Below are 45,754 nucleotides of genomic sequence, written 5' to 3' on the forward strand. Positions count from 1 at the left end.
GTGGTCGACCGGATCGGCGTCATCCAGATCGACAGCGTGAACGTGCTGTGCCGCAGCCACTACCTGCCGGTGTACGCGCGTCTCGGCCCCTACGATCGGGCGCTCCTCGACCGGGCGGCGACCACGCCCGGCCACTTCCTTGTGGAGTACTGGGCGCACGAGGCCAGTCTCATCCCCCTGCACACGCACCGGCTGCTGCGGTGGCGAATGGCGGACATCACCGGGGCATGGCGTATCGTGCAGCGCGCCGGGGAAGAACACCCGGAACTGGTCCGGGCGGTCCTCGACGAGGTCGCCCGGACCGGTCCGGTCACCGCCCGCCAAGTCGCGGACGCGCTCCGGCACGACCTCCCGCACAGCGCAAAGCGGTGGGGGTGGAACTGGTCGGTCGTGAAATCCGCGCTGGAATACCTGTTCTGGCGGGGCGAGATCACCGCGAACGGGCGCAACCAGCACTTCGAACGCCGCTACGACCTGACCAGCCGGGTGCTCCCCGCAGAAGTGCACACCGCGCCCGACCCCGACCCGGACGATGCCCGGCGCCAACTCGTGGCGATCGCCGCCCGCGCCCACGGGGTAGCCACCGAGCGGTGCCTGCGCGACTACTTCCGGCTCAGCGCCGCCCACGGCCGGGCAGCCGTCCGTGACCTGGTGGACTCCGGGGAGCTCATCCCGGTCCGGGTCGAAGGGTGGCGGCAACCCGCCTACCTGCACCGCGACGCGCGTTTCCCGAATTCGGTGGCGGCGCGGGCGCTTCTCAGCCCGTTCGACTCCCTCGTCTGGGAGCGGGCACGCATCAAAGCGCTCTTCGACTTCCACTACCGCTTGGAGATCTACGTGCCCGCCGCCAAACGGGTGCACGGCTACTATGTCCTGCCGTTCCTGCTGGGAGACCGCCTCGTCGCCCGGGTGGACCTGAAAGCCGACCGGGCCTCCGGCAGGCTGCTGGTGCGGCGTACCACGCTGGAAGACCACGCGCCCGCGGACACCATGGCGGAGCTCTCCGCGGAACTGGATCAGATGGCGGAATGGCTCGGTTTGCCGGAGGGCGTCGTCCACAGCGCGGACTGACCAGCCGGGCAGCCCACACGAGGGCCGCCCGGCTGGCAGGTCACACCCGTTCGATGATGGTGACGTTGGCCTGTCCCCCGCCCTCGCACATGGTCTGCAGCCCGTAGCGGCCGCCCGTGCGGCGCAGTTCGTGGACGAGCTTGGTCATGAGCACGGCGCCGGTGGCCCCCAGCGGGTGGCCCAGGGCGATCGCACCGCCGTTGGGGTTGACCTTCGCCGGGTCGGCGCCGATTTCGTCGATCCACGCCATGGGGACCGGGGCGAACGCCTCGTTGATCTCGACCACGTCGATGTCGTCGATGTCCAGCCCGGCCTTGCGCAGCGCGATCCGAGTGGCGGGGATCGGCGCGGTGAGCATGTACACCGGGTCGTCCCCGGCCAAAGCCAGTTGCACGATCCGCGCCAAGGGGGTGAGCCCGTGCTCGGCCACGGCCCGCTCCGACGCGATGAGCAGGGCGCTCGCCCCCACCGAAATCTGGCTGGAGACGGCCGCGGTCAACGCCCAGCCTTCGCGGAGCGGTGCGAGCTCGGCCATCTTCTCCAGCGACGTGTCGGGGCGCACCCCCTCGTCGTGGGTGACCCCGGCCAGCGGGGCAGTCTCCGCGTCGAAGTAGCCCGCTTCGATCGCCGCGGCAGCCCGACGGTGGCTTTCCAGCGCGTACTTCTCCAAGTCCTCGCGGGTGTACCCCCACTTTTCACACATCAGTTGGGCCCCGCGGAACTGGGAGATCTCCTGGGTGCCGTACCGTTCGACCCAGCCCTGCCCGTAGACGGACAACCCGTTGTCCACGGCGAACTGCACGTTGGCGCCCATGGGGACCATGCCCATGTTCTCCACACCCGCCGCGATCACCAGGTCTTGGGTGCCGGACATGACCCCTTGCGCCGCAAAGTGCACGGCCTGCTGGGAGGAACCGCACTGGCGGTCGATGGTGACCCCCGGCGTACTCTCCGGGAGTCCGGCAGAAAGCCATGCGGTGCGGGCCAGGTCGAGTGCCTGCGGCCCCACCTGGGTGACGCAGCCCATGATCACGTCCTCGACCGCGGCCGGGTCGATCCCGGTCCGGTTCACCAGTTCTTTGAGCACGTGGGCGCCCAGGTCGGCCGGGTGCACCGCAGCGAGCGCCCCCTTCCTGGTCCCGATCGGGGTGCGCACCGCTCCGACGATGTATGCCTCGGCCACGGTTCCTCCTTCGGTCGCGTGAGCAAACCTCCATACCGAACGATATTCGGTTGAGGGGCGGGGGCAACCCGTTGCACCCGCTCCTTTTCACGCCGTTGCCCGCCTTCGCCGCGTGGGTAGGAATCCGTGATGGACTTATCCCTGTCGCCGACACCCGGCAGTGCTCCGGTCGTGTCCTCCCCGCCTCCCGGGAGTCCCACGGCCGCGAGCCTGCCCGGCGTCCCTCCTCCCACCGACGGAAACTCAGCGGAAAGGTCTGCTCATGAGCGGCGCATACGACGGCGCGATCCTCCTCGGCCTGCTGGTCCTCTTCGTCGTCCTCGGAGTCCGCTGGCTCCGCAAACGGGTCCACGTGCCGTGGAGCACCAAAGGGATCGCGGTGGTCTTCATCTTTGCTGTGCTGCTGCTGTGGGCGTATCAGACCACGACGTGACCGCGCTCCTCCCTACGCCACGATTCATCGCCGTCTCGTGGGGCAGTCGTGTCTCAAAGCCGACGACGACAAGGGGAGTGGGATGAGCAAGCGCTCGGCCTCATCGAGTCGATCCCCGGCTGCTGGTACCGGTGCCGCGGTTCCTGAGTCTCCCGCCGAACTTCCCGCAACCTCATGGTGGGCATCGCTGAAACGCACCGTCGTGGAGTTCAAGGAAGACAACCTGACCGACCTGGCCGCCGGGCTCACCTACTACGCGGTGCTGTCGATCTTTCCGGCACTCCTCGTCCTGGTGTCCCTGCTCGGCCTGGCCGGCCAGTCGGCCACCGACACGATCAGCGACCAACTGAGCGCGGTGGCCCCCGACGAGACCGTGGAGATCGTCACCGGAGTCCTGACCAACCTCCAAGCCAACCAGGCCACCGCCAGCCTGGTGGGGCTGCTCAGCCTCGCCTTGGCGGTGTGGTCGGCCTCCGCCTACGTCGCCGCGTTCATGCGGGCCGCCAACATCGTGTACGACATCCGGGAAGGCCGCCCGTTCTGGAAGACCCTGCCGGTCCGGGTCGGCATCACCCTGCTCCTGCTCACACTGGTAGCGATCAGCGCGCTCGCAGTCATCCTCAGCGGCGGGGTCGCCCAGTGGGTGGGGAACTTCATAGGGGCCGGTCCTACCGCCGTCACCCTGTGGAACATCGTCAAATGGCCGGTCCTCGTCCTGCTGATGATGTTCATGGTGTCGGTGCTGTACTGGGCGGCCCCCAACGTCAAACGACCTTTCCGCTGGGTGAGCCCCGGCGGCATCGTGGCGGTCCTCATCTGGCTCGGCGCCTCCGCGGCCTTCGCCTTCTACGTGGCGAACTTCGCCAACTACAACCGCACCTACGGTAGTCTCGCCGCGGTCGTCATCTTCCTGGTCTGGCTGTGGATCTCCAACATCGCGATCCTGCTGGGCATCGAATACAACGCGGAGATCGAACGGAGCCGGGCCCTCCAGGCGGGGCAGCGCCTCACCGTGGAACCCTATGTGGAACCCCGGGACGTGCCGAAACCCCGGCCGTTCCACCACCGGCCGAAACCGGAGTGAGGAAGGGTCGCCAACAACCGCCCTGGGAGAAGGGCTGTCTTACCGACCGTGGTGCGCCGTCACTCGCTGTCCGGCTGGTGCATGGGGATCTGGAACCACACGGCCTTGCCGTCGGGGGTGGGCCTGGACCCCCACCGCTCGGCCAGCTGGTCCACGAGGTAGAGGCCACGGCCGCCTTCGTCTTCCGCACCGGCAGTACGGATCCGCGGCAGCCGCAGGTCGTGGTCGAAGACCTCCACCCACACCGAGGAGGCGCCGCGGCGGAGCCGCAGCAGGAACTCGCGGCTGGTGGGCACCGGCTCCTCATCCTGCTCGGCCGCTTCCTCCAGCAGATCCGACCAGTCCTCGTCGAACTCGTCGAAACCGTCCAGCGGCAGCTGCTCGTCGGAGTCCTTGACCCCGTCGTCGGTGAACTCGCGGGTCACCGGGTGGGGAGTGGCGTGGATGACCACGTTGGTGACGATCTCCGAGACCAGCAGGCAGGCCAGCTCTGCCTGATCCCGGTCCATCCCCCACTCCTTGAACGTGTCCACGGCCAAGTGCCGGGCCTCCGCCACCGTAGGCGCCTCGGCGGGGAACCACTCCTGCTTGAGCGCCAGCTCCTCCGGGTGGGAGCGAACCACGAGCAGCGCGGTGTCGTCGTCAGCCACTCCGGGGACCGCGCGCTTAGCCACCTCCAGGATCTGGTGGACGTCCTTGTCGGCGACCTCCCGGACCCGTGACCGAAGCTGCTCCAGTCCGGCCTCCATGTCGACGGTGCCGTCGTACGACCGGCGTGCGACCAGGCCGTCCGTGTACAGCAGCAGCGTCGCCCCCGGCGGCAGCGTGAGCTCCCCCTGCCGGTACACCGAGTCGCCGGGCACCCCCTTGGGTTTGACGCCCAGCAGTTTGTCGCGGATCGCCATGTCCAGGTCGTCGACCTTGCCGCCGCAGATCAGCAGTGGAGGCTGGTGGCCCGCGTTGGCGTACGTCAGCTCCCGAGACCAGGCGTCGTACGCCATGTACAAGCAACTGACGCTCGGTACCCAGGTGTTGCCTTCCCCGTCCGGGCGGCCCAACTGGCGGACCCACTCGTCGAGTTCGCGCAGGATCTCGGCGGGTTCCCGGTCAGCTTGGGCGAACGCCCGCAGCGCGGCCCGCAGTTGGCCCATGACCGCTGCTGCGTGGGGGCCTTTGCCTTCGACGTCGCCGATGACGATGCCGACCCGCCCCGCCGACAGCGGAATCACGTCATAGAAGTCCCCGCCGACCTGGGTCTGGATTCCTTGGCCGTGCGCCTCCAGCGGTTTGGCGGGAATGTAGTCGTGGGCGATGGACAGTCCGTCGAATTCGGGGAATTCCCGGGGCAGCAGGCTGTTCTGGAAGGCGAGTGCGGTGTCGCGTTCCTCTTCGAAAAGGCGGGCGTTGTCGATTGCTACGGCGACCCGGGACGCGATCGTGCCGACCAGGTCGCGGTCGAAACTGTCGTAGTCGGTCTTGTCGCGGGACGTGAGCCCGGACCGGGCCAGGGTGAGCACGCCTAAGGTGACACCGCGGGCGCGCAGCGGCGCCGCGATCACCGACGTCACTCCGACCTGTTCGGAGACGCGCACGGAACGCCGGTTGGGGAACACTCCGGCCGTGGAGCCCGGGTTGGAGTAGTCGCTGACCACGACCGTCTCCATCCGGCGCAGTGCCTTGGAGACGAAGTGCTTCTCGGGGTAGTGCACCTCCTCGCCGACGTCAGGCCAGCTGCCCGGCGGCGGAGTCCACCCCTCGGCGTGCACGGAGACACGGCGGATCAGCCTGCCGTGGTCGTTGAGGTCGATGAAGCAGTGGTCGGCGAACTGGGGGACCAGGATCTCCGCGACAGCCTTCACGGTGGCTTCGAACTCGAGCGAACTGGCCAGTCGCCGTCCGATCCGGTCCAGCAGCCCGTACTGTTCCTCAATCCGGCCGCTTCGCAGCGCCTCGGTGATGAAGAGGACCACGCCCTCCACGGCACCGGAGGACGGCCGGAGGGGAACCGCGCTGGCCCGCAGGTGCATCCAGGTGGAGTCCTTGCGCAGCACCGCAAAAGTGCCTTCCCAGGTGTCCCCACGCAGGACCCTGCGGGCGAGCTGGGCGAGCTGCTCGTGGTCGGCTTCGTGGATACCGATGTCTACGAGGGGGGTGCCGAGGTAGTCGCGCCCGTCATCGAGCCCGAAAAGCTGGGTGGCGTAAGAGTTCCAGTAGCGGAGGTTGCTGAAGCGGTCCGTCACCACCACGGCGATCTGCACCTGTTCCAGGACTTCGGCTCCTGACAGTGCATCGTCGTAGAAGGCTTCCCCCCACCGCTTCATCACACAGCCACCTCGCCGTCACGGACCGTACTGATGACCGACGAGCACCGCATCGGCCGCCCCAAGGCAGGCGCGCGCGGTTCCATTCGTTCCGGTCCACGCCATGTGGCGAGACTAGCAACTGTGAGGATGTGTGCGCAGAGCAACGGCTGATCTCGTGGGCTGGATGCGAGACCGACGCTCCGGTCAGACCCGGGTAACGAAGATAAGACTGGCGACCTGCCGGGGCAGTTCGATCGACTCGCCATCCTCGCCGTTACCACCAATCACTCGCACACCGTCATCGCTCGCCTCGAGCGTCACTTCTTTGCCGGGTTGTACCCCGGTGCGTTTAAGAGCGAGCATGGTCTTGGTGTCGCTTTGGATTTGTTCGCTGATACGGCGAATCGTCACCCTGGTCGGCGTGTCAGAAAGCGCCTCGGGGATCGGCACGATGGAGCTACTCGCGAACGGCTCCGGCTCGTAGCCTTCGACACCCAGCTCGTCCAGGCCGGGGATCGGGTTCCCGTGAGCACACGTCCACGGCTCTTTGAGCAGTCCGATCAGCCGTTCTTCCACTGCCTCGGAGATCACATGCTCCCACCGGCAGGCTTCGACGTGGACGTCCTCCCACGGCAGCCCGATGATGTCCACCAGCAGCCGTTCCGCCAGACGGTGCTTCCGCATGACCTGGGTGGCCAGACGACGTCCCTCTTCCGTCATCACCAGGTGGCGGTCGTTCTCCACCCGCACCAGGCCATCGCGTTCCATGCGCGCAACCGTCTGACTCACGGTGGGGCCGCTCTGGCGCAGACGCTCGGCGATACGGGCGCGGAGCGGGACGATCCCCTCTTCCTCAAGCTCGAAGATCGTACGGAGATACATCTCCGTAGTGTCAATAAGTCCCTGTGCGGTCAAGGCTCCCTCTCCCCTTCTGAGCCCGGTTGAGAGCGGCCAACGACAGTTGTCTCAACACAGATCAGTGCGCGCCTGTTCCGGGGTTGCACGCGTGGGTGAGGGTATTCGCCAGCCGTGAGTCTAAAACGCGCATCTGACCGTGGAAACATCACCGTCCCCTCCGATCATAGCGTGACGGCGCGCAACTCTTTTTCCGAAAACGTGACCTATACCACTTAACAAATTGGTGAATCTCTTAATACTGTCCGTTCTTTCATGGTGAAAGCCGGTCGATTTGCCACGCCCCTTCACTCGGCGTGCCGGAGACCAGCCGATAGCGGAACCGGTCGTGCATCCGGTCACTACGGCCCTGCCAAAACTCCACTTCCTGCGGGACCAGGAGAAACCCGCCCCAATACTCCGGGCGAGGCACCGGCGTGCCCGGCGGCCACTGCTCCGCGCAACGCGCATACGCCCGGTCCAGCTCTGCACGGTCCGCTACCGGCGCGGACTGGTACTCACTCGCCCACGCCCCCAATTGGGACCCGTGCGGCCGCTGCGCAAAATACGCGTCGTTCTCTTCGTCACTAAGCCGCTCAGCAAAGCCGTACACGATGACCTGGCGGCGGATCGCATGCCAGGGGAACACGACGCAAGCGCGCGGCTCGCGGGCGAGCGCCACCCCTTTGCGCGACCGGTAGTTCGTGAAAAACCGCAGGCCACGCCGGTCATACCCTTTCAGGAGCACGGTCCGGGCGCTCGGCGCACCATCGGGGTCCACCGTAGACAGCACCATCGCGTTGGGCTCCGACAGCTCCGCCTCGCAGGCCTCGGTAAACCAGGCGTGGAACTGGTCCATCGGCTGCGGTGCCAGGCCACGGGGGTCTAACGGCGCTCCGTCATATGATTCACGCAGCTCAGCAGGGTCAGAATAGTCCACAGTGGTGCATCCTCACACGATCCGTGGGGTAGCCGCCAGCAGTGGGCGGGCCGTTAACGGCACCTCGCATGTCAGCAAAAGATCCTCGAACGGTTCAATGGATTACTAATCCGAGGACCGAGGAGACGGAGGAAGCCGGTATGTCGGACTTCAAACCCGGGCTCGAAGGAGTCGTGGCGTTCGAGACCGAGATCGCCGAACCGGACAAAGAGGGCGGCGCCCTCCGGTACCGGGGTGTCGACATCGAGCAGCTCGTCGGCCACGTCACCTTCGGGCGCGTGTGGGGGCTGTTGGTAGACAACAGCTTCAACCCCGGACTTCCCTTCGCGGACCCGATCGACCTGCCGGTCTCGACCGGTGACGTGCGTGTCGACGTCCAAAGCGCGCTGGCGACCCTGGCACCACGGTGGGGCTTCAAGCCGCTGCTGGACATCGACGAGGCGGAAGCGCGCGACAACGTCGCCCGCGCTGCCTCCGCTGCCCTGTCGATCATCGCCCAGTCCGCCCGCGGGGACCAGCCCAAGGTTCCGCAGAGCCGGGTCGACGAAGGTAAGACCATCGTCGAACGGTTCATGATCCAACTGCGTGGCGAACCGGACCCCCTCCACGTCAAGGCCGTTGACGCCTACTGGACGTCCGCTGCCGAACACGGCATGAACGCCTCCACGTTCACTGCCCGGGTCATCGCCTCCACTGGTGCCGACGTGGCCGCCGCCCTCTCCGGAGCCGTGGGTGCCATGTCCGGTCCGCTGCACGGCGGCGCACCCGCCCGCGTGCTGCACATGCTCGACGAGACGGAACGCCTCGGTGACGCGCGCAAGTACGTCACCCAGGCCCTGGACCGGGGCGAGCGCCTGATGGGCTTCGGTCACCGTGTCTACCGCGCAGAAGACCCCCGGGCCCGGGTCCTGCGCCGTACCGCCAAGGAACTGAACGCCCCCCGCTTCGAAGTCGCCAGCGCCCTGGAGAAGGCCGCCCTGGAAGAACTGCAGGCCCGCAAGCCCGACCGGGTGCTCGCCACCAACGTGGAGTACTGGGCCGCGGTGGTGCTGGACTTCGCGCAGATCCCGGCGTCGATGTTCACGTCCATGTTCACCTGCGCCCGCACCGCGGGATGGTCCGCGCACATCCTGGAGCAGAAGCGCACCGGCCGCCTGGTCCGGCCCAGCGCCCGCTACGTCGGCCCCGCTGTGCGCGACATCAAGAGCGTCGAAGGCGCCGACGAAGCCCTCGCCCAGGGCATCTAAAGCTGTCTGGTTTCGCACACTCGTGAACCCCGGTCACCGGCCGGGGTTCACTTCGTGTGTCGCGCGCCTAGCCGTCCCCCCGCTCCGGTGCGGGGAATCACGCCGCAGGACGGCCCCTCTCCCGCGATCCAGCGGTCCACCGGAGTAGGCTGGCCGAGTGACCGAGATCCACATTCCAGAGAACCTTCTGCCCGGCGACGGCCGTTTCGGCTGTGGCCCGTCCAAAGTCCGTCCTGAACAGGTGACCGCCCTGGCCTCCTCTGGTGCCACCTATCTCGGCACCTCGCACCGCCAGAAGCCGGTGAAGTCGCTCGTCGGCAGGGTGCGTTCCGGACTGGCCGAACTGTTCTCTCTCCCGGACGGCTACGAAGTGGTGCTGGGTAACGGCGGCACCACCGCCTTCTGGGACATCGCCGCGCACACCCTGGTGCGCCGCAAATCCCAGCACGTGTCGTTCGGCGAGTTCTCGTCCAAATTCGCCAAGGTCACTCAAGGTGCGCCGTGGCTCGACGAGCCCACCGTCATCACCGCGGAGCCGGGCTCCTACGCCCCGCCGCGTGCGGAAGCCGGCGTGGACGTCTACGCGCTCACCCACAACGAGACCTCCACCGGTGTGGCCACGCCGATCGAGCGGATCGCAGGCGCTGACGAGGACGCGCTCGTGCTGGTGGACGCCACCAGCGGCGCGGGCGGGCTGCCCGTGGACATCACCCAGACGGACGTCTACTACTTCGCTCCGCAGAAATGCTTTGCGGCGGACGGCGGACTGTGGATCGCGATCATGTCGCCGCGCGCCTTGGAGCGGATGGCCGAGATCGCGGCCACCGACCGCTACATTCCGGCGTTCTTCTCCCTGACGACCGCGGTCGACAACTCCCGTAAGGACCAGACCTACAACACTCCGGCCGTGTCCACGCTGCTGCTGTTCGCGGAGCAGATCGAATGGCTCAACAAGCAGGGCGGCCTGGAGTGGGCGGCCCGCCGCACCGCGGAATCGTCGTCGATCCTGTACAGCTGGGCGGAGAAGTCCGAGTACGCCACGCCGTTCGTCGCTGATCCCGCGCTCCGTTCCCAGGTGGTGGGTACGATCGACTTCAGTGACGAGGTGGACGCCGCCAAGGTCGCCGCGGTGCTCCGCGCCAACGGCGTCGTCGACACCGAACCGTACCGCAAGCTCGGCCGCAACCAGCTGCGTATCGGCATGTTCCCGGCTGTCGAACCGGAGGACGTGCGCGCGCTGACCGAGTGCATCGACTACGTGGTCGGCAAGCTCGGCTGAGCTGACACCACACACCCCTATCGCAAGTCCTTGTCGGCCGGTCCGGGGCTCTCCGGGCCGGCCGACGCGTCCGCAGCACGGATCACGAACGGTCTCGGCCATGCCCAAGAAGAAGCCGCAACCTCCGCACCTCAAGATCATTTCTCACCGGGGCGCGTCTGGACACCGCCCCGAGCACACTCTGGCCTCCTACGAACTGGGAGCGCGCTACGGCGGCGACTTCATCGAGGTGGACTTGGTGGCCACCGCCGACGGGCATCTCATCGCCCGCCACGAACCGGAGATCGGGCAGACCACGGACGTGGCGTCCCGTCCCGAGTTCGCCGACCGCCGCCGCACAGTGACCATCGACGGGCGCGAGGTCACCGGGTTCTTCGCGCACGACTTCACCCTGGCGGAGATCAAGACGCTGCGCGCGGTCGAACGGCTCCCGGACGTGCGCCCGTACAACGCGGAGCTCAACGGCAGGTACGAGATTCCCACCCTGGAAGAGATCGTCGACCTGGCGGATGAGCTGACCAGGGAGCTGGGACGGCCGATCGGGGTCTACCCAGAGACCAAGCACCCCTCCTACCACGCTTCCCTGGGCCTGGATCTGGAGCCGCCGCTGATCGCCCTGCTACGGGAGCGCGGGCTGCACGGCCCCGAGCCGCGGCTCCCCGTGTTCCTCCAGTCGTTTGAGGCAGACAGTCTGCGCAAACTGCAGGAACTGGAGGTGCCGCTGGTGTTCCTCATGGGCACCGGCGAGCAGTGGCAGCGCTACACCACCCCGGAAGGGCTGGCAGAAGTGGCGTCCTTCGCGCAAGCGATCGGTCCGGAGAAGTCCCTCGTCATCCCGGTCACTGAGGAGGGCGGACTCGGCGAACCCACCTCGCTTGTCGCCGACGCCCACGAGGCCGGCCTGCTCGTGCACCCCTACACGTTCCGCAGCGAGAACCACTTCCTGCCGCCGAAGCTGCGCTCCGGGGACGACCCGACCGCCTACGGGTCGTTTGCCGCCGAATACGAGGCGTTCTTCGCAGCGGGGGTCGACGGGGTGTTCACCGACCACTCCCGGCACGCGTTCCTGGCCCGGGAGATGTTCCTGGCCCAGGCTTGACCTGCCCTGACTCTGTCTCGTCCCGGCTCAGGCCGCGCTGCGGCAACCGGCGCGTCCTGAGCCGTCGTTACCGGGGCCCCGGCGCCGCCGCCTGCGGGGCGCTCGCTAGCTGTTACGCGCAAGCCAGACGATGGCGAGAATCGCCACGGCCGCGATCCCGGCCCCGACGAGGATGAGGCCGCCCGCGCCGCCCCCGCCGGAAAGGTCGGCTTCCTCGGTCGCTTCCGGCGACGGCTCTTCGTCCGCTGCCTCGGGAGGAGCGTCCAGAAACTCGTCCACAGGCACCCGCCACACCGGGCTGTGCGTGCCTTCGCTACCGACGAGCAGGGCGCTCCCGTCGCGGGTGAAGGCGAGTGACTCGCCCTGATCGCTTTCCGGCAGGGTGACGGTAGCGATCCGCCGTCCCGGCACCCCCTCGGAAGCGTCGTAGAGGGTCGCATTCCAGTAGGTGCGGATGGCGTAGTAGCTCCCCTCGGGGGAGAATGCCGCATCCGTGGCGAACAGCGGGGCGCTGCCCACCCGGGTCAGCGTGTTGACCCCGTCCGGGTCGAGCTGCTCAGGCGCGGCGTACACCCCGCCCGTGAACTCTTTGGACACGAGGTAGAGGCGGTTGTCCCGCGGGTCGATGAGCAGTCCTTCCGCGTCCCGTCCCCCGTCCTCGTAGACGAAGGTGAACGTGGTCGCGGTCACGGTCTGGTCGACCAGCTCCCGCGGCTCAGGAATCCGGTAGACCCGGACGTTCGGCCACCCGCCCTGGTAGTTGTCTCCGATGTCGGCGACGTAGATCGCGGGTTCTCCATGCTCGTCGACACCGATCCCGATGGCTTCCCAGTCGCGGGCCTCCACCCCCTCCCCGGCGAGCCAGACGGTGGCCACCGTATCGCCTTCCCCGTTGACGGCATACAGGGTGGGGCCGTAGTCGGGGCCGCTGTCGTTGTGGGTCCAGTAGATGTCTTCGTGGCGGTGGGAGACCGCCAGCCCGCTGGATTCGGCGATCCGCGGATCGGTGAGGGTGAAGAGCTGCTCGGTCCCTTCCGGCACTGCTCTGCTCGGAGAGGTTGGGGAAGGCTCTGGTGTGGCCGGTGCGGGAGCGGCAGCCCCCGCGATACAGCACACTCCGAGCAGGACGACTACCCCCACGCCGCGGACGCCTCTGGTCATGGCGCCCATCCTGCCATCCTGGCCGGTCCGGGAGCGCGGCGGTTTCCTGCCTCCGCCGGGGTGGGTGCGGGCTCGCCTACACCAGCGACCCGATGATCACGATCAGCATGATCACCGCGAGCACCGTGGGCAGCAGCCAGCGTTGCTTCCGATTGTTGGTGAGCATGCTCATGGGTCGCTCCGTCTTCTCCTGATCACTGCCTGGCGGTCATCGGATCGGGCACCGGTGTTCTCAGGCTAGTTTCCAGGTGGCGATGGTCTGGTACCGGGGGACAGCGCCCAGCCGACTGTGCACGAGGTGCACTTCGGCGGCCTGCCACGGTTCGGTGGCGAGGGTTTCCAGGCGGGCGCAGGGCGCGGTCAGGTTGGTGGTGATGCGGGCCCGGGCCACGGTCACGTGGGGCACGTAGCGGCGGTTCTCCACGGGGATGCCCAGGGCGACAGCGGCCTCGCGCAGGTCGGTTGCGAGTGCGGTGAGGGCCGCCGTGTCCCCGTCCACACCCGCCCACAGTACCCGGGAGCGGACCGGTTGGGGAGGGAACGTCCCGCTTCCGCGCAGGCTGAGGGACATCGCGGGGTGGCGGGCCGCCACCCGTCCCAGTTCCCCGGCGACCGTGTCCACCTGGTCGTCAGGCACGTCGCCGAGGAACACCAGGGTCATGTGCCACTGCTCCCGGGCCACCCAGCGCAGTCCACGGGCCGTGGGTCGGGCGGACGCCACCGCCGCGTCCAAGGCGTCGAGCGCCGCGGCGGGGGGAGTGACAGCCGTGAAGAGACGCATTATTCCTCCAGCTCAGGGCGGCGCTCCGGGCCCTTGTCTCGGATGACGTCGACGAAGGGGCGGCGGGCGCGGAGGCGCACCTTCACTCCGAGACTACGGCCCAGGAGCATGGCGGCGCTCACGGCGATGGTGACGCTCACCGTTCCGCCGACGACCATGCTGACTGCGGGGCCGAACAGGTCGGCGAGCACACCGACGATAGGCGCGCCGATGGGGGCGACCCCCAGGAACACCAGCATGTACATCGCCATGACGCGGCCGCGCATCTGCGGTTCCACGTTCAACTGGAAGTAGGCGTTCATAGAGGTGGTGAAGGTCATAAAGCAGATGCCCATGGGCACCAGGGCGACGAGCAGCGCCGTGTAGCCGGGCATGAGCCCGGCGACGACCTGGAGGACGCCGAACAGGAGCGCCCCGATGAGCACGGTGCGCAGCCGGGGTGCTTCGCGCCGCGCCGCGATGAGCGCGCCCGTGAAGGAGCCGAGGGCGAGGAATGTCGCGGCCAGCCCGAACGCCTCAGAGCCCGCCTGGAAGACGTTGTTGACCATGAGGGCGAGCTGGTTCTGCACGTTGGAGCCGAACAGTTGCACGAAGGCGACTGTGGCGAGCAGCAGGAGCAGGTCCCGGCGTCCGGCTACGTAGCGGAGCCCTTGCCGGACTTGCCCCTTGGAGCGCGGCGCGAGCTCGCTGACGTGGAGTTCGCTGGGGCGCATCATGAGCAATCCAGTAATGACCCCGGCGAACGAGACCGCGTTGATGAGGAAGACCGGCCCGGTGCCGATAAGGCCGATGAGGATGCCTGCGGCGGCGGGGCCGACCACGCGGCCCAGTTGGAAGCTGGCACTGTTCAACGCCACCGCATTGGGAAGATCCTCGCGTCCCACCATTTCGACCACGAAGCTCTGCCGGGCCGGGCTGTCCACGACGGTGACCAGGCCGAGTCCGAGGGCGAACAGGTAGACGTGCCACACCTGGGCCGTGCCGAACGTCACCAGCAGGCCCAAGCCCAGGGAGAGCAGGCCCATCATGCTCTGGCTCGTGATAAGCAGCCGCCGCTTGGACATCCGGTCGGCGAGTGCACCGCCCCACAGGCCGAACAGGAGCGTGGGAAGGAATTGCAGGGCGGTGGCGACTCCGAGCGCGATCCCGCTACCGCCGCTCAGTTGCAGGACCAGCCACTCTTGGGCGATGCGCTGCATCCAGGTGCCCGGGTTGGAGATCACCTGGCCCAGCGCGAAGAGGCGGTAGTTGCGGTTGGCCAGCGACCGGAACATGCTGGGACGGTTTTTGGACTGTGCGGGTTCTGCCGAGTCTGCGGACTGCTCGTCCGCTGTTACGCGACGATCCGAACGCGGTGTTGTGCTGCTGATAGCGACTCGCTCCTCCGGGTTGTCACCCTCCCGCCGCCCAGGTCACGACTGGCTCAACCGGTCCATGATCTCCGCTGCCCGCCTGAGGACCTCCTTGTCCTCGTGGCTCAGTTCTGCAAGCTGCCGGGTGAGCCACGCTTCCCGGCGCTGGTGGTCGGCTTGGACGAGCTGGATGCCTTCCTCGGTGATCTCCACCAACTGCTGGCGGCCGTCGTCGGGGTGACGCCTACGGCGGACCAGGCCGCGCTCTTCAAGCGCGGCGATGATGCGGGTCATCGACGGCGGCTGCACTTTTTCGTGGTCGGCGAGCGCGCCAGGAGTCATCGTCCCGTGTCGCGCCAGCGTGAAGAGCGCTGATCCCTGTCCCAGGGACAGGGAGGAGTCGGGCCGTTGGGCACGGAGCCGTCGGGCGAGCCGCCCCACGGCCATACGGAGCGCTGCGGCCAGGCTCGCGTCAGTGCTGGCTGGCGTGGATGGGTGAGGCTGATTCATTAGCATGACTCATTACTCTTGCTAACAATATCCCGGGAGGGAAGATTCCCTGGGATTTTCCCGGGTAACGCCACTCACACAAAGTGTGCGTACAAGTACGGCGTCCCATCCCGACGGAATGGGACGCCGAAGCGGACTTGCGGGCTTAGCCGAGCAGCGCCTGGATGGGCGCCTCAGCGAAGTGGATCAGGAAGACGAGGGAGATCAGCAGCATGAGCGGGTGCACGTCACGCCACCGGCCCTGAGCCGTCCGCACGATGGTGTAGGCGATGAACGCGACCCCGATACCGTTGGCGATCGAATATGTGTAGGGCATGATCACGATGGCCAGGAAGGCCGGGATCCCGATCCCCAGGTCCGTGAAGTCGACCTTGGTGATCTGGGTCATCATCAGGAAGCCCACCGCGACCAGCACCGGGGTGGCCGCCTCAGCCGGCACGAGGACCGCCAGCGGCGTAATGAACATCGCCCCGATGAACAGCAGGCCGGTGACGATCGGCGCGATACCGGTCCGCGCGCCTTCCCCGACACCCGCGGCAGACTCGGCGTAGGTGGTGGCCACCGACGCCGAAGCAGCACCACCCACGACAGTGCCGAGCGCGTCGGCGACGAGCACCCCCTGCGAGTTCGGCACGTTGCCGTCCTTGTCGGTGAGCCCCGCCTGGCCGGCGACACCGACCATCGTGCCCATGGTGTCGAAGAAGTCCGCCAGCAGCAGGGTGAGCACCAGCATGAGCATGGTGGCGATCCCCACGCCCCGCCAGTCGGCGAGCAGGTTGAACTGGCCGACCAGGCTGAGGTCCGGGAGCGACACCAGGTCGTCTGCCGACGTGGGCACCGTGGGGACGTTCAGCGCCCAGCCCAGATCGTTCACCTGGCCCGCCTCATCCACCCGCGGCCCCACCTTGGCGAACAGCTCCACCACGATGCCCAGCACCGTGGCGAAGACGATGCCGATCAGCACCGCGCCCTTGACCTGGCGGACCATGAGGACGATGGTGACCACGAAACCGAGGACGAAGACCAGGATCGGCCACCCGTTCAGCGATCCGCCCACCCCCAACTGGACGGGGGTGCCGTCTCCGGGCCGCACGAAACCGGCGTTGACGAAACCGATCAGGGCGAGGAACAAGCCCACCCCGACACCGATCGCGCTCTTCAGCGAGGCGGGGACCGCGTTGAAGACCGCCTTCCGGAACCCGGAAAAGACGAGCAGCAGCATGATGACACCCTCGATCACCACCAGGCCCATAACGTCGGCCCAGGTCATCATGGGTGCCAGCACGTAGGCGACGATCGCGTTGAGGCCCATGCCCGAGGCGATCGCGAAGGGGTAGCGGCTGATGACACCCATCAGGATGGAGGAGACCGCGGCGACCAGTGCGGTGACCGCCGCCACCCGTTCCAAGCCGAGGGTGTCGCCATTGATATCCGGAGCAGTACCGATGATCAGCGGGTTGACCACGACGATGTAGGCCATCGCGAAGAACGTGGCCAGCCCGCCGCGGATCTCACGAGCAAAGTTCGAGCCGCGCGCGGTGACATGGAAATAGCGGTCGAGCGCGGCAGCAAAACCGGTGCGCTTCGTGGGCGGCACCGGCGCAACTGGGGTAGAGGACTCACTCACTCGGTCTAATTTGACAGAGCCTGATCACGGGCAAACATCAGATCCGTTCCGAGTTCTCACACGTCAGCAGGGTCACACTGGACAGTCGGCGCTCGGCGGCCCCACCGCGCGGATCGTCTAGCCTGAAAGTGTGCGTAAACCCCGGCAGCCCGACCCTGAGGTCCACGAATCCGACTACCGCATCCCCGCGGCGGTAGGCACCGCAGCATGGACCATCGCCTTGATCGTCCTTCTCCTCCAAGGGGACCGGATTCCTGAGGACAGCCGGTGGTGGATCTGGGTCTGCGTGACCGGGATCGCCCTGGGAGTGTTCGGTTTCTGGTACGTCCCCCGCCTGTTACGCAGCCGCGCCGAAGCCGAAGAGCGGCGCCGGGCCCAGCGCGCCGCGTCCGGTTCCGACCGTTCCTCCTCGCCCCCGTCTGACTCCGCGTCCGACCCGGCGACCGGGAAAGTTTCCCGACAGTCCCGCCCTTGAGCCGCGCCGTTTCGGGGAATGTCCCCGATAATGAACGGGTGTCCGAAACGTTCCGCCCGTTTCCACCGCACCTCGCTGACCGGCTCCGCCACGCCCTGCTCGACGCCGACTACACCGTCTCCGGTGTCCGCGACCGCCTCGGCGACATCGCGGCGCGAGCCCTCGCCCGGGAACAAGTGGTTCCCGCCCTGCGCGCTACCGGTGGAGAAGAACGGCTCGGCCTGCTGTTGCGCCTGTGGTGGCTCGGCGAAGCGGTACCGCAGACCGCGTTGCGCTCCCTGCCGCTCACCGACCTCGCTGAGGCGGGCCTGTTGACGATCCGCGACGGCCAAGCCCGCGCCCTCGTGCAGATCAAACCGTGGGAACTCGCCGACGGCCGCCCCTACTACACCGTCTCCGACCTGACCGTGCGCCCCGGGCAGGGGCAGCCGCGCCCCGACCACGTCGTCGGCGCAGGCGGCGCCTCGGCAACCCTCGCCCAGCTCATCGTGGACGGTCCAGTCGAACGCGCCCTCGACCTGGGCTCCGGCTGCGGCGTGCAATCGCTGCACTTGGCGGAACGCGCCACCCGGGTCTGCGCCACCGACGTCAACCCGCGCGCCCTGTGGATGACCCGGCTGAGCTGCGCCCTCTCCGGGGTGGACAATGTCGAAACCCGGCAAGGGTCGCTATACGAGCCGGTGCAGGGAGAACGGTTCGACCTCATCGTCTCCAACCCGCCGTTCGTGATCACCCCGGATACGGCCCGCTACACCTACCGGGAATCGGACCTGCCCGGCGACGCGGTGTGCGCCGCCCTCGTCTCCGCTGCCCCCGCGCACCTCACGGAAGGCGGCTGGTGCCAGTTGCTCGCCAACTGGCTGCACGTGGACGGAGAAGACTGGCGGGACCGGGTCGGCGGCTGGGTCGAAGGGACCGGCTGCTCCGGCTGGGTGGTGCAGCGCGACGTCCAAGACCCTGCCGAATACGTGGAACTGTGGCTGCGCGACTCCTGCGAAGCGGGCAGCCCTGAATACGCCCAGCGCTACGACGCCTGGCTCGACTACTTCGAGCGGGAAGGCGTCAAAGGCATCGGCTTCGGGTGGATCTGCCTGCGCAACGACGCCGCCCAGGACGCCACCGTGCGCGTGGAGGAGCTGCGGCACGAAATCGACCAGCCGGTGGGCCCCTACCTGCCGGACGTGGTGGACGGGGCGATGAGTGCGCACCGCCTCACCGACGCAGCCCTGCTGGCGGCCCGCGTCGCCCTTGCCCCCGGGGTGCGGGAGGAGCGGATCAGCGTCCCGGGTGCGCCCGACCCGGAACGGATCCTGCTCCGCCAGACTCAAGGCCTGCGCAGAGTAGCCCAAGTGGGGACGGTTGAGGCCGCGCTCGCTGGGGTATGCGACGGCACAATCCCGGTGGGACCGCTCCTGGACGCGATCGCGGAACTGATCGGTCAGGATCCAGCGGTGCTGCGGGAGCGGACCCCGGTGTCGTTGCGTGGGCTCATCGCGGAAGGCTTTTTCCGAGTAGCCCGATGATCTTAGCTATTCCGGGCTCTCTCCCGCCTCCGGAGGCCCGAAGATGTCACGATCGTCGCGGAGTGTTTCTGGGATGACGCACACTATGGCCGACCCGTTCGGCGTCGCCGACCTGCGCGCGCGGATCCTCGACAGCTGGGCTGCTTCCCCCGCGCGCTTCCGGGAAGACGCCAACGCTGAAGACGACTACGCCCTCGGCGGCTACCGCAACCGTGTCGTCGTGGAACTGGCGCAGAACGCCGCGGACGCCGCCCAGCGCGCCGGCAGGCGGGGACGCCTCGTTCTGCGGCTCCGCGGCCGAGAGTTCACCGCCGCGAACACCGGTGCCCCGCTCACCGCCGAAGGCGTGGAGTCCCTGTCCACGCTGCGTGCCTCCGCGAAACGCGACGCCGCTGCGGTGGGCCGCTTCGGGGTCGGCTTCACCGCGGTCGCCTCGCTCAGCGACGACGTGGTATTTGCGTCCCGGGACGGGGCAGTGCGGTGGAACCGCGACCGGGCCGCCGCCCTCGTCCACGACGAGCTCATCGCCACGGGCCGGGCCCACCCGAAACTCGCGGAAGAACTGGCCCGCCGCGACAACCGGGTGCCGCTGCTGCGGCTGCCGTTCGCCGACCGCACCCGCCCGCCCGACGGTTTCGACAGCGCAGTCATCCTGCAGCTCCGCGACGCGGACGCTGGCGCCCGTCTGGCCCTGCAGCTCGCGGAGACCGGCCAAGCGCTGCTGTTGGCCCTCCCATGGCTCGCCGAAATCACCATCGACACGGACAGCCACGTCCGTTCTCTCCGCTCCACCTGGGAGCCCGACGGCACGGTCACCATCCGCAGCAGCGATGCCTCGGGGGACCACGTCACCCGCTGGTCCACGGTGACCAGGTCCGGACAGTTCACCGAGGCAGACCTCGCCGACCGGCCCGTCGAAGAACGCGAACGCCGCGACTGGTCGCTGACCTGGGCAGTGGCGCTCGACCCGGCCAGCGGGGCAGCCGTGCTGCCCCCAGACGTGCCCCGGGTCGTGCACGCGCCCACTCCCAGCGACGACGAACTCCACGTCCCCGCCCTGCTGATCGGCACTTTCCCGCTGTCCCCCGACCGTCGCCGGATCGCTTTCGGCCCGGCCACCGACGTGCTGCTCGACGCGGCTGCCGACGCCTACACCGAGCTGCTGCGCCGCATAGCCGCCCCCGCCACCTGGGACCTGATTCCGCTGGAGCGGCTCAGCGGCGACGAATTCGACGCCCGGTTCCGGGCCCGGGTCGCGGCACTCCTGCCGGACCTTCCGTTCCTGCAGACCGTCACCGGAGTCTCCCTCAGCCCTCGCGACGCGGTGCTCGTCGAAGGAGGCGACACCCTGCTGGACGTGCTGGACGGCCTGGTGCCGAACGCGCTGCCCGGCGACACCGACCTGCACCACCCCGGGGTGCGCGCCCTGCAACTGCGCCGAGTCTCGCTTGCCGACCTGGCCGACCTGCTCACCGGGGTCGACCGGGAACCCGCCTGGTGGGCGCGCCTGTACGCGGCGCTGCGCGCGGTCGGACAGCGCGGCGCCGCCCTGGACAACCTGGGGGCGCTGCCGGTGCCGCTGTGGGACGGACGGCTGGTACGCGGGCCCCGGGGCCTGCTGCTGCCCACGGGGGAGGCGTTCACCTCAGGCATCCTGGACGCTACGGCCCTCGAACCGCTGGGCTTGCGGATCGTGCACCCGGAAGCGGTCGACCCGCTGCTCGTCCGCCTGGGAGCGGTAGAAGCCAACGAACGCGCCATCCTCACCGACCCGATGACCCGGGCCGCCGTAGAGAACTCGCTGGACGCCAACGACCCGGACCTGATCGCCCGGGCCGTCCTCGAACTGGTCGCGGCCTCCGGGGTGACGGTCGCTGACGAGCCGTGGCTGGCAGAGCTGGCGCTGCGGGACGCGGACGGCGACTATGCGCCCGCCGCCGAACTCCTGCACCCGGACAGCCCGCTCGTGGACATCTTCACCGACGACGCCCCCTTCGGGGTGCTCGCCGCCGACCTGGCGGAGGCGTACGACACGGAGACGCTGGAGTCGGTGGGGGTGATGCGGCTCTTCACTGTCCACCGCGCCCACGACGTGACCTTGGGCGCCGGGCTGGAAGACAGCCTCGACGACCTCCCACTCGACGGCGTGGACGAATGGGCGGCCGCCGTGTCGGCCCTGCTCGGCGACCCTGAACTCCCCCCGGTCGTCCCCGAGTTCGTGGGAGTCCGCGACTTGGAGTTCGTGCGGGAAGACCGCTGGCCCCAAGCCCTGGAACTCCTGTCCGCTCCCGGACCGCGCGCCGCCATCGTCGAACCCACCCGAGTGTTCACCGGGGACGGCCGGGTTGTGGACGTGCCCTCCTACACGGCATGGTGGCTGCGCACCGGTGCGCTGCTCGGCGACCGCACCCCCAGCGAGCTGCGCACCGCCGACGCGGACCCCGCCCTCACCGGCCTCTACGACGAGCTCCCCGTGGACGTGGACCCGGAGTTCGCCCGCGCCCTGGGAGTGCGTTCCCGCCTAGACGACCTGCTCGCCGACCCGGACGGCCCTGACGACCTCCTGGAGCGCCTGGGCGATCCGGACCGCCACATCTCCCGCGCTGAGCTGCGCCGGCTGTGGGCGGCGCTGGCCGACGTCCCCCCGGACCGGGTCACGCCCCCGGATCGGGTGCGCGCGGTGCACGGCGGCTCCGTGGTGGTAGCCGACGCCGAAGAAACCGTGGTCGTGGACGCCCCGGACCTGCTGCCGCTGCTCGCAGACCGTCCCGTAATCCTGGCCCCGGTCGACCGTGCCGTGGACCTCGCCGACGTTCTCGACCTCGACCTGGCCTCCGAAGTGGTGGCAGGCCGGGTCACCTCGACTGGGGAGGCCCGCCCTGTTCCTGAAGAGGTGCGGGCGTTCCTCGGCACAGTGCCGTTGACCTACCTGCACCACGGCGAGTTGCTGGTGGACGGGGCGGCCGTGGAGTGGCGCTGCACGTCCGGCCAACTGCACGCCGCCACGTCAGACGGGCTGGCCCGCGCCCTGTGCTGGGCGACCGGCCAGTGGCCGCGCCGCCACCTGGTCGCGGCGCTGCTGCGCGACCCGCAGTCTCTGCCGCTGCTGCACGCCGAAGCCGACCTGGAGTGACCGGCTCACCCCTGCTGCATGGCCCGCACGCCTCCTTCCGAGGCTTGCACGAGGACGAACCCGCGGCCTTCCAAAGCGAGCTGGAACGCCTCCCCGCTGCCGCGGCCGATCAGCGCCCCCGCTTTGACGGTGCTGCGCAGGCTGGTGGTGAGCGACGTGGACCAGGCGACCGCGGCTTTGGTGTCCACGAAAGTCATCTGGTCGGCGTTGAGTAGCACCGGGGTGCCGTGGCAGGCGACCGCGACCCGGCCCCGGCCCCGGAACACCGTGTTGAACAGGCCGCCAGCGATGATGCCCATGCCCCGCACCCGGTGGATGTCCCACTCCAGGCCCGCTTCGAAAGCGAGCACGTTGTTCCCGTTGACGGTGATCGACTCGTCTTCCAAGTCGAGGATGTGGATCTCCCACGCGTCCCGGGCGAGGAAGACCGTGCCTTTCCCGAACACGCGCATGAGAGGCAGGCCTTCGCCGGTGAGCATCTTCTTGGTGAACCGGCCGAGCCCCGAGCCCTGGTGGGCGAAGTCGATGTCGCCCTGGTAGGCCACCATCGTGCCTTTGCGTGCGTAGAACTCCCCGTCGCAGACGACGCGGAGCATCCGGGGGTTCTGCAGCGACATCCCGGGTAGGTCGTTCTCCTGGGCCTGGTTGAACAGTTCACTCCGCACGCGCTTACTCTCCTCCACGATGGCGGCACCGCCCGCGGTGTTCGCCCTGCGGGCGGCGGCTGCCGGACAGCCGTCCTTTCCGGCCCGAAGGTAAGGGACACCACGGCCAGCACCGCGTGCCTGCTAGGCGTCCTGCTCCCCCGGACGGGGCCCGTAGCCCTAGTCCTCGGACGTCCGCGGGCCCGCGGCGGGTTCCCTTGCCTTCAAGGTGAGCGCTAGCGACACCGCGCTGCCGCCGCGGCAGGCGTGGGGCCCGGCGGTGCTGCCAGGCCCCACGTCACTGCCGGGCCTGCTTGTCAGAGGAGACCAGCTCCAGCTCGCTGGTGTCGTCGAACACGATGGTGTCGTAGCCCATCTCGTCAACCACCGGCGTGAGCCGTTCAGAGGTGCGCTCCGGCACCGCGGCCTCTGAATGCGCCCCGCAGCCGTGGTCCAGGGAGACCACCCGGCCATCGTCGGGCGCGTACTCGTTGGCGCACACCCCGAACATCTGCCGGAGCTTGCCCGCCAACGGGACAAGGAAACCGCAGGTAGCGCACTGGGCCGGGGCTGCAGTGGCGATCGGGCTCTTCGGACCGCCCGGGCCGGCGTACCAGCGTTTCGCCGCTGCCTGCCGTCCCACTTCGGAAAGCACGCGGGCCCGCCCCAGTCCCAGCTCCCACAGCATCTGCTGGTCTTCGCCGTCTGCGTCGGTCTCTTCGGTGGGGACTTGGGCGTAGCCCGGCATCAGCCGTTCGTCGTCTTCAGGGGTCGGCAGCAGGTCTCCCACCCCGAGGTCGCCCGGGCGCAGGCGCTCCTTCCACGGCAGCCACTCGGGTGCGATGAGCGCATCCGGGCCGGGCAGCATCACCGACTCGTTGACGGTGACGTACTTGGCCCGGGCGGCACGCACCACCGTGACCGCGTAGTGCCACCCCGGGTAGGCGGGGTTCAGGCACTCGAAGAAGTGGGTGACCAGGCGGGTGTCCTCGACCTTGGTGCCGAGGTGTTCACCCACCCACTCCGGGCGCCCGATCTCCACGGCCGCTGCACGGGCGAGATCCTGCGCCTCAATGCACGCCTTGTCTGGTACGGGGGATCGACGGGTGCGTCTCACGTCTCCATTGTCACTGATGACCGCCACCGGCTTGACCACGAAAGGGATCGATAACTGACCGTTACGCGCTTATCGCGCCTGAGAAGTGTGGACGCGCCCTGTGGCGTCCGCCACAGGGCGCGTTGCGTGCGGGGTGTCAAAGTTCGATATCGTCGGCGAGTGCCCGAAGGACTTTGGCGATCTTGGTCGCTTCGCGACGGTCGGGATACTTGTTCCTGCGATAGGTGTTGGACACATTGTCAAGCAGCTTGATCAGGTCCTCGATGATGACCACCATCTCGTCTGGCTTCTTGCGTAGCGCTTTGGCCACCGAGGGCGGCGTGTCGAGCAACCGGACCTGGAGCGCTTGAGTGCCCTTGCGCCCCTCCACAATGCCGAACTCGACCCGTTGGCCGGGCCGTAGTGTGGTCGTGCCAGGCGGAAGCGCCGAGGCGTGCAGGAAGACCTCGCCGCCGTCATCTTTGGTGAGGAAGCCGAACCCCTTGCCCGCGTCGTACCACTTGACCTTGCCAGTGGGCACGTGTGACCTCTTCGCTTTCGCAGTCGAAACACCGGGACCCGTCACCCACTCCGGTCATACCGGATCAGTGGGGAACGGCCCCCGTCCTTCCAACAGTGGACGGGTCTTTCAGGCTAACCGCGGCTGTCCAGGACAGCCACTAGATAACTTCTTTAAAACGACCAAAAAGCAAGCTAATTCCCACTGTGGCCGGTCTGGGGCGAGTTTTCCACTCCTATCCGTAAGCTGCTAACGAAAACGGACGAGAGGCCCGGAAAAACTGTGTTCCGGGCCTCTCCGCTTGCGGCCGCCCGCGCGTACCACCGGTTGCGGAGTTGTGGGACGGGATCCGGCGATTCTCCGGGCTGCCGCCACGGTTGCCGGCCGCTGCGGTGACGGGCTCCACCGGCGGCCGGCAACCGTCGTCCTCGGGCCTCGGCACTCGCAGGACAGACAGACCCACCGAGACAGCCATGTTCTGGGCCGGGACGCAGGGCCATCGTCTCTCATCACTCCCGTAGCGCACGCCTGCCAACCGGGCATATGCGGTGATATTCCGGATCGTTTGCTTCTGGTTGATGCCGGACAGCCCGCTGCACGCCCGCGCCCTCGCACGCACCTCGCACACACCCCTGTGGCATTCCGCGACTCTGTCGTCACATGCCGCTACGCTACCCGGTGACCGATCCGCAGCGGTCCCTGCAGCCCTTCCGAGCTGCCATGCCACTGCGGCCCGCACCCGCTCGCGGTGAACCGCTCCGGTCACCGGGGGACAATCCCCATCGTGGTCATGACCGATCCCGCACGGTACTGCCGCGGGCAGGCGGGGCACGGCATCCCCCGGCCCCGTCGGCGGCGCGGGCCGCTCCCCGCAGCCCTCGGCAAGCCACGGGCTTGTTCGGCACTCCGCCGCAGATTCTGATGTGATGGGATCAACCCACTTCTGGTGTACGGAATCGAGGTTTCTCCCCCATGAGCAACCCGCCGCTGCCCCCGGGAGCCGCCGACCCCCGCGACGAACCGTTGCCTCGGGCCCGCCGGACCGCAGGCACGCAGGACGGGGACCGCGCGGAGGGCGATGCGGCCTTCCGTCCCTCCGGTGCGAGCAGCTCCACGATGGCGCTCATCCTGCACGCACTCACCTTCCTGTGCTGCGGGAACTGGTTGTTCGGCATCCTCGGCATCGTTTTCGCGGTGCGTGCCGCGCACAAGCGCGACCAAGGGCTCTACACTCAGGCCGAAACTCTGACCAGGTACTCCTGGTACTGCCTTGGAGCCGGCGCAGTGATGCTCCTGGTCATGCTCATCTCCTTCGGTGTTCTCCTCACCCAGGCAGGATCGTGGGTAGAGGAAGCAATCTCACCGGGGGTGAACTACTGACCGCTATCGCAACCTGCGCTCCGCCATGTGGAGAACCTGGACTGAAGAGAGGGCGGAATCCATGAACAGCCAGTGGCCCGGCCCGGGCAATCCCTGGGGCGACCGCACCGCCTCTCCTCCGCCGCACCACCCTGGAAGCGGCCCGCCCGGGGTTCCCGGCTTCTCCTGGCACGCTTCTCCCCCGCCCGGGTTTCCCCCGCCTCCCCCGGCGGGAGAGCCGTCGTTTCCCGGTCCCCCGCTGGCCAAAGGCAACGCGGTCCTCGCCCTGATCATCGCGATCATCCTCACGTTGACCTGCGTAGGCATCACCGACGTGATCGGGATCGTGCTGGCCGCCGTCGCCCTCAGCAAGGACGAGGACCCGGAAGAGTTCGACCGCTACGTCCGCTGGGCATGGTTGAGCAACTTCATCCACCTCGGCTTCCTCATCCTGCTGCTCGTGCTGTTCATCATGCTCAGCACGGTCTGAGCCCGCCCCGCCGCGACGCGCAGGCCGGAGCAGCGCGTGCCTAGATCGCGGGCAGCCAGCCCATCAGCACGGTGCCTCCCGCGATCATCCAGGCCACCAGGGAGTAGCCGAGGGTCTGGGCGCGCAAGGCCGGCTTGGCCCGCAGGACCGGTGTAGTGAAGGCGGCCACCATGAGCGCCAAGGCGAGCACCGCGGGAATCAGTGAAGCCAAGGCGAACAGCTCCATCTGGTCGACGCACTTCTGGTAGCCCTGCTCCAGTGGGTCACCGCAGAACACCTTGTCTCCTGAATCCGTGAAAGCCGACGCGGAGATACGGCCGCGGCCCACGTCCGCGGCCCATGCCGCCAGCACCGTGACGCTCCCAGACGCGGACGGTCCGAGTTGTCAAGGGCGACACACCTTGACGGTACCCCGGAAAGTCCGACTCGTGCGCCCAGCTCCCAGCAAACCGGATGAACCGCCCCGGCGCTTAGGGTGGAGGCCATGGGTGCTGTTGACTCCGCAACGCCTGCGGTCGTGGACGCGCTGGCCTGGGTGCACGTCCGCGACGGCCGGGTGCTCCAAGTACGTCCCAAGGGCAAGGACGTCTTCTACTTCCCGGGTGGGAAACGCGAACCGGGGGAAAACGACGCTGAAGCGCTGATCCGGGAAGTCGCCGAAGAGGTGTCCGTGCAACTGGACCCCGCCACGCTGCAACTGTTCACCGTGGTGGACGCGGCGGCGCACGGCTATCCGGAAGGCACCCGGGTCCGGTTGACGTGCTATACCGCGGAGTGCACCGGGGATCTCGCCCCGCGTTCCGAGATCGCCGAGCTCGCCTGGTTCACTCAGGCGGACGCCGACCGGTGCGCCCCGGCCGGGGTGCGGGTCCTCGCCGAGCTTGCCCAGCGGGGCCTCGTCACCCGTTGAACCGGCCCGCCCCGCGGCCGCCCACAGCACAAAAAAGGGGACGGTCCGGAAGGGACCGTCCCCAGTGGACGTGTAGTACCGGTCGGACTAGAAGTCCATTCCGCCCATGTCGCCGCCAGCGTTGTTCGCGGCCGGCTTCTCCGGCTTCTCGGCGATGACGGCCTCGGTGGTCAGGAACAGACCAGCGATGGAGGCAGCGTTCTGCAGCGCGGAGCGGGTGACCTTGGTCGGGTCGATGACACCGTCCTTGAACAGGTCGGTGTACTCGCCGGTGGCCGCGTTCAGGCCGATACCGGGCTCCAGGCTCTTCACCTTCTCCACGACAACGCCGCCCTCGTAGCCGGCGTTGATCGCGATCTGCTTCAGCGGCTCCTCAACAGCGCGGCGGACGATGCTGGCACCGATGGCCTCGTCGCCCTCCAGCTCAAGCTTCTCGAAAGCAGCGATGCTGGCCTGCAGCAGCGCGACACCACCGCCGGGCAGGATGCCCTCCTCCACCGCGGCCTTGGCGTTGCGGACCGCGTCCTCGATGCGGTGCTTGCGCTCCTTGAGCTCCACCTCGGTGGCGGCGCCGGCCTTGATGACAGCCACACCGCCCGCCAGGCGGGCCAGGCGCTCCTGCAGCTTCTCGCGGTCGTAGTCGGAGTCGGTGCGCTCGATCTCGGCGCGGATCTCGTTGACCCGGCCAGCGATCGCGCTGGCGTCGCCAGCACCGTCGACGATCGTGGTCTCGTCCTTGGTGACGACGACCTTGCGGGCCCGGCCGAGCATGTCCAGCTCGGTGTTCTCCAGCTTGAGGCCGACTTCCTCGGTGATGACCTGGCCGCCGGTCAGGATCGCGATGTCCTGCAGCATGGCCTTGCGGCGGTCACCGAAGCCGGGGGCCTTGATCGCGACGGACTTGAAGGTACCGCGGATCTTGTTGACCACCAGGGTCTGCAGCGCGGTGCCCTCGACGTCCTCGGCGATGACGACCAGCGGGCGGCCGGCCTGCAGAACCTTCTCAATGACCGGAAGGAACTCGTTGTTGTTGGAGATCTTCTGGTTGGCGATGAGGATGTAGGGGTCCTCGAGGACCGTCTCCATGCGCTCCAGGTCGGTGGCGAAGTAGGGCGAGATGTAGCCCTTGTCGAAGCGCATACCCTCGGCGAGCTCCAGCTCCAGGCCGAAGGTCTGGCCCTCTTCGACAGTGATGACGCCTTCCTTGCCGACCTTGTCCATCGCCTCGGCGATGTACTCGCCGATCTGCGGGTCGCCCGCGGAGATGGAGGCGGTGGAAGCGATCTGCTCCTTGGTCTCGACTTCCTTGGAGAGGTTCGCCAGCTCCTCGCTGATGCGGGCCACGGCGGCGTCGATACCGCGCTTCAGGCCGATGGGGTTGGCACCAGCGGCTACGTTGCGCAGACCCTCGCGGACCAGGGCCTGGGCCAGCACGGTGGCGGTGGTGGTACCGTCACCGGCCACGTCGTCGGTCTTCTTGGCGACCTCCTTGACCAGCTCGGCGCCGATCTTCTCGTAGGGGTCCTCGAGCTCGATCTCCTTAGCGATGGAGACACCGTCGTTGGTAATGGTCGGCGCGCCCCACTTCTTCTCAAGGACGACGTTGCGGCCCTTGGGGCCGAGCGTCACCTTGACAGCGTCCGCGAGCTGGTTCATACCGCGCTCGAGGCCGCGCCGGGCTTCCTCGTCAAACGCGATCAGTTTGGCTGCCATAGAGTTCTAGTCCTCCCGAGACCGGGCTGATACGCGAGGGAACGAGCCGACGCCCGCGACGGATGGTCGCGCCGATCCGGCACCCGTCTGCCGGATGTCACGACCTCATCGTCTCGATCCGCGATTTAGCACTCGACTGCGGAGAGTGCTAACGGTTACTTTTTAGCACTCCCCTGGGGGGAGTGCAAACGTCCGGAGCACCGCCGCCGCCCTCCCTACCCCCAGCTCAGAGCGGATTAACCACCCCTCAGGGACTTTTCCGCTCCCAGAAAAACAGGTGTGGCCGGGGCGTGTCACACCCCGACCACACCTGCACGACACGGGTCCCGGTCAGCAGCCTCCCGCCACCGCCGGGATAATCGACACCTGGACCCCGTCCGGGGTGGGCGTGTCCAGACCGCTGGCGAACCGGACGTCCTCGTCACCCACGTAGATGTTGACGAAACGGCGGATCGCGCCGTCGTCGCCGAGGATACGGGCCTGGATCCCCGAGTAGTTGGCCTCCAGGTCAGCCAGCACCTCCTTGAGGGTGGCCCCCTCGGCGGACACCTCGGCCTGCCCCTTGGTGTAGGTGCGCAGAATCGTCGGAATGCGGACGCTGACACTCATCGCTGTGGACTCCTTGATGGGTTCGGCTCTGCAAAGGGGGAAACAGACCAGCGAATAGACCAGCGGCGGTCAGAGCAGCCCGGCGTCTTTGAACGCGCTCAGCGACGGCTTGATCGTCGCGGTGACACCGGTACCGGACACAGCGTTGAGCGTCTTCAAGCCGTCCCCGGTGTTGAGCACCACGGTCTCGGCCTCGGGGTCCAGCACTCCCTTGGCCAGCAGTTTGCGCAGCACACCAGTGGTGACCCCGCCCGCAGTCTCGGCGAAGATCCCCTCCGTGCGCGCCAGCAGGCGGATCGAATCCACGATCTCCTCGTCGCTGACGTGTTCGACCGCGCCTCCCGTGCGGCGGCAGACGTCGAGCACGTACGGGCCGTCCGCCGGGTTGCCGATAGCCAGCGACTTAGCGATGGTGTCCGGCTTGACCGGCTGGACCACGGTGTAGCCCTTCTCCCAGGCACGGGCCACGGGCGCGCAGCCGGTCGCCTGCGCCCCGAAGATCCGGTACGGCTTGTCCTCGACCAGCCCCAGCGCGATCAACTCCTGGAATCCCTTGTCGATCTTGGTGAGCTGGGACCCGGAGGCAATGGGGATCACGATCTGGTCGGGGACGCGCCACCCCAACTGTTCGGCGATCTCGTAGGCGAGCGTCTTCGACCCTTCGGCGTAGTAGGGGCGCAGGTTGACGTTGACAAAACCCCAGTCCTCCCCCGCCGGGTCGCCGATCAGCTCGGAGCAGAACCGGTTGACGTCGTCATAGGTGCCCTCGATCGCCACAAGCTGGCCACCGTAGACCGCGGCCATGACGACCTTGGCTTCCTCCAGCCCTGCCGGGATGAACACGCAGGAGCGGAACCCGGCGCGGGCCGCGGCAGCGCCCACCGCCCCGGCAAGGTTCCCTGTCGACGAGCAGGACAGGGTGGTGAAACCGAAGACCCGGGCAGCTTCCACTGCCATGGCCACGACCCGGTCCTTGAACGAATGCGTCGGGTTAGCGGAGTCGTCTTTGACGTACAGGGAGCGCAGCCCCAGTTCAGCGGCGAGCCGGTCGGCCTTGACCAGCGGGGTCAGGCCGGGGTTCATGTTCGGCAGCTTCTCGACGTCGACGGGAACCGGCAGCAGGGCCTTGTACCGCCAGATGTTCTTCGGCCCCTGCTCGATGGACTCACGGGTAACGGTTCCGAAGTCGTAGGCGACTTCCAGCGGGCCGAAACACTCGATGCAGGCGAAAATCGGACCGAGATCGTAGCGGGCGCCGCATTCGCGGCACGACAGTGCGGAAGCAGAACCGAAAGAGCCGGTGGCAGACGTGACTGATTCCGTGGCGGTCAGCGCCATGAGGCGTTCTCCCCTCATCTTCCCCACTGCCACCTTGACAGTGGGACGGAGTTGGCACCTGTCCCGGCCGCCTCGCACCTGACGAGCAACGTCCACCGGGATGGTTGCCGGGGCTTCACAGGGCCGTGTCCCTCCACCCCTCTGGATGAGCAATCTCAAGTTTTCCGCTCGGTTGTGTCCCGAGACCTGTCGGTCACTCTAACGGACCGCGTACCAGTTTTCCACGGGGGGCCATGTGCTCCCAGTTCTCCCCCTCTGTCCATGCTGTGACAGAGCTCTACCCGAAGGGCCGGTTTGCGTGGCAGCGCACCGGGCGAGACTAAACAGAACGCGAGACACGACCCGCCTCCCGTCGCCCCAAGGGCCATGTAGTCAAATGGGTCATCGGACTCCGACCGCTGAGAGGTGGACCAACAGGTGGACAAGGCACAGATCCTCGTCGCTTCCAACAGGGGACCCGTGTCCTTCTCAATCGGGGACGACGGCGCCGTGAAATCCCGGCGCGGCGGTGGCGGCCTGGTTTCCGGACTGAGTTCGGTAGCCACCGAGATCGAAACCCTGTGGGTGTGCGCCGCGTTGTCCGACGCTGACCGCAAAGCCGCCGCAGCAGCCCCCGAAGGGCGGCTGGACAAGGCCGGATACGACGTGGGCGGGGCGAGTGTACGCATGCTCAACATTCCCGCCGACGTCTTCAACAATGCCTACAACTCTGTGGCGAACTCCACACTGTGGTTTGTTCACCACATGCTCTACGACACCCCCAACAAGCCGTCGTTCGGCTCCCGTTTCCGCGCCGAGTGGGAGGACTACCGGGCCTACAACTCTGCTTTCGCGGAAGCACTGCTGACCGGCGCGGACGAGGGGGCGAAGGTCGCCGTCCAGGACTACCACCTGGCGCTGGTACCGAAAATGCTCCGGGTACGCCGCCCCGACCTGCGCATCGCCCACTTCTCCCACACCCCTTGGGCTCCCCCCGAGTACTTCCGGATGCTTCCCGCGGACATCGGCCGGGAACTCCTCGAAGGCATGCTCGGCGCCGACCACTTGGGCTTCCTCAGCGTGCGCTGGGCCGACGCGTTCCTGCGGTGCTGCGAAGTGTTCCTGCGCGCCCCGGTGAACTGGGGCACCCGCACGGTCGAGCATGGCGGCCGGGTCATCCGTGTCGGAGTCCACGGCCTGGGCGCAGACGCCCAAGGGCTGCGGGAGCGGGCCGCCGCCGAAGATGTGGCGCGCTGGCGGGAACGGCTGCGGGAACGGGTCGGCGACCGCAAGCTGATCGTGCGAGTGGACCGCACCGAACTGTCCAAGAACATCGTGCGCGGCCTGGAAGCCTTCGGTGAACTGCTGCGGAAGCGCCCCGAATGGCGGAACCGGGTCACCCACTTGGCGTTCGCATACCCCAGCCGCAGCGGTGTCGCGGAGTACCGCGCCTACACCGAGACGGTGCGGGCCACGGCCGAAGCGATCAACGCCGAGTTCGGCACCGACGACTGGACCCCCGTGGTGCTGGAGGTCAACGACGACTACCCCCGCTCCCTCGCCTCCTACCAGATCGCTGACGTGCTGCTGGTCAACCCGATCCGCGACGGGATGAACCTGGTCGCAAAGGAAGGGCCGGTGCTGTCGCTCAACGGCGTAGCGCTCGTGCTGTCCACTGAGGCGGGCGCTGCCGACGACCTGGGCGCCGACGCGATCCTCGTCAACCCCTACGACGTGTCGGAGACCGCCGAGGCGCTGCACCGGGCGCTGACCATGGACGAAGAGGAGCGACGGCAGCGCACGGAACGTCTGGCGGAGGCCGCTGCCGCCCTGCCCCCGCAGCGGTGGTTCACCGACCAGCTGCGGGCTTTGGACTGAGCCTTCCCCGGTGGCAGCTCCGCCCCGGGCCTGCCACCGGACGAGGACGCACCCCCTAGGCCGGGGACGCCGGCCTAACCGGCCTGCCTCGAGCCGGAGCAGTGCCCCGGGCACCGCAGCCCCCGCGGAACGCTGGCGCGGCCGCGCCTCCTCCGGCGAAGCCTGCCACGTTTCGACCGCTTTCCCGGCGGAGCCGCAGCCCGGGGCAGGAGCTTTCCCGTCGCGCAGCGTGGGCGGTCGGCTCACCCGCCCACGGCTGCCACGAGTTCCTCCAGGAACGCCACCACTCCTTCCGGCCCCGGCACCACCGCGTCGGCGCGCCGGGCGAGCTCGGTGACCTCGGCGGAACCGCTGCACAGTTTGAACCCGGCTACGCCCTGCTCCCGGAGCCGCTCCACCGCGTCGTAGGCTGCCAGGTCGCCCAAGTCGTCTCCGGCGTACAGCACCGCCTCCGCGCCGAGGCGGGTGACCAGGTCGGTGAGCGCCGCCCCCTTGTCCACCCCGGGCGGCCGCAGTTCAATCACCATGCGCCCGGGCTCCACAGCGAGCTCCGCCCGCTTGGCGAGATCCGCTAGAGGAGCGCGCAACAGCTCCAACGCGGCTTCCGGGTCGGCGGTACGCCGCGTGTGCACGGCCAACGCGTGCTTCTTGTCCTCGATCCACGTGCCTTCAGGGGCGCCCACCTCGTCGAGCAGGCCGGGCAGGGCTTCGCGCACCATGGCCACGCCGGGCGGCGGTTCGGGAACGGTGAGCTTCCCGTCCTCCCAGCGCTCCCGACCGTAGTGGCCGAGCACAGTGATCCCCGGCACCGCGTCAAGACCGCCGTAGTCGACTGCGGTCTGGGCGGGCCGCCCGGTGATGACGGCGACCGCGCGCACCCGGCCCGCGAGGGCGCGCAGCGCCGGAACCGCGCCAGGGTGGGCGCGGGAATCCCGCGGATCAGGCACGATCGGCGCGAGCGTCCCATCGAAGTCGAACGCGCACACTGCGCGGTCCGGCATGTCGCGGATGCGATCCAGCGCGACCTTGCCGCTCTGTGTCGTCGATTGGAGAAGAGACATAGACGGCTTTCCACTCGGTGGACTGAACGCTGGAGGTATGCCCGAAACCGCTCGCACCCCAACCCTGACCGAGTGTGCGACACCGCACCCCGGCGTCCGCGGCTGCCCGGCCGCAGGACAGCCCAGCGGGGCTACAACTGAATCCCCAGTTTGCGGGCGACACGCTGCCGTTGGCGTTCGCTGCGCCTCCGGCGGAGCCGTTTCACGGTCATCGGGTCGAAAGCGAGCGCTTCCGGCCGGTCGATGATCTGGTTGAGAAGCTGGTAGTAGCGGGTGGGCGAGAAGCCGAACTCGTCGCGAATGGCCTGCTCTTTAGTGCCTTCGAGTTTCCACCACTGCCGTTCGAAGGCGAGGATGCGCTGGTCGCGCTCGTCCAGCGCAGACGGGGTGTCCGACCGTGGTAAGCCGTGATCGGACGGGTCTGGTGCCTGGGATCCGCTGTCTGCCATTGACCGCCCTCCATCGTCCGGATCGGGCGATTTATCGTAGCGATTTCACGGGAGAGATCGAGGGGAATGCCGCATGACTGACCATGGGGGATACACCTGTCTCACTTTCCTGACCGATTACGGGACCCAGGACGGTTTCGTGGCCGCCTGCCGCGCCCAGATGCTGCGGCACGCACCCGGGCTCCCCGTCATCGACATCACCCACGACATCCCGCCCGGGGATGTGCGGCGCGGCGCCACCGTGCTGGCCGACACGGTTCCCGAGTTCCCGGCCGCGGTCCACATCGGCGTCGTCGACCCGGGGGTGGGGACCGCGCGGCGCAGTGTGGCCCTTGCCGCCGGAGGCCACGTCCTTGTAGGGCCGGACAACGGGCTGCTGGTCTGGGCGGCGGAAGCCCTCGGCGGGATCGACACGGCCGTGGAGTTGACCAACGAGTCGCTGTGGCGGCACCCGGTCTCCCGCACGTTCCACGGGCGGGACATCTACGCCCCGGTGGGGGCACGAATCGCGGCCGGGCTTCCCCTGTCCGAAGCGGGGCAGGCCCTCGACCCGGCGGTCCTGGTGCGGCTGTCCGCTCCGTTCCGCGACGTCAGCGGTGGAGTGGCCCGCGGCGAAGTGCACGCCATCGACCGGTTCGGCAACTGCCAACTGTCGCTGCACCCGGAAGACCTGCGGTCCGTTGTCGCGGCTCCGGGACTCCCGGACCGGGTGGCGGTGCGCTTGCCGGACGGTTCGCACACGGTCGCCGTCGCCGCAACGTTCGGCGCGGTCCCCCTCGGCGAGCCGGTGCTCCTCACCGACTCGGCCGGGCTGCTGGCGCTCGCGGTGAACGGGGGAAGCGCCGCCCAGCGGTTCGGCTTGGGCGTGGGGGCGCCCGTAGTCCTGTCCCGGACCAGTTCAGAGCCCATGAAAGAATGACGTGCGCCCACAGCAGTCTCGGCCGGAGCCTTCTGGGAGGTCACCGGCTTCGGGGGAGGTTGAAGCCGCGATGTGCACGACACGGGGTTGGACTCCCGCCGCGCTGGCTCTCTGCTCGGCGCTCGCTGTCGGCCTGTCCGCCGCACCGGCAGCAGCCGACGTTTCCGACCTGCGTCTTGAACAGTGGGGCCTGGACATGGTCGGTGCGGCCGAGGTGTGGGAGGAAGCCCAAGGCTCCGGGGTGACGGTTGCCGTGCTCGACACCGGTGTTGTCACCGACCACCCCGACTTGAAGGACGTCACCGTCGGCCCCGACTTCACCGGTCACGACCTGTCCTCAGACAGCGACGGCTACGGGATCCACGGCACGATGATGGCCGGAATCGTGGCGGCCAGCGGGCACGGTGTCGAACACACCGGCGGTGTGATGGGAGTGGCCCCCGAAGCAGAGATCCTGGCGATCCGCATCACCGCGGAACCGGACGGCCCTGACCGGGACAGTGTGGACCCGGGGGCCTTGGCCGCAGGCATCCGCTACGCCGTGGACGAAGGCGCCCAGGTGATCTGCCTGCCCTTGGCTGGCGCAGAGTTCTCCGTCCAAGCCAACGAAGCAGACCAGGAGGCCATCGCCTATGCGGTGAACCACGGGGTGGTAGTCGTCGCCTCCGGCGGTCCCCTCGGGGAGGCCAGCTACCCGGCCGCCTACCCGGGCGTGCTTGCCGTCGGCTCGGTCGGCCCCGACGGGTCCCTCTCCGAGTTCTCCAGCCGGGGCGACCACATCGCGGTGACCGCCCCGGGCGAGGAGATCACCGTGGTGGACCCGGACGGCGGCTACACCACAGTCTCCGGAAGCGACGCGGCCGCGGCGTTCGTCGCGGGCGTGGCCGCGCTGATCCGCGGCGAGTTCCCGCAGTTGAAACCGGAGCAGGTGGTGGAGGCGATCACCTCGGGCGCGCAGGCTGCCGACCCTGCCGCAGCGGGGCAGCCCGGCTACGGAGCCGGAGTGGTGAACGCGCCGGACGCGTTCACCGCGGCCAAGTCGACCGCGGACCACGTGCCGCCGTTCGACCCGGAGCTGGCCGAGCAGCTCGAGGAAGAGCCGCTCATCCCCTACTGGATGCTGTGGACGGGCGGGGCTGTGCTCCTCATCGTCGCGGCCGTGGTGGCAATGGTGGTCGCCCACCGGCGCGCCGCCGACCCCTAGTTTCGGCAAGCGGAAGCCGGAAGAACCGGAAGAGCCGGAGCCCGTACCGACCGCGCGGCGCCCGGTGCGGGGCCGTCGGCGCCGCGGACGCGGACGGCGCGGTGTCAGTAGGTGAATACGGCTCGGATTGTTGCTCTCAGGTCGCTGAGCCCGGGGCAGCGTCGTCCGTAGTGGATGGCGTTGGTGAGCAGTCCGATATAGCGGCCGGTGGACGGGTGGAGGAACAGGCTCGTTCCGGTGGACCCGTTGTGGTAGACGAGGCCGTCGTCGGTGACCTTCCAGGCCAGGCCCCGGGCGAAACGGTCGTCCACGGGCTGGTGGGGCAGCCAGCTCTGCCGCACGAAACCGGTGAGCTGGGCCGTGCCGTGCTCGCCCGCATGCCAGGCCAGCAGTTCCCGGGCGAAGATCCCCAGGTCGATGATGGTGGTGAACACTCCGGCGTGCCCCGCAACCCCGCCCATCAGGGCCGCGTTCTCGTCATGGACCACACCCCAGGTGGCGGGTGCTCCCGGGATGCGGCGTTCCGTGGGCGCCACCGACGGGCTGCGCGGTAGCGGCCCGTACCGGGTAGCGGAGAGCCCCATGTGCCGCCACAGGTCGGTGGCGAGCTGGTCCAGGGATTGCCGGCGCACCCGTTCCAAGAGGAGCCCGAGGAGGATGAACCCCCGGTCGGTGACGCAGTACCCGGGCTTCTCGAGTTCCTCGACGAGGATCGCCTCCGCTAGCGGCTGGTCGGTGCCGACGTAGCGTTCCAGCCAGGTCACCGGGCTCAGTCGGCAGGTGTAGGTGAGGATCTGCCGGATGGTCACCTTGCTCCCCGGATAGCTGCCGGGGAAATAGTGCGCCATGGGCGCATCGAGGTCGAGCAGCCCATCGGCGATAGCCTGGCCCACCAGCGGCCAGGTAGCCATCACTTTGGTGAGTTCGGCCACGTCGTAGCGGGTGTCGGGCGCGGCGACCGCTTCCCCGCATTCGACACCGACACGGCCGACCGCGACGTTCTCCCACACCTCTCCCGAGCCGACTACCGCTACGCCGCCGGGCAGCCACCCGACGTCCACCATGACTTTGAGGATTCCGCGTAGTTCCGTGCCGGTGTCGGCTACCCACTCCCCATCGCGCACACGTTCTCCCCCCTTCCGCCCCCTGGATACCCCGGGCGGAGGGGATCTTCCGGAAAGAGGGTAAAAATTCCCCCGCAAAGGAGCTTGGCTTTTTGAATGCTTGGGGGAATCCTGTGTTCTGGGCAGCGAGTCTGCACCGGTCCGGCTGCGGGAAGACCGCCTGTTCCCTCCAGCGCGTCGCCGCATGTCCCCGCGCGCGACAGAGCACCAGCCCGCCCGCACACTGCACTGGAGGGTCGCCGTAGCCACATTCGTAGGCCGGGCACCGGCCGCTCAGCCCAATCCCTGAATTTCCTCGGGAAAGACGTGGCGCTTCCGATCCCCCGCGGCGTGCGCACAGCCCTGGAATTTCCCTGTTTCAGAATTCTGCTGCTAGGAAAGCTACCTCTTGAATAGTTGAGAGACCGCTTGAAGAGTCCGTCGCTTCTTTATTGCGCGGGCGGCTGCGCACGGCCTGCGTCGACCAGCCGCCACAGGAGTACTCCACGGGGAAGGGGAAGTTCGGGGGCCATGCGGCACAGCTGAAGTCCGCCCCTCATCGACTCTCGCCACGCTGAGGACAGGAGACCAGCAGACCGGCCCCGGGCTTCTGCCCTGTCGTCGGGGGCACTCCAGGGTTCGTGCGCCCCTCGGAAGACCGTCCCGGCTCCGCCTGCCTCGTCGGACCTCCGCTGGGGGGCAGACTGGGCCGCGTCGGCCTCTGCTCCGAGGCCGCGTTGGGACAGAACCGAACGAGCCCGTTCCGCACGCTCCGGGACTCCCGCTGCGGCAGTGGCCTGCCGGGCAGGCTTCCCGGGCTCTCCTGCTGCGGGGAAGAACCGGGACACCCGACACACCGTGCTCTCTTCCTGCGCGCGGAGAGAGCAGCTCCCAGAAGCGGGCTGTGCGTGCGCCGGAGGCGCGGTGCGCACCGCGCCTGGCCACGTATTCCCAGGAAGGAAGAGTGAGAGCCGGCAAGGGGACTCGAACCCCTAACCTGCCGCTTACAAGACGATCGACCTGGCGGTCACGACGGTGGACGGGGACCCCTACGACCTGACCGACGCGAACCTGGAACTGCTGATCAAACCCGCCGCGGACACGCCTGACGACGGGCCGGGGGTGGTGGTGCTGTCCACCGGCACCGGGGAGATCACCATCACCGACGCGGCGGGCGGAGCAGCAACCGCTGAGGTGTCCCGGACCGCTCTGGCAGATCCGGGCACTCGGGTGTGGAGGGTGGACGTGGTCCGCCCCGGGTCGCGGCGTACCGCTATGTACGGGCCGCTTCACGTCGTGAACCTGTAGCCTCGGGAAGTAGATGAGGGAAGTGGATGAAATCGGCGCTGCGGGCTGGTAAAGTCGCTGGTCGTTCAGTGTGTTCCCCGCGCATGCGGGGATGATCCCGTTCTTGATGTCAGGCCAGCATGTGCAGCAGGGTGTTCCCCGCGCATGCGGGGATGATCCCCCGACGGTCAGACCATCACCGCTGACCGCGCCGTGCTCCCCGCGTATGCGGGGAGCTTTTTCGCGTTTGGGAGGCATTTCCGGGGATGGGTCGACCTATAAGAAAAGGCAAGGCCCGTCCACCGGATGTGTGGACGGGCCTTAGGTGACCGGTGTGTGCCGCGCCGCACACATCCGGAACATTGGGAGCCGCCCCGCCGCCGCCTCGGGAGGAGTGACAGAGAACGCGGCGCGGCGGGGCGGCAGCTACGAAGGGCCGATCGCCCGGTAGGGCGGCATCGCGTACCCGGTCACCCGCTGATACGCATACGCAGTGGCGACGTGCACCCGTCGCAGGAGCTCGGCGGCAGTGCGCCGATCCTGGGGATTGGCGAGCGTCAGCCGAACCGTCACCCCCCGATTCGGACCACGAGAACGTCAGGGTCACCGTCCGGGCCGAGCAGCCGCGAACCGTTCTCGTAAAGATCCACAGAGACTTCTCCTGGAGCTGCTGCCGCGGCGACATGGTTGGCGGTCAACGTGTACTCGGTCTCGGTCACGGTCACGGCGTCCTCTCTGTCGGGCAGCTATCGGAGCATGAGGCTGAGTGCGTCGCCGATCAGTGTGTCCACGTGAACGGCGGCGGTCACCCCCTGCTCCACGCTGGGCAGGGGGATCACGAGGCGATCGTCGCCGAGCACTACTGCAATCCCCTCTGCATGGGGCTCAACCGTGGCGCGGCCGTCTGCCAGAAGCGCTACCTGCTCGGCGGTGAGGGTGTGGTCCGCCATCAGGCACCTCCTCCGACGACCTGCTGGCCGTAGTAGCCGCGCACCGGATGGGGTGGCTCGTAGGTGCCGAGGATGTGGTCGAGCAGGTCGAGGTCATCGACGGCCACGGTGTGTCCGGTGACACGGTTGCGCGCCGTGTACGGCCGCGGGTTGCCGTACTCATAGGTGATCTCCCACAGCGCCGAGTGCTGCTCGGCGCAGGCGGCGAACTCGGCGTAGTTGGGAATACGCTGCGGAATAATGCGGGCCTGTCGCCGCGGCGTTTCGGCGGGGGTGGCCTGCCGAGAAACCCGTCCTGCCCGGGAATGCCCGGATGCCGGAGCGGGCATGAGCAGCGCTGCGGCACAGATCAGAAGGCTGGCCAACAGAACGCGAAGCATAGCTCTCCCAGAGAGTTCAGGCCGCCGCAGGGCGACGGCGGAACGAAGCGCAACACCCATCACCATCGTAGAAGTCTACGATTTCAAGATCGAGAGGTAGATTTTAATTCGTAGACATCTAAATGTCCGATTTCACGCCTAGGGGGCTACCATCGGCACCACCAGGACGCATGCGAGACGACGGAGGAGGGGGCGCTGCTGGATGGCCAGTCCCACGGTGCGCCGCCGCCAGCTCTCCGCGATCCTGCGGGAGATGAGGAAGGCGTCGGGGCTCAGCCTTGATGCCGTAGCTGCGCGCCTGGAGTGGTCGCGCGCGAAGGTGGGGCACATCGAAACCGGACAGCGCAAGAAACCGTCCGTGCTCGAAGTGAAGGCGTTGATGGCCGAGTACGGGGTGACGCCCGAGGACCCTCGATACGAGACTGTGTTGATGTTGACCCGGCAGGCCCAGGCGCGTGGCTGGTGGCGCCGGTACGACGACCTGTTCCCCGGGTCATATATCGAGCTGGAGGCTGAGGCGTCCGAGATCCGCACCTACGAGGCGTTCGTAGTCCCGGGGCTGTTGCAGACGCCCGGCTATACACGGCTGCTCCAGCAGGCCCGCCTGGACCGTGACCCGGATGATGTCGAGCGCGCTGTCGAGAGCCGCCGTAAGCGGCAGGAGATCTTCGACCGGACGTCCCCGCCCGCGGTGTATGCCATCATCGAGGAACATGCGTTGGAGCGGCTGAGGGGCACCCCTGACGTGCTGGCTGAGCAGGTCGCGCACCTGCTGCATATGGCCGGCCGGAACTCCGTGACGCTCCAGGTGCTCCGCACCCGTGTCGGGGTGCACGCGGGGGCGATGGGACCGTTTGTCATCCTGGACTTCCCGGAACCAGCATCCCCGGTCGTGTACTTGGAAACATACACAGATGGCCTGTTCCTGGAGCGCCGAGAGGAGATCGACCAGTACCGGTCGCTATGGGACCGCATCCGTGATGCGGCTCTGCCACCGGACCGGACAGTGGAATTCCTCCGCTCCCTGCTGACCTTGTGAGGACCACATCATGCACTCGTTCCACATTGAGTGGCGCAAGTCCTCGTTCTCCCAGAACGAGAACTGCGTCGAAGTCGCTGACCTGCCCGGTGCCACTGCTGTCCGTGACACCCAGCACCGCGACCTCATGCTCCTGTTCCCGTCCGCTGAGTGGGTGGCGTTCGTGAAGGCCGCGAAGCGCGACCTACTCTAACTGCTCTAAGCCCGTAAAGGGAAAAGCCCCGGCCCATGCGGGTCGGGGCTTTGCACTTCGTTCCGAAACCGATAGTACCCCTGTCCGGTTCCTGAGGCTAGTTACTGGCTGCCCATGATCCGGTCATAGCCGCGGCGTGCCCTGGCCACGGCAGCGGACCTGCCGTAGCGGCGCAGCATCTGTGGGGAGTTCCAGCCGTTCAGTTCCATGAGGTCGCCCTCGGCGCCGCCCCGGTCCAGCCACGTGTGGGAGAAATGATGGTGGAACCGGTGCGGGTGGACTCCCTGGAGGCCAGCCTGGGCGGCGCGGCGCTGCACGAGCTGGTAGATCCCGGAGTCGGTGAGCGGCCCCTTCGGGCCGATCCACACCGCGGACACGTGCGCGTGGGCATGTTTGGCGCGCATCCGCAGGTACTTGTCCAGGGCGCGGGCGGCCTCAAAGCTGTACTTCACGGTGCGGGTGCGCTTTGCCTTGCCGGTGACGGTCGCTTCCCGCTCGACGACGTCGACGTCGTCGAGCTGCAGGCCGGAGAGCTCTGACAGTCGCACACCGGTGTCGCGGAGGAACAGCAGGATCGCGAGGTCCCGGCGGGACCAGATGTCGCGGCCCTGCACGGTGGCGAAAAGCGCCCGGATCTCGTCGTCGGAGAACACGGGCACGGGCTTCTCGGCGACGCGCGGTGGGGTCATGCCGAGCATGATGTTGGGGACTTCTTCGTCCTCGGCGAACCAGCGGAAGAACTGCTGGAGGCACCTGTACTGGTTGTTGACGTAGGAATCGGTGTAGCCGCGGGCGAACAGACAAGCGAGCCATCCGCGGATGTGGGCGCGGGTGACATCAGCCCAGTCGGTGACCGGGTCGAAGGTGTAACGCTCGGGCGTGTCGGGGGCGTGCGGGGGCTGGCCGCCGGTGGCCAGGTACTCGGCAGCGAACCATTCGACGGCCTGCCGGTACATCCGCGTAGTCTTGTCGGCGCGCCCCATCGACTTGAGGTAGAGCACGAACGACGTGATGTGCGGTGCGAGGGACCGGGGTGGGGTGAGGTTCCTCTCATAGCGGGTCCTGGGAGCCATACAGTTTTCTCCTGTAAGAGCGGTGTAGCCAACAGATGCTATCTGTCGCCGCCCAGTTTTCCCAGGTCAAGTTGTATTAGAGCCGGCAAGGGGACTCGAACCCCTAACCTGCCGCTTACAAGGCGGCTGCTCTGCCAATTGAGCTATGCCGGCCGGTGTCGGGCACCCAGGTGAATGGTACCGGTTCTGATGTCACTTCGCTGCCGTACGGCGACGGACCGCCTCATACAGGGCCACACCCGCGGCAACCGACGCGTTCAGGGACTCCACCCCGTGAATGGGGATGGAGACCACGACATCGCAGGTCTCGCGGACCAGACGGGACAGTCCCTTGCCTTCCGACCCCACAACGACCACGGAGGGCTCGGTGGCCAGCTCCCACTGGTCGAGAGGAGTGTCACCATCGGCGTCCAGGCCGCTGACAAAGAACCCGGCCTCCTGGAACTGCTTGAGCGTCCGGGTCAGGTTGACCACCTGCGCCACCGGGATCCGCGCCAGAGTGCCCGCAGACGCCTTCCACGCGGCCGTGGTGACGCCCGCGGCCCGCCGCTCCGGCACCAGCAGCCCGTGCGCGCCGAACGCGGCCGCCGACCGCGCGATCGCGCCCAGGTTGTGCGGGTCAGTGACCCCGTCCAAAGCGACGATCAACGGGGTGGTTTCCCCTTTGCGGGCCTCCGCCAGCAGGTCGTCCGCCGTCGCGTACTCGTAGGGCTCCACCTGGAGGATCAAGCCCTGGTGCGCGGCCTTGGGCAGGCCGAGCCGTTCACAGCGCCGGTCCAGTTCCGGGCGGGCCACTTCCGCGATGGCGATCCCCTGCTGGCCGGCAAGCCGCGCCGCTTCGGTGATCCGCTCATCAGGGTCGAGGCTGTTGGAGAGCAGCAACCGGACCGCCGGCACTTTGGCACGCAGCGCCTCCACCACGGGGTTGCGACCGATGAGCAGCTCAGATCCGTCCCGGGCGCGCACGGTCGCCCCAGGAAGCTCTTCGACGACGCGCACCTTCCGCGTCGACAGGTACTGGGCCCGCTCGGCCGCCTTGATCCGCTGCTTTTCGGCATACCAGTGCCGCTTTTCCGCGGGAAGCGTGGCCTTCTTGCCTGCGAGGGCACGACGGCCTTTGCCGCCGCTGCCCTTGGTGGGACCCTTCTTCGTCCTCTTCGACGGCATGTCCTGTCCTTTAACGAAAGTCCCGGTGGCTAGGCAGTCCCCTGGCAGGGGTGCTCGCCGTCGGAACCTGGTGTCTTAGCTGCGCTTCAGTTCCCAGCGCGGTCCCTGAGGCGTGTCCTCTACGGCGATCCCCATCTCGGCGAGCTGGTCGCGGATCCGGTCGGCGGTGGCGTAGTCCTTGCGTTTGCGGGCCTCCTGGCGCTGCTCCAGCACCACCGACACCAGCGAGTCGACCACGTCGTGCAGGCCGGAGTCGTCCGATCCCGCCCACTGGGGGGACAGCGGGTCCAGGCCGAGGACCGCGAGCATGGCCCGCAGCCGGGCCCCGATCTGGGCGGCGCGTTCCTTGGCGCCTTCCGCAAGTGCAGAGTTGCCTTCCCGCACGTGGTTGTGGGCCACAGCCAGCGCTTGGGGGACGCCCAGGTCGTCGTCGAGGGCGGCGGCGAACTCTTCGGGCACGGGGACGTCGTCGGGGATCGGTCCGGCGATCTCGTTGACCCGCACCAGGAAGTTCTCCAGGCGCTGGTAGGCGCTGGCGGCCTCGCGCAGCGACTCCTCGGAGTAGTCCAGGTTGGAGCGGTAGTGGGCCTGGCCGAGGTAGTAGCGCAGCTCCACCGGGCGGACCCGCCGGGTGATCTCGGGAATCAGCAGCGAGTTGCCGAGCGACTTGCTCATCTTCTCGCCGCCGGTGGTGAGCAGGCCGTTGTGCAGCCAGTAGCGAGCGAAACCGTCCCCGGCCGCTCGGGACTGGGCCGACTCGTTCTCGTGGTGGGGGAAGACCAGGTCGACGCCGCCGCCGTGGATGTCGAACGTGGGGCCGAGGTATTTGGTGGCCATCGCCGAGCACTCCAAGTGCCAGCCGGGACGGCCGGGCCCCCACGGGGTGGGCCACGACGGCTCCCCGGGACGGGCGCCCTTCCACAGGGCGAAGTCGCGGGGGTCGCGTTTGGCGCGCGCGTCACCGTCCTCTGCGGCGCGCATCTCTTCGAGGCGCTGGTTGGACAGCGACCCGTACTCGGCGTAGGAGGTGACGTCGAAGTACACGTCACCGGAGCCGTCCTCGGCCACGTAAGCGTGCCCGCGGTCGATGAGCCGCCGCATCAGTTCGATCATTTCCGGGATGTGCCCGGTGGCGCGCGGCTCCACCGTGGGCGGCAGGCAGCCCAGGGTGTCGTAGGCCTCAGCGAAAGCGCGGTAGTTGCGTTCGCTGACCTCCCACCACTGCACGCCTTCGGACGCGGCGACGTTGAGAATCTTGTCGTCGATGTCGGTGACGTTGCGGCAGAAGATGACCCGGTAGCCGCGGTACATCAGCCAGCGGCGGAGGATGTCGAAGCTGACGCCCGAGCGGATGTGCCCGATGTGCGGGGGAGCCTGCACGGTGGCACCACACAGGTACAGCGAGACACATCCCTCACGCAGCGGGACGAAGTCACGGACCTGACGGGTTCGGGTGTCGTAGAAGCGCAGACTCACGGGGTTAAGGTTAGCCGCTTTCCGACCGTCTCGGCGATCGCACTGGTCTTCCCCTGCGGAATTCGTGGTAATGCCGACTGCCGCACAGTGCCGCAGGGCTGCACTGCCCCCTCTGTCCGTTCTGCCGCGGCGCCAAGAGACTGTCGGGATCCGGGCCGGGCGCCCGGCGTCGGGTTGCGGCGTTCCGTTTTTCGCTCACATGCGGGCACACAATTCGCTGATTGGTCCGGTCTGCGGGACGCGTGCCACGGGCGGGGCGGGAGGGGGAGGCACTCGTGCACTCCTGCTTCCGACCCTAGACCTGGCCCTGCCGTACCGGCTTTCCCTGCCTGCGGCCGACTGGTGTGCGCGGGGAACAGCGCCGTGGCGTGTGACAGCGGACACGGTCCTGTCCTGCCGTTTTCGGCCAGAAGCCTCGTCCGAGCAGCGCATCCTGGGTTAGCCTGCCGCACGATGGCAGCTCAATCCTCCCGATCGTCCCGCACACCCCGTCGCCCGGCTCCGCCCGCGACGGGCACGTCGTCGCGCGTAGCCGTGATCGCGATGGCCGTGCTCTGCGTCACCGCGATCGCTGCGTGCGCCATTCTGCTGTCCTACAACGGCATCTTCCAGATCGCCCTGCGCGGTGGTGTAACCGGCTGGGCGGCGCACCTGTACCCGGGGATGTTCATCCTGCTGCTGTTGATGGCGTTCTGGGCCATCTACCTGCTCCGGGATGCCCCGCGGCGCCGCCGGATCTGGGTGGACCTCCTGGTCCTGGCGATGATCCCGGCCGCGGCGGGCGCCAGTGCTCTCCACTCGCTCCACTACGAGCTGGTGGAG

General features: G+C 68.1%; 44 protein-coding genes, 1 tRNA gene and 1 riboswitch (1 of these 46 running past the window's edge). Of the genes, 19 read left to right on the forward strand and 26 right to left on the reverse strand.

Going from position 1 to position 45,754, the window contains the following annotated elements; all coding sequences use genetic code 11:
- A protein-coding gene (locus CW348_RS08320; RefSeq protein WP_104612786.1) for a winged helix-turn-helix domain-containing protein crosses the window boundary here: on the forward strand, nt 1-1,071 show its 3' portion. It extends 141 nt beyond the left edge of the window; 1,071 of the gene's 1,212 nt are visible here — the last part of the coding sequence; its start codon lies beyond the left edge, outside the window; it ends in the stop codon at nt 1,069-1,071.
- A gap of 40 nt (nt 1,072-1,111) precedes the next feature.
- Here CW348_RS08320 and CW348_RS08325 read toward each other — a convergent pair whose 3' ends face one another.
- Nucleotides 1,112-2,254: an acetyl-CoA C-acetyltransferase gene (locus tag CW348_RS08325; RefSeq protein ID WP_011290700.1), complete on the reverse strand. Its 1,143-nt coding sequence runs from the start codon at nt 2,252-2,254 to the stop codon at nt 1,112-1,114.
- 262 nt (nt 2,255-2,516) lie between these two features.
- Between CW348_RS08325 and CW348_RS08330 the strand changes: the two genes are divergently transcribed.
- The gene (locus CW348_RS08330; RefSeq protein ID WP_011290699.1) at nt 2,517-2,687 is read left to right on the forward strand and encodes a hypothetical protein; all 171 of its coding nucleotides are present in this window, start codon (nt 2,517-2,519) and stop codon (nt 2,685-2,687) included.
- Nucleotides 2,688-2,769: 82 nt separating this feature from the next.
- Entirely contained in the window at nt 2,770-3,771 is a 1,002-nt protein-coding gene (locus CW348_RS08335; protein ID WP_011290698.1) for a YihY/virulence factor BrkB family protein, read from the forward strand.
- Nucleotides 3,772-3,830: 59 nt separating this feature from the next.
- Here CW348_RS08335 and CW348_RS08340 read toward each other — a convergent pair whose 3' ends face one another.
- The 3 genes from CW348_RS08340 to pdxH all read right to left on the reverse strand — a co-directional run bounded on the left by CW348_RS08340 (nt 3,831) and on the right by pdxH (nt 7,908).
- Nucleotides 3,831-6,092, reverse strand: coding sequence for a SpoIIE family protein phosphatase (locus CW348_RS08340; RefSeq protein WP_011290697.1), 2,262 nt, complete (start codon nt 6,090-6,092; stop codon nt 3,831-3,833).
- Between the two features lie 186 nt (nt 6,093-6,278).
- Nucleotides 6,279-6,989 (reverse strand): metal-dependent transcriptional regulator, encoded by a 711-nt coding sequence (locus tag CW348_RS08345; protein ID WP_016188080.1) that lies wholly within the window; start codon nt 6,987-6,989, stop codon nt 6,279-6,281.
- Between the two features lie 253 nt (nt 6,990-7,242).
- Nucleotides 7,243-7,908 carry a pyridoxamine 5'-phosphate oxidase gene (pdxH, locus tag CW348_RS08350; protein ID WP_011290695.1) on the reverse strand — a complete coding sequence of 222 codons (666 nt, stop codon included), beginning with the start codon at nt 7,906-7,908 and terminating at the stop codon, nt 7,243-7,245.
- Nucleotides 7,909-8,048: 140 nt separating this feature from the next.
- On the opposite strand from pdxH, the gene CW348_RS08355 reads away from it, so the two are divergent.
- The 3 genes from CW348_RS08355 (at nt 8,049) to CW348_RS08365 (ending at nt 11,533) form a co-directional block, all read left to right on the forward strand.
- The gene (locus CW348_RS08355) at nt 8,049-9,155 is read left to right on the forward strand and encodes a citrate synthase 2 (protein ID WP_011290694.1); all 1,107 of its coding nucleotides are present in this window, start codon (nt 8,049-8,051) and stop codon (nt 9,153-9,155) included.
- Between the two features lie 157 nt (nt 9,156-9,312).
- Nucleotides 9,313-10,434 carry a phosphoserine transaminase gene (gene serC, locus CW348_RS08360; protein WP_011290693.1) on the forward strand — a complete coding sequence of 374 codons (1,122 nt, stop codon included), beginning with the start codon at nt 9,313-9,315 and terminating at the stop codon, nt 10,432-10,434.
- A 100-nt stretch (nt 10,435-10,534) separates the two neighbouring features.
- Nucleotides 10,535-11,533, forward strand: a complete 999-nt coding sequence (locus CW348_RS08365; protein ID WP_011290692.1) for a glycerophosphodiester phosphodiesterase family protein — start codon at nt 10,535-10,537, stop codon at nt 11,531-11,533.
- Nucleotides 11,534-11,638: 105 nt separating this feature from the next.
- Here the strand turns inward: CW348_RS08365 and CW348_RS08370 are convergent, their stop codons facing one another.
- The 5 genes from CW348_RS08370 to CW348_RS08390 all read right to left on the reverse strand — a co-directional run bounded on the left by CW348_RS08370 (nt 11,639) and on the right by CW348_RS08390 (nt 16,964).
- A complete protein-coding gene (locus CW348_RS08370) occupies nt 11,639-12,703 on the reverse strand; it encodes a hypothetical protein (RefSeq protein WP_011290691.1) in 1,065 nt (354 codons plus the stop codon).
- 223 nt (nt 12,704-12,926) lie between these two features.
- On the reverse strand, nt 12,927-13,475 hold the full coding sequence (thpR, locus tag CW348_RS08375) for an RNA 2',3'-cyclic phosphodiesterase (protein ID WP_011290690.1): 549 nt from the start codon (nt 13,473-13,475) through the stop codon (nt 12,927-12,929).
- Entirely contained in the window at nt 13,475-14,749 is a 1,275-nt protein-coding gene (locus CW348_RS08380; RefSeq protein ID WP_104612784.1) for an MFS transporter, read from the reverse strand. Before CW348_RS08380 ends, thpR begins: the two co-directional genes overlap by 1 nt.
- Nucleotides 14,750-14,887: 138 nt before the next feature.
- Entirely contained in the window at nt 14,888-15,337 is a 450-nt protein-coding gene (locus CW348_RS08385) for a MarR family winged helix-turn-helix transcriptional regulator (RefSeq protein WP_038043139.1), read from the reverse strand.
- 145 nt (nt 15,338-15,482) lie between these two features.
- Nucleotides 15,483-16,964: an NCS2 family permease gene (locus tag CW348_RS08390; protein ID WP_011290687.1), complete on the reverse strand. Its 1,482-nt coding sequence runs from the start codon at nt 16,962-16,964 to the stop codon at nt 15,483-15,485.
- A 130-nt stretch (nt 16,965-17,094) separates the two neighbouring features.
- Here CW348_RS08390 and CW348_RS08395 point away from each other — a divergent pair, with 130 nt between their 5' ends.
- From CW348_RS08395 to CW348_RS08405, 3 genes are all read left to right on the forward strand, one after another.
- The gene (locus tag CW348_RS08395) at nt 17,095-17,439 is read left to right on the forward strand and encodes a DUF2530 domain-containing protein (RefSeq protein WP_011290686.1); all 345 of its coding nucleotides are present in this window, start codon (nt 17,095-17,097) and stop codon (nt 17,437-17,439) included.
- Between the two features lie 38 nt (nt 17,440-17,477).
- The gene (locus CW348_RS08400; protein ID WP_104612783.1) at nt 17,478-18,962 is read left to right on the forward strand and encodes a methyltransferase; all 1,485 of its coding nucleotides are present in this window, start codon (nt 17,478-17,480) and stop codon (nt 18,960-18,962) included.
- Nucleotides 18,963-19,035: 73 nt separating this feature from the next.
- Complete coding sequence (locus CW348_RS08405) at nt 19,036-22,095, forward strand: sacsin N-terminal ATP-binding-like domain-containing protein (protein ID WP_041427573.1); 3,060 nt, start codon at nt 19,036-19,038, stop codon at nt 22,093-22,095.
- Between the two features lie 5 nt (nt 22,096-22,100).
- Here CW348_RS08405 and CW348_RS08410 read toward each other — a convergent pair whose 3' ends face one another.
- The 3 genes from CW348_RS08410 to CW348_RS08420 form a co-directional block, all read right to left on the reverse strand.
- Nucleotides 22,101-22,760 (reverse strand): AIM24 family protein, encoded by a 660-nt coding sequence (locus tag CW348_RS08410; RefSeq protein ID WP_016188073.1) that lies wholly within the window; start codon nt 22,758-22,760, stop codon nt 22,101-22,103.
- Between the two features lie 277 nt (nt 22,761-23,037).
- On the reverse strand, nt 23,038-23,856 hold the full coding sequence (locus CW348_RS08415) for a DUF3027 domain-containing protein (protein ID WP_011290682.1): 819 nt from the start codon (nt 23,854-23,856) through the stop codon (nt 23,038-23,040).
- A gap of 136 nt (nt 23,857-23,992) precedes the next feature.
- On the reverse strand, nt 23,993-24,376 hold the full coding sequence (locus tag CW348_RS08420) for a cold-shock protein (RefSeq protein ID WP_011290681.1): 384 nt from the start codon (nt 24,374-24,376) through the stop codon (nt 23,993-23,995).
- A gap of 951 nt (nt 24,377-25,327) precedes the next feature.
- On the opposite strand from CW348_RS08420, the gene CW348_RS08425 reads away from it, so the two are divergent.
- On the forward strand, nt 25,328-25,735 hold the full coding sequence (locus CW348_RS08425) for a hypothetical protein (protein WP_011290679.1): 408 nt from the start codon (nt 25,328-25,330) through the stop codon (nt 25,733-25,735).
- Nucleotides 25,736-25,796: 61 nt separating this feature from the next.
- Nucleotides 25,797-26,204 (forward strand): hypothetical protein, encoded by a 408-nt coding sequence (locus CW348_RS08430; RefSeq protein ID WP_016188071.1) that lies wholly within the window; start codon nt 25,797-25,799, stop codon nt 26,202-26,204.
- A 40-nt stretch (nt 26,205-26,244) separates the two neighbouring features.
- Here CW348_RS08430 and CW348_RS08435 read toward each other — a convergent pair whose 3' ends face one another.
- A complete protein-coding gene (locus CW348_RS08435; protein WP_011290677.1) occupies nt 26,245-26,556 on the reverse strand; it encodes a hypothetical protein in 312 nt (103 codons plus the stop codon).
- Nucleotides 26,557-26,688: 132 nt separating this feature from the next.
- Here CW348_RS08435 and CW348_RS08440 point away from each other — a divergent pair, with 132 nt between their 5' ends.
- Nucleotides 26,689-27,114: an NUDIX domain-containing protein gene (locus CW348_RS08440; RefSeq protein WP_011290676.1), complete on the forward strand. Its 426-nt coding sequence runs from the start codon at nt 26,689-26,691 to the stop codon at nt 27,112-27,114.
- 87 nt (nt 27,115-27,201) lie between these two features.
- On the opposite strand, the gene groL is transcribed toward CW348_RS08440, so the two are convergent.
- The 3 genes from groL to thrC form a co-directional block, all read right to left on the reverse strand.
- Complete coding sequence (gene groL, locus CW348_RS08445; RefSeq protein WP_011290675.1) at nt 27,202-28,827, reverse strand: chaperonin GroEL; 1,626 nt, start codon at nt 28,825-28,827, stop codon at nt 27,202-27,204.
- 330 nt (nt 28,828-29,157) lie between these two features.
- Entirely contained in the window at nt 29,158-29,436 is a 279-nt protein-coding gene (locus CW348_RS08450; RefSeq protein ID WP_011290674.1) for a MoaD/ThiS family protein, read from the reverse strand.
- 69 nt (nt 29,437-29,505) lie between these two features.
- Entirely contained in the window at nt 29,506-30,774 is a 1,269-nt protein-coding gene (gene thrC, locus CW348_RS08455; protein WP_016188070.1) for a threonine synthase, read from the reverse strand.
- 11 nt (nt 30,775-30,785) lie between these two features.
- Nucleotides 30,786-30,926: riboswitch (SAM riboswitch) on the reverse strand.
- A 265-nt stretch (nt 30,927-31,191) separates the two neighbouring features.
- Here thrC and CW348_RS08460 point away from each other — a divergent pair.
- Nucleotides 31,192-32,631: a trehalose-6-phosphate synthase gene (locus CW348_RS08460; protein WP_104612791.1), complete on the forward strand. Its 1,440-nt coding sequence runs from the start codon at nt 31,192-31,194 to the stop codon at nt 32,629-32,631.
- Between the two features lie 242 nt (nt 32,632-32,873).
- Here CW348_RS08460 and otsB read toward each other — a convergent pair whose 3' ends face one another.
- Both otsB and CW348_RS08470 read right to left on the reverse strand, forming a co-directional pair.
- Nucleotides 32,874-33,692 (reverse strand): trehalose-phosphatase, encoded by an 819-nt coding sequence (otsB, locus tag CW348_RS08465; RefSeq protein ID WP_016188069.1) that lies wholly within the window; start codon nt 33,690-33,692, stop codon nt 32,874-32,876.
- A gap of 131 nt (nt 33,693-33,823) precedes the next feature.
- Nucleotides 33,824-34,141, reverse strand: coding sequence for a DUF3263 domain-containing protein (locus CW348_RS08470; protein ID WP_011290670.1), 318 nt, complete (start codon nt 34,139-34,141; stop codon nt 33,824-33,826).
- A 73-nt stretch (nt 34,142-34,214) separates the two neighbouring features.
- Between CW348_RS08470 and CW348_RS08475 the strand changes: the two genes are divergently transcribed.
- Nucleotides 34,215-35,060, forward strand: coding sequence for an S-adenosyl-l-methionine hydroxide adenosyltransferase family protein (locus tag CW348_RS08475; RefSeq protein ID WP_104612782.1), 846 nt, complete (start codon nt 34,215-34,217; stop codon nt 35,058-35,060).
- 70 nt (nt 35,061-35,130) lie between these two features.
- Nucleotides 35,131-36,264: a S8 family serine peptidase gene (locus CW348_RS08480; RefSeq protein WP_258076868.1), complete on the forward strand. Its 1,134-nt coding sequence runs from the start codon at nt 35,131-35,133 to the stop codon at nt 36,262-36,264.
- 104 nt (nt 36,265-36,368) lie between these two features.
- On the opposite strand, the gene CW348_RS08485 is transcribed toward CW348_RS08480, so the two are convergent.
- On the reverse strand, nt 36,369-37,388 hold the full coding sequence (locus CW348_RS08485; protein WP_061783865.1) for a serine hydrolase: 1,020 nt from the start codon (nt 37,386-37,388) through the stop codon (nt 36,369-36,371).
- Between the two features lie 1,014 nt (nt 37,389-38,402).
- Here CW348_RS08485 and CW348_RS08490 point away from each other — a divergent pair.
- Nucleotides 38,403-38,675 carry a hypothetical protein gene (locus tag CW348_RS08490; RefSeq protein WP_011290665.1) on the forward strand — a complete coding sequence of 91 codons (273 nt, stop codon included), beginning with the start codon at nt 38,403-38,405 and terminating at the stop codon, nt 38,673-38,675.
- Nucleotides 38,676-39,223: 548 nt separating this feature from the next.
- Here CW348_RS08490 and CW348_RS08495 read toward each other — a convergent pair.
- The 3 genes from CW348_RS08495 to CW348_RS08505 are packed head-to-tail and all read right to left on the reverse strand — an operon-like array spanning nt 39,224 to nt 39,969.
- Entirely contained in the window at nt 39,224-39,379 is a 156-nt protein-coding gene (locus tag CW348_RS08495; protein ID WP_155983525.1) for a hypothetical protein, read from the reverse strand.
- Nucleotides 39,380-39,400: 21 nt separating this feature from the next.
- Nucleotides 39,401-39,604 (reverse strand): hypothetical protein, encoded by a 204-nt coding sequence (locus CW348_RS08500; protein ID WP_016188066.1) that lies wholly within the window; start codon nt 39,602-39,604, stop codon nt 39,401-39,403.
- Nucleotides 39,604-39,969, reverse strand: a complete 366-nt coding sequence (locus CW348_RS08505) for a hypothetical protein (protein ID WP_227480985.1) — start codon at nt 39,967-39,969, stop codon at nt 39,604-39,606. Before CW348_RS08505 ends, CW348_RS08500 begins: the two co-directional genes overlap by 1 nt.
- A gap of 217 nt (nt 39,970-40,186) precedes the next feature.
- On the opposite strand from CW348_RS08505, the gene CW348_RS08510 reads away from it, so the two are divergent.
- Together CW348_RS08510 and CW348_RS08515 are read left to right on the forward strand one after the other, a co-directional pair.
- Nucleotides 40,187-41,023: a helix-turn-helix transcriptional regulator gene (locus CW348_RS08510; protein ID WP_011290663.1), complete on the forward strand. Its 837-nt coding sequence runs from the start codon at nt 40,187-40,189 to the stop codon at nt 41,021-41,023.
- 10 nt (nt 41,024-41,033) lie between these two features.
- On the forward strand, nt 41,034-41,216 hold the full coding sequence (locus CW348_RS08515; protein ID WP_011290662.1) for a DUF397 domain-containing protein: 183 nt from the start codon (nt 41,034-41,036) through the stop codon (nt 41,214-41,216).
- Nucleotides 41,217-41,317: 101 nt separating this feature from the next.
- Here CW348_RS08515 and CW348_RS08520 read toward each other — a convergent pair whose 3' ends face one another.
- From CW348_RS08520 to cysS, 4 genes are all read right to left on the reverse strand, one after another.
- A complete protein-coding gene (locus tag CW348_RS08520; RefSeq protein ID WP_258076867.1) occupies nt 41,318-42,289 on the reverse strand; it encodes a tyrosine-type recombinase/integrase in 972 nt (323 codons plus the stop codon).
- An 80-nt stretch (nt 42,290-42,369) separates the two neighbouring features.
- Nucleotides 42,370-42,442: transfer RNA gene (locus CW348_RS08525), tRNA-Thr, on the reverse strand.
- Nucleotides 42,443-42,481: 39 nt separating this feature from the next.
- Entirely contained in the window at nt 42,482-43,456 is a 975-nt protein-coding gene (rlmB, locus tag CW348_RS08530; RefSeq protein WP_104612781.1) for a 23S rRNA (guanosine(2251)-2'-O)-methyltransferase RlmB, read from the reverse strand.
- A 75-nt stretch (nt 43,457-43,531) separates the two neighbouring features.
- Nucleotides 43,532-44,932 carry a cysteine--tRNA ligase gene (gene cysS / locus CW348_RS08535; RefSeq protein WP_011290659.1) on the reverse strand — a complete coding sequence of 467 codons (1,401 nt, stop codon included), beginning with the start codon at nt 44,930-44,932 and terminating at the stop codon, nt 43,532-43,534.
- 87 nt (nt 44,933-45,019) lie between these two features.
- Here cysS and CW348_RS08540 point away from each other — a divergent pair.
- Nucleotides 45,020-45,754, forward strand: a 735-nt coding sequence (locus CW348_RS08540; RefSeq protein ID WP_353801418.1) for a DUF2637 domain-containing protein, incomplete at its 3' end; no start/stop codon positions are given.

The organism is Thermobifida sp. (genome assembly GCF_017577275.1).
GTDB lineage: Bacteria > Actinomycetota > Actinomycetes > Streptosporangiales > Streptosporangiaceae > Thermobifida > Thermobifida fusca.

Coding starts and splice junctions, on each gene's coding strand:
- CW348_RS08330 (WP_011290699.1), top strand. CDS start 2,517: ATGAGCGGCGCATACGACGGCGCGATCCTCCTCGGCCTGCTGGTCCTC.
- CW348_RS08335 (WP_011290698.1), top strand. CDS start 2,770: ATGAGCAAGCGCTCGGCCTCATCGAGTCGATCCCCGGCTGCTGGTACC.
- CW348_RS08340 (WP_011290697.1), bottom strand. CDS start 6,092: ATGAAGCGGTGGGGGGAAGCCTTCTACGACGATGCACTGTCAGGAGCC.
- CW348_RS08355 (WP_011290694.1), top strand. CDS start 8,049: ATGTCGGACTTCAAACCCGGGCTCGAAGGAGTCGTGGCGTTCGAGACC.
- CW348_RS08365 (WP_011290692.1), top strand. CDS start 10,535: ATGCCCAAGAAGAAGCCGCAACCTCCGCACCTCAAGATCATTTCTCAC.
- CW348_RS08370 (WP_011290691.1), bottom strand. CDS start 12,703: ATGGGCGCCATGACCAGAGGCGTCCGCGGCGTGGGGGTAGTCGTCCTG.
- thpR (WP_011290690.1), bottom strand. CDS start 13,475: ATGCGTCTCTTCACGGCTGTCACTCCCCCCGCCGCGGCGCTCGACGCC.
- CW348_RS08380 (WP_104612784.1), bottom strand. CDS start 14,749: ATGTTCCGGTCGCTGGCCAACCGCAACTACCGCCTCTTCGCGCTGGGC.
- CW348_RS08385 (WP_038043139.1), bottom strand. CDS start 15,337: ATGAATCAGCCTCACCCATCCACGCCAGCCAGCACTGACGCGAGCCTG.
- CW348_RS08405 (WP_041427573.1), top strand. CDS start 19,036: ATGACGCACACTATGGCCGACCCGTTCGGCGTCGCCGACCTGCGCGCG.
- CW348_RS08425 (WP_011290679.1), top strand. CDS start 25,328: ATGAGCAACCCGCCGCTGCCCCCGGGAGCCGCCGACCCCCGCGACGAA.
- CW348_RS08430 (WP_016188071.1), top strand. CDS start 25,797: ATGAACAGCCAGTGGCCCGGCCCGGGCAATCCCTGGGGCGACCGCACC.
- CW348_RS08440 (WP_011290676.1), top strand. CDS start 26,689: ATGGGTGCTGTTGACTCCGCAACGCCTGCGGTCGTGGACGCGCTGGCC.
- groL (WP_011290675.1), bottom strand. CDS start 28,827: ATGGCAGCCAAACTGATCGCGTTTGACGAGGAAGCCCGGCGCGGCCTC.
- CW348_RS08450 (WP_011290674.1), bottom strand. CDS start 29,436: ATGAGTGTCAGCGTCCGCATTCCGACGATTCTGCGCACCTACACCAAG.
- thrC (WP_016188070.1), bottom strand. CDS start 30,774: ATGGCGCTGACCGCCACGGAATCAGTCACGTCTGCCACCGGCTCTTTC.
- otsB (WP_016188069.1), bottom strand. CDS start 33,692: ATGTCTCTTCTCCAATCGACGACACAGAGCGGCAAGGTCGCGCTGGAT.
- CW348_RS08470 (WP_011290670.1), bottom strand. CDS start 34,141: ATGGCAGACAGCGGATCCCAGGCACCAGACCCGTCCGATCACGGCTTA.
- CW348_RS08475 (WP_104612782.1), top strand. CDS start 34,215: ATGACTGACCATGGGGGATACACCTGTCTCACTTTCCTGACCGATTAC.
- CW348_RS08480 (WP_258076868.1), top strand. CDS start 35,131: ATGTGCACGACACGGGGTTGGACTCCCGCCGCGCTGGCTCTCTGCTCG.
- CW348_RS08500 (WP_016188066.1), bottom strand. CDS start 39,604: ATGGCGGACCACACCCTCACCGCCGAGCAGGTAGCGCTTCTGGCAGAC.
- CW348_RS08510 (WP_011290663.1), top strand. CDS start 40,187: ATGGCCAGTCCCACGGTGCGCCGCCGCCAGCTCTCCGCGATCCTGCGG.
- CW348_RS08515 (WP_011290662.1), top strand. CDS start 41,034: ATGCACTCGTTCCACATTGAGTGGCGCAAGTCCTCGTTCTCCCAGAAC.
- CW348_RS08520 (WP_258076867.1), bottom strand. CDS start 42,289: ATGGCTCCCAGGACCCGCTATGAGAGGAACCTCACCCCACCCCGGTCC.
- rlmB (WP_104612781.1), bottom strand. CDS start 43,456: ATGCCGTCGAAGAGGACGAAGAAGGGTCCCACCAAGGGCAGCGGCGGC.